The organism is Sphingosinicella sp. SM1-17, from assembly GCF_056821765.1.
Map to the genome: position 1 here is coordinate 2905545 of NZ_JBPDIO010000001.1, position 52513 is coordinate 2958057.

At 64.6% G+C, this 52513-nt stretch carries 58 protein-coding genes, 2 tRNA genes and 2 pseudogenes (1 of these 62 running past the window's edge); 23 read left to right on the top strand and 39 right to left on the bottom strand.

What is annotated here, in order from left to right:
- The 4 genes in view from ACRYLT_RS14525 to ACRYLT_RS14540 are tightly spaced (at most 54 nt apart) and all read right to left on the bottom strand, a layout consistent with a single transcriptional unit that may run on beyond the window.
- Positions 1-351: the 5' portion of a S9 family peptidase gene (locus ACRYLT_RS14525; protein WP_482664799.1), read on the bottom strand. It extends 1728 nt beyond the left edge of the window; 351 of the gene's 2079 nt are visible here — the first part of the coding sequence; its start codon is at positions 349-351; its stop codon lies off the left edge, out of view.
- A 54-nt stretch (positions 352-405) separates the two neighbouring features.
- Complete coding sequence (locus ACRYLT_RS14530) at positions 406-834, bottom strand: DUF2497 domain-containing protein (RefSeq protein ID WP_482664800.1); 429 nt, start codon at positions 832-834, stop codon at positions 406-408.
- A complete protein-coding gene (locus tag ACRYLT_RS14535) occupies positions 831-2336 on the bottom strand; it encodes a TolC family outer membrane protein (RefSeq protein ID WP_482664801.1) in 1506 nt (501 codons plus the stop codon). Before ACRYLT_RS14535 ends, ACRYLT_RS14530 begins: the two co-directional genes overlap by 4 nt.
- Positions 2337-2355: 19 nt before the next feature.
- A complete protein-coding gene (locus ACRYLT_RS14540) occupies positions 2356-3006 on the bottom strand; it encodes a protein-L-isoaspartate O-methyltransferase family protein (RefSeq protein WP_482664802.1) in 651 nt (216 codons plus the stop codon).
- Positions 3007-3244: 238 nt separating this feature from the next.
- On the opposite strand from ACRYLT_RS14540, the gene ACRYLT_RS14545 reads away from it, so the two are divergent.
- On the top strand, positions 3245-4096 hold the full coding sequence (locus ACRYLT_RS14545; protein ID WP_482664803.1) for a methyltransferase domain-containing protein: 852 nt from the start codon (positions 3245-3247) through the stop codon (positions 4094-4096).
- On the opposite strand, the gene ACRYLT_RS14550 is transcribed toward ACRYLT_RS14545, so the two are convergent.
- Positions 4093-4497, bottom strand: coding sequence for a (deoxy)nucleoside triphosphate pyrophosphohydrolase (locus ACRYLT_RS14550; protein ID WP_482665457.1), 405 nt, complete (start codon positions 4495-4497; stop codon positions 4093-4095). The genes ACRYLT_RS14545 and ACRYLT_RS14550 overlap by 4 nt on opposite strands.
- A 103-nt stretch (positions 4498-4600) precedes the next feature.
- Here ACRYLT_RS14550 and ACRYLT_RS14555 point away from each other — a divergent pair, with 103 nt between their 5' ends.
- Positions 4601-4768 (top strand): Flp family type IVb pilin, encoded by a 168-nt coding sequence (locus ACRYLT_RS14555; protein WP_482664804.1) that lies wholly within the window; start codon positions 4601-4603, stop codon positions 4766-4768.
- A 132-nt stretch (positions 4769-4900) separates the two neighbouring features.
- Positions 4901-5062, top strand: a complete 162-nt coding sequence (locus ACRYLT_RS14560; protein ID WP_482664805.1) for a Flp family type IVb pilin — start codon at positions 4901-4903, stop codon at positions 5060-5062.
- A 74-nt stretch (positions 5063-5136) separates the two neighbouring features.
- On the opposite strand, the gene ACRYLT_RS14565 is transcribed toward ACRYLT_RS14560, so the two are convergent.
- The 5 genes from ACRYLT_RS14565 to ACRYLT_RS14585 form a co-directional block, all read right to left on the bottom strand.
- A complete protein-coding gene (locus ACRYLT_RS14565) occupies positions 5137-6603 on the bottom strand; it encodes a M48 family metalloprotease (RefSeq protein WP_482664806.1) in 1467 nt (488 codons plus the stop codon).
- Positions 6604-6671: 68 nt separating this feature from the next.
- Complete coding sequence (locus tag ACRYLT_RS14570; RefSeq protein ID WP_482664807.1) at positions 6672-7613, bottom strand: acetyl-CoA carboxylase carboxyltransferase subunit alpha; 942 nt, start codon at positions 7611-7613, stop codon at positions 6672-6674.
- 12 nt (positions 7614-7625) lie between these two features.
- Positions 7626-8540, bottom strand: a complete 915-nt coding sequence (locus ACRYLT_RS14575; RefSeq protein ID WP_482664808.1) for a tyrosine recombinase — start codon at positions 8538-8540, stop codon at positions 7626-7628.
- The gene (locus tag ACRYLT_RS14580; protein WP_482664809.1) at positions 8537-10333 is read right to left on the bottom strand and encodes a hypothetical protein; all 1797 of its coding nucleotides are present in this window, start codon (positions 10331-10333) and stop codon (positions 8537-8539) included. Before ACRYLT_RS14580 ends, ACRYLT_RS14575 begins: the two co-directional genes overlap by 4 nt.
- On the bottom strand, positions 10314-10493 hold the full coding sequence (locus ACRYLT_RS14585; protein WP_482664810.1) for a hypothetical protein: 180 nt from the start codon (positions 10491-10493) through the stop codon (positions 10314-10316). The genes ACRYLT_RS14580 and ACRYLT_RS14585 overlap by 20 nt, the downstream gene beginning before the upstream one ends.
- A 99-nt stretch (positions 10494-10592) precedes the next feature.
- Between ACRYLT_RS14585 and ACRYLT_RS14590 the strand changes: the two genes are divergently transcribed.
- The gene (locus ACRYLT_RS14590; RefSeq protein ID WP_482665458.1) at positions 10593-11081 is read left to right on the top strand and encodes a shikimate kinase; all 489 of its coding nucleotides are present in this window, start codon (positions 10593-10595) and stop codon (positions 11079-11081) included.
- Between the two features lie 154 nt (positions 11082-11235).
- Here ACRYLT_RS14590 and ACRYLT_RS14595 read toward each other — a convergent pair whose 3' ends face one another.
- From ACRYLT_RS14595 to radA, 5 genes are all read right to left on the bottom strand, one after another.
- Positions 11236-13017 (bottom strand): monovalent cation:proton antiporter-2 (CPA2) family protein, encoded by a 1782-nt coding sequence (locus ACRYLT_RS14595; RefSeq protein ID WP_482664811.1) that lies wholly within the window; start codon positions 13015-13017, stop codon positions 11236-11238.
- On the bottom strand, positions 13017-13475 hold the full coding sequence (locus ACRYLT_RS14600) for an iron-sulfur cluster assembly scaffold protein (RefSeq protein ID WP_482665459.1): 459 nt from the start codon (positions 13473-13475) through the stop codon (positions 13017-13019). Before ACRYLT_RS14600 ends, ACRYLT_RS14595 begins: the two co-directional genes overlap by 1 nt.
- 11 nt (positions 13476-13486) lie before the next feature.
- Positions 13487-14803, bottom strand: coding sequence for a cysteine--tRNA ligase (gene cysS, locus ACRYLT_RS14605; protein ID WP_482664812.1), 1317 nt, complete (start codon positions 14801-14803; stop codon positions 13487-13489).
- Positions 14800-15333 carry a CvpA family protein gene (locus ACRYLT_RS14610; RefSeq protein ID WP_482664813.1) on the bottom strand — a complete coding sequence of 178 codons (534 nt, stop codon included), beginning with the start codon at positions 15331-15333 and terminating at the stop codon, positions 14800-14802. The genes cysS and ACRYLT_RS14610 overlap by 4 nt, the downstream gene beginning before the upstream one ends.
- Before the next feature lie 193 nt (positions 15334-15526).
- The gene (gene radA / locus ACRYLT_RS14615) at positions 15527-16900 is read right to left on the bottom strand and encodes a DNA repair protein RadA (RefSeq protein ID WP_482664814.1); all 1374 of its coding nucleotides are present in this window, start codon (positions 16898-16900) and stop codon (positions 15527-15529) included.
- Here radA and ACRYLT_RS14620 point away from each other — a divergent pair.
- Both ACRYLT_RS14620 and ACRYLT_RS14625 read left to right on the top strand, forming a co-directional pair.
- Positions 16899-17330, top strand: coding sequence for an HPF/RaiA family ribosome-associated protein (locus ACRYLT_RS14620; RefSeq protein ID WP_482664815.1), 432 nt, complete (start codon positions 16899-16901; stop codon positions 17328-17330). The genes radA and ACRYLT_RS14620 overlap by 2 nt on opposite strands.
- Positions 17331-17371: 41 nt before the next feature.
- Positions 17372-18058 (top strand): annotated as a pseudogene (locus ACRYLT_RS14625) (endonuclease/exonuclease/phosphatase family protein); the annotation flags it as partial.
- A 14-nt stretch (positions 18059-18072) separates the two neighbouring features.
- Here the strand turns inward: ACRYLT_RS14625 and ACRYLT_RS14630 are convergent.
- A complete protein-coding gene (locus tag ACRYLT_RS14630; protein WP_482664816.1) occupies positions 18073-19371 on the bottom strand; it encodes a serine hydrolase domain-containing protein in 1299 nt (432 codons plus the stop codon).
- 155 nt (positions 19372-19526) lie between these two features.
- Between ACRYLT_RS14630 and ACRYLT_RS14635 the strand changes: the two genes are divergently transcribed.
- The 5 genes from ACRYLT_RS14635 to ACRYLT_RS14655 all read left to right on the top strand — a co-directional run bounded on the left by ACRYLT_RS14635 (position 19527) and on the right by ACRYLT_RS14655 (position 25220).
- Positions 19527-21812: a patatin-like protein gene (locus ACRYLT_RS14635; RefSeq protein ID WP_482664817.1), complete on the top strand. Its 2286-nt coding sequence runs from the start codon at positions 19527-19529 to the stop codon at positions 21810-21812.
- Positions 21813-21878: 66 nt separating this feature from the next.
- Positions 21879-22199, top strand: coding sequence for a lipopolysaccharide assembly protein LapA domain-containing protein (locus tag ACRYLT_RS14640; protein ID WP_482664818.1), 321 nt, complete (start codon positions 21879-21881; stop codon positions 22197-22199).
- Entirely contained in the window at positions 22196-22870 is a 675-nt protein-coding gene (gene pyrF / locus ACRYLT_RS14645) for an orotidine-5'-phosphate decarboxylase (protein ID WP_482664819.1), read from the top strand. Before ACRYLT_RS14640 ends, pyrF begins: the two co-directional genes overlap by 4 nt.
- Positions 22871-23033: 163 nt before the next feature.
- Positions 23034-23885: an acetyl-CoA carboxylase, carboxyltransferase subunit beta gene (gene accD, locus ACRYLT_RS14650; RefSeq protein ID WP_482664820.1), complete on the top strand. Its 852-nt coding sequence runs from the start codon at positions 23034-23036 to the stop codon at positions 23883-23885.
- A 6-nt stretch (positions 23886-23891) separates the two neighbouring features.
- A complete protein-coding gene (locus ACRYLT_RS14655) occupies positions 23892-25220 on the top strand; it encodes a bifunctional folylpolyglutamate synthase/dihydrofolate synthase (protein ID WP_482664821.1) in 1329 nt (442 codons plus the stop codon).
- Here the strand turns inward: ACRYLT_RS14655 and ACRYLT_RS14660 are convergent.
- Positions 25205-26563: an AmpG family muropeptide MFS transporter gene (locus ACRYLT_RS14660; RefSeq protein ID WP_482664822.1), complete on the bottom strand. Its 1359-nt coding sequence runs from the start codon at positions 26561-26563 to the stop codon at positions 25205-25207. The two genes, ACRYLT_RS14655 and ACRYLT_RS14660, sit on opposite strands and share 16 nt — an antisense overlap.
- 93 nt (positions 26564-26656) lie before the next feature.
- Between ACRYLT_RS14660 and ACRYLT_RS14665 the strand changes: the two genes are divergently transcribed.
- The gene (locus tag ACRYLT_RS14665; protein WP_482664823.1) at positions 26657-27793 is read left to right on the top strand and encodes an aromatic ring-hydroxylating oxygenase subunit alpha; all 1137 of its coding nucleotides are present in this window, start codon (positions 26657-26659) and stop codon (positions 27791-27793) included.
- On the opposite strand, the gene ACRYLT_RS14670 is transcribed toward ACRYLT_RS14665, so the two are convergent.
- Positions 27769-28233: a response regulator gene (locus tag ACRYLT_RS14670; protein WP_482664824.1), complete on the bottom strand. Its 465-nt coding sequence runs from the start codon at positions 28231-28233 to the stop codon at positions 27769-27771. The two genes, ACRYLT_RS14665 and ACRYLT_RS14670, sit on opposite strands and share 25 nt — an antisense overlap.
- 145 nt (positions 28234-28378) lie before the next feature.
- Between ACRYLT_RS14670 and ACRYLT_RS14675 the strand changes: the two are divergent.
- Together ACRYLT_RS14675 and rsmD are read left to right on the top strand one after the other, a co-directional pair.
- A pseudogene (locus ACRYLT_RS14675) lies at positions 28379-29089 on the top strand (pseudouridine synthase); the annotation flags it as partial.
- Between the two features lie 116 nt (positions 29090-29205).
- On the top strand, positions 29206-29751 hold the full coding sequence (rsmD, locus tag ACRYLT_RS14680) for a 16S rRNA (guanine(966)-N(2))-methyltransferase RsmD (RefSeq protein ID WP_482664825.1): 546 nt from the start codon (positions 29206-29208) through the stop codon (positions 29749-29751).
- Positions 29752-29754: 3 nt separating this feature from the next.
- Here the strand turns inward: rsmD and ACRYLT_RS14685 are convergent, their stop codons facing one another.
- Both ACRYLT_RS14685 and trxB read right to left on the bottom strand, forming a co-directional pair.
- Positions 29755-30153 carry a GFA family protein gene (locus tag ACRYLT_RS14685; protein ID WP_482664826.1) on the bottom strand — a complete coding sequence of 133 codons (399 nt, stop codon included), beginning with the start codon at positions 30151-30153 and terminating at the stop codon, positions 29755-29757.
- An 85-nt stretch (positions 30154-30238) separates the two neighbouring features.
- The gene (gene trxB / locus ACRYLT_RS14690; RefSeq protein WP_482664827.1) at positions 30239-31219 is read right to left on the bottom strand and encodes a thioredoxin-disulfide reductase; all 981 of its coding nucleotides are present in this window, start codon (positions 31217-31219) and stop codon (positions 30239-30241) included.
- Between the two features lie 106 nt (positions 31220-31325).
- On the opposite strand from trxB, the gene hppD reads away from it, so the two are divergent.
- The 3 genes from hppD (at position 31326) to ACRYLT_RS14705 (ending at position 34817) form a co-directional block, all read left to right on the top strand.
- Positions 31326-32369 (top strand): 4-hydroxyphenylpyruvate dioxygenase, encoded by a 1044-nt coding sequence (gene hppD / locus ACRYLT_RS14695; RefSeq protein WP_482664828.1) that lies wholly within the window; start codon positions 31326-31328, stop codon positions 32367-32369.
- 12 nt (positions 32370-32381) lie between these two features.
- Complete coding sequence (locus tag ACRYLT_RS14700) at positions 32382-33512, top strand: alanine racemase (RefSeq protein WP_482664829.1); 1131 nt, start codon at positions 32382-32384, stop codon at positions 33510-33512.
- A 66-nt stretch (positions 33513-33578) separates the two neighbouring features.
- Positions 33579-34817: a cupin domain-containing protein gene (locus ACRYLT_RS14705; RefSeq protein ID WP_482664830.1), complete on the top strand. Its 1239-nt coding sequence runs from the start codon at positions 33579-33581 to the stop codon at positions 34815-34817.
- A 62-nt stretch (positions 34818-34879) separates the two neighbouring features.
- Here the strand turns inward: ACRYLT_RS14705 and ACRYLT_RS14710 are convergent, their stop codons facing one another.
- From ACRYLT_RS14710 to ACRYLT_RS14720, 3 genes are all read right to left on the bottom strand, one after another.
- Positions 34880-35233 carry a twin-arginine translocation signal domain-containing protein gene (locus tag ACRYLT_RS14710; RefSeq protein ID WP_482664831.1) on the bottom strand — a complete coding sequence of 118 codons (354 nt, stop codon included), beginning with the start codon at positions 35231-35233 and terminating at the stop codon, positions 34880-34882.
- Positions 35234-35293: 60 nt separating this feature from the next.
- Positions 35294-35644, bottom strand: coding sequence for a hypothetical protein (locus tag ACRYLT_RS14715; RefSeq protein ID WP_482664832.1), 351 nt, complete (start codon positions 35642-35644; stop codon positions 35294-35296).
- 75 nt (positions 35645-35719) lie between these two features.
- A complete protein-coding gene (locus ACRYLT_RS14720) occupies positions 35720-36124 on the bottom strand; it encodes a MerR family transcriptional regulator (protein ID WP_482664833.1) in 405 nt (134 codons plus the stop codon).
- A gap of 47 nt (positions 36125-36171) precedes the next feature.
- Here ACRYLT_RS14720 and ACRYLT_RS14725 point away from each other — a divergent pair, with 47 nt between their 5' ends.
- Positions 36172-36963 (top strand): MauE/DoxX family redox-associated membrane protein, encoded by a 792-nt coding sequence (locus tag ACRYLT_RS14725; protein WP_482664834.1) that lies wholly within the window; start codon positions 36172-36174, stop codon positions 36961-36963.
- A gap of 37 nt (positions 36964-37000) precedes the next feature.
- Here ACRYLT_RS14725 and ACRYLT_RS14730 read toward each other — a convergent pair.
- A tRNA-Met gene (locus tag ACRYLT_RS14730) sits at positions 37001-37077 on the bottom strand.
- A gap of 167 nt (positions 37078-37244) precedes the next feature.
- On the opposite strand from ACRYLT_RS14730, the gene ACRYLT_RS14735 reads away from it, so the two are divergent.
- Positions 37245-37670 carry a DUF3775 domain-containing protein gene (locus tag ACRYLT_RS14735; protein ID WP_482664835.1) on the top strand — a complete coding sequence of 142 codons (426 nt, stop codon included), beginning with the start codon at positions 37245-37247 and terminating at the stop codon, positions 37668-37670.
- Here ACRYLT_RS14735 and ACRYLT_RS14740 read toward each other — a convergent pair.
- Together ACRYLT_RS14740 and ACRYLT_RS14745 are read right to left on the bottom strand one after the other, a co-directional pair.
- Positions 37667-38212: a 2'-5' RNA ligase family protein gene (locus ACRYLT_RS14740; RefSeq protein WP_482664836.1), complete on the bottom strand. Its 546-nt coding sequence runs from the start codon at positions 38210-38212 to the stop codon at positions 37667-37669. The genes ACRYLT_RS14735 and ACRYLT_RS14740 overlap by 4 nt on opposite strands.
- Positions 38213-38219: 7 nt before the next feature.
- Positions 38220-40136, bottom strand: a complete 1917-nt coding sequence (locus ACRYLT_RS14745) for a potassium transporter Kup (RefSeq protein ID WP_482664837.1) — start codon at positions 40134-40136, stop codon at positions 38220-38222.
- A 177-nt stretch (positions 40137-40313) separates the two neighbouring features.
- Here ACRYLT_RS14745 and ald point away from each other — a divergent pair, with 177 nt between their 5' ends.
- A complete protein-coding gene (ald, locus tag ACRYLT_RS14750; protein ID WP_482664838.1) occupies positions 40314-41417 on the top strand; it encodes an alanine dehydrogenase in 1104 nt (367 codons plus the stop codon).
- Between the two features lie 5 nt (positions 41418-41422).
- On the opposite strand, the gene ACRYLT_RS14755 is transcribed toward ald, so the two are convergent.
- Positions 41423-42754: an amidohydrolase family protein gene (locus ACRYLT_RS14755; protein WP_482664839.1), complete on the bottom strand. Its 1332-nt coding sequence runs from the start codon at positions 42752-42754 to the stop codon at positions 41423-41425.
- Positions 42755-42862: 108 nt separating this feature from the next.
- Here ACRYLT_RS14755 and ACRYLT_RS14760 point away from each other — a divergent pair, with 108 nt between their 5' ends.
- A complete protein-coding gene (locus ACRYLT_RS14760) occupies positions 42863-43087 on the top strand; it encodes a DUF3072 domain-containing protein (RefSeq protein ID WP_482664840.1) in 225 nt (74 codons plus the stop codon).
- Here the strand turns inward: ACRYLT_RS14760 and ACRYLT_RS14765 are convergent.
- From ACRYLT_RS14765 to ACRYLT_RS14795, 7 genes are all read right to left on the bottom strand, one after another.
- Positions 43081-43782, bottom strand: coding sequence for a tetratricopeptide repeat protein (locus ACRYLT_RS14765; RefSeq protein WP_482664841.1), 702 nt, complete (start codon positions 43780-43782; stop codon positions 43081-43083). The two genes, ACRYLT_RS14760 and ACRYLT_RS14765, sit on opposite strands and share 7 nt — an antisense overlap.
- Positions 43783-43843: 61 nt before the next feature.
- Positions 43844-44254 (bottom strand): cytochrome c-type biogenesis protein, encoded by a 411-nt coding sequence (locus ACRYLT_RS14770; protein WP_482664842.1) that lies wholly within the window; start codon positions 44252-44254, stop codon positions 43844-43846.
- The gene (locus ACRYLT_RS14775) at positions 44251-44781 is read right to left on the bottom strand and encodes a DsbE family thiol:disulfide interchange protein (RefSeq protein WP_482664843.1); all 531 of its coding nucleotides are present in this window, start codon (positions 44779-44781) and stop codon (positions 44251-44253) included. Before ACRYLT_RS14775 ends, ACRYLT_RS14770 begins: the two co-directional genes overlap by 4 nt.
- On the bottom strand, positions 44778-46748 hold the full coding sequence (locus ACRYLT_RS14780) for a heme lyase CcmF/NrfE family subunit (RefSeq protein WP_482664844.1): 1971 nt from the start codon (positions 46746-46748) through the stop codon (positions 44778-44780). Before ACRYLT_RS14780 ends, ACRYLT_RS14775 begins: the two co-directional genes overlap by 4 nt.
- A complete protein-coding gene (gene ccmE / locus ACRYLT_RS14785; RefSeq protein ID WP_482664845.1) occupies positions 46745-47182 on the bottom strand; it encodes a cytochrome c maturation protein CcmE in 438 nt (145 codons plus the stop codon). The genes ACRYLT_RS14780 and ccmE overlap by 4 nt, the downstream gene beginning before the upstream one ends.
- The gene (locus tag ACRYLT_RS14790) at positions 47172-47309 is read right to left on the bottom strand and encodes a heme exporter protein CcmD (protein ID WP_482664846.1); all 138 of its coding nucleotides are present in this window, start codon (positions 47307-47309) and stop codon (positions 47172-47174) included. The genes ccmE and ACRYLT_RS14790 overlap by 11 nt, the downstream gene beginning before the upstream one ends.
- Positions 47306-48097 carry a heme ABC transporter permease gene (locus ACRYLT_RS14795; protein ID WP_482665460.1) on the bottom strand — a complete coding sequence of 264 codons (792 nt, stop codon included), beginning with the start codon at positions 48095-48097 and terminating at the stop codon, positions 47306-47308. Before ACRYLT_RS14795 ends, ACRYLT_RS14790 begins: the two co-directional genes overlap by 4 nt.
- A 61-nt stretch (positions 48098-48158) precedes the next feature.
- Here ACRYLT_RS14795 and ACRYLT_RS14800 point away from each other — a divergent pair, with 61 nt between their 5' ends.
- On the top strand, positions 48159-49073 hold the full coding sequence (locus tag ACRYLT_RS14800; protein WP_482664847.1) for a DMT family transporter: 915 nt from the start codon (positions 48159-48161) through the stop codon (positions 49071-49073).
- Positions 49074-49134: 61 nt separating this feature from the next.
- On the opposite strand, the gene ACRYLT_RS14805 is transcribed toward ACRYLT_RS14800, so the two are convergent.
- Both ACRYLT_RS14805 and ACRYLT_RS14810 read right to left on the bottom strand, forming a co-directional pair.
- A complete protein-coding gene (locus tag ACRYLT_RS14805) occupies positions 49135-50184 on the bottom strand; it encodes a Glu/Leu/Phe/Val family dehydrogenase (protein ID WP_482664848.1) in 1050 nt (349 codons plus the stop codon).
- Positions 50185-50211: 27 nt separating this feature from the next.
- Positions 50212-50288 (bottom strand) — tRNA-His (locus ACRYLT_RS14810).
- A 119-nt stretch (positions 50289-50407) separates the two neighbouring features.
- On the opposite strand from ACRYLT_RS14810, the gene ACRYLT_RS14815 reads away from it, so the two are divergent.
- Entirely contained in the window at positions 50408-50602 is a 195-nt protein-coding gene (locus ACRYLT_RS14815; RefSeq protein WP_482664849.1) for a hypothetical protein, read from the top strand.
- On the opposite strand, the gene ACRYLT_RS14820 is transcribed toward ACRYLT_RS14815, so the two are convergent.
- The 3 genes from ACRYLT_RS14820 to ACRYLT_RS14830 form a co-directional block, all read right to left on the bottom strand.
- Positions 50599-51180: a L,D-transpeptidase family protein gene (locus ACRYLT_RS14820; RefSeq protein WP_482664850.1), complete on the bottom strand. Its 582-nt coding sequence runs from the start codon at positions 51178-51180 to the stop codon at positions 50599-50601. The two genes, ACRYLT_RS14815 and ACRYLT_RS14820, sit on opposite strands and share 4 nt — an antisense overlap.
- A gap of 145 nt (positions 51181-51325) precedes the next feature.
- Entirely contained in the window at positions 51326-51883 is a 558-nt protein-coding gene (locus ACRYLT_RS14825) for a hypothetical protein (protein ID WP_482664851.1), read from the bottom strand.
- Positions 51884-51936: 53 nt separating this feature from the next.
- Entirely contained in the window at positions 51937-52227 is a 291-nt protein-coding gene (locus ACRYLT_RS14830; protein WP_482664852.1) for a hypothetical protein, read from the bottom strand.
- Between the last annotated feature and the right edge of the window lie 286 nt (positions 52228-52513).

Consider the following 52513-nt stretch of genomic DNA (forward strand, 5'->3'; position numbering starts at 1 on the left):
CGCAACCCGCCACAATTGCTCGGACCCTGAAGCGCCGCTCAGATAGTAGAGGTATCGCCCGTCCGCGGAGAAGCGAGGATCATGCTCGTTATGCTCAGGCGACGAGCCGATCCGAACCGGTTGCGCATTGCGGCCGCCGAGATCGAGCAGCCAGAGATCGGTTCGACGGCGATTCGCGTCGAGATCGGTTTCGCTGAGCTGATAAACGGCCCAGCGCCCGTCAGGAGAGACGGTTGGCGACCCCAGCCTGCGCATGGAAGCGACGTCGGCGGCCGTGATCGGGCGAGCAATCGCGGCGGAAGCCGAAGCGAGAGCGAGCGCAGCAAGGCTCGCGGCGAACAGCATCTTCATGACTCTGGTGACTAGCAGGCGAGCCCTGAAAGGAAAACCGGAGCCGTTCCGATTTCATAGATTGCGGCCTGTGATCCGCGCAATCTCTCGAGTCACGAGCTGTTCGACGATTTCCGGGAGATGCTCGTCGAGCCACTGCTTCAGCATCGGCCGCAGCATATCGCGAACGACCGCCTCCAGAGCGCCACCGCTCTCCGAAGTCGTTTCCGCCCGCTGCCGAAGCGCCGAGAGAGCTGCGAGCCTTTCGCGACTCGCGGCCGCCGCATCGGTGGACAGCAAACCGTCCTCCGATACGGGATCGTCCAGTTCGAGCACGTCCTCCTCCTTTGGAGGAGTCGCCTCGAAGGGGACGCTGCGACGGGAGCGAGCGCCGGTTTGGCCGGAACGGCCGTCTTCGGCGATGACTCGCTTGATGGACGCGAGTATCTCCTCCATCGACGGATCCTGCTGAATGTCGCCCATATTGAGGGCCTTATCGCTCATTGATCGGGCTGTGTCACCGGTTGATTTGACGGCGCCAGGATGCCGCCGTCGCTGCGGCTTCCCGGCCGAACCTGATCCACTGGGCTGGACAGGGCAGGATCAGCGGTTCGGGTCGAATTCGGCTGTGCGGCGGGACCGTCATTCCAGTCGGACCAGCTGTTCGAATAGCGGTTGTGATATTCGGCAGGATCGTGGAGCGGGCCATTTTCGAGATTGAGATCTTCGGCCTCGGCATAGCCCATGACGTTGAGCAGCTGGAATCCCGCGACATAGGCGTCGCGTCGAGCCGTCACGAGCGCCACCTGGCTGTTCAGCAGCTCCTGCTCGGCATTGAGGACATCAAGGACATTGCGGGTCCCCACCGTCTGCTCGGCACGGGTGCCTTCCAGCGCGAGCTCGTTGGCAGCGACGGCGATCGTGTTGGATTCGATCGCCTCCTGTGCCGCCTGATAGTTGGCGTAGGCGGAACGGGCATTGGCCACCACCAGCCGTTCGACTCCAATGGCCTGTTCGAGCAAGCGGGTTCGAACCGCCTGCGATTGACGCACCCGGGCACTGGCGAGTCCCCCTTGGTAGAGCGGGATCCGTGCGGAGAGACCGATTCCGACGCTTGTCGTCGAATTGGGGGAGACCCCGACCGGCTGATCGTTCGATCCCAGCGCATTGGTGTAGCGAGAGGTGCTGACTCCGGAAATGGTGGGCAGCCGCTCCGATCGCGCCGCAGCGACATCGAAACCCGCGGCTCGGGCCTGGGCCGCGATCGACTGCAGATCGGCATTGTTGGCAAGCGCGATCTCGACGGCCTCAGCGGCCGTTGCGGGGAGGCGCGGCAATGGCGGCGGCGGCTGCAGGTCTGGAGACGGCACGTCGCCGATGATCCTCAGGAAATTCTCTTCGCTGGTCTCCAGCCGGCCCTCGGCAATGGCAAGATTGCTCCGTGCCAGCGCAAGTCGGGCTTCGGACTGAGCCACGTCGGTCCGGGTCAGGTCGCCGACCTCGAACCGATCGCGCGTCGCCTGCAGGTTGGTTTCCAGCACGCGAACCTGATTTTCGTTCAGTGCAACGATGGAGCGATCGCGAATGACATCCATGTAGGCGGACACCGCCTCGGTGAAGATGTCACCTTCGGTCGCGCGAAGATCGGCCCGGCCGGCCTCCACTCTCGTATTTGCTGCCCTGACGGCGTTCCGCACCCGACCGCCCTGCCATATGGGAACGCCAATTTCTCCCGACAAAATCACCCCTCGGCCATTGTCCCCGAGATTCGTGGTGACGACGTCCTGCTCGAATCCGGTCGTTCCCGAGACACTCGGTCGGCCCTGGGATCGGGCGATCGCCACATTCTCGTCAGTGGCTCGAAGATTCGCCCGCTGCGCCATGATGGTGGGATTGGTTTCGTAGGTCTTGGCCAAGGCCTCGCCCAGCGTGTCCGTCTGGGCAGCGGCCGTCCCCGCCACCGCCAAGGCGGCCATCCCGACCGCCGCCAGCAACCCTCCCCGCATCACGCTCTCACTCCGTTCGTCAGAAACTGAAGGTCCGCGGCTTCTCGAAGCCGGGAATCACCGCCGCCGCCGAATCCGCGAAGGCGGTCGTACCGAATGCACCGGACACCACCCTACCGACGCAGAGTCGGGATACACCGTCCTCGAGCAACGCCAGGGCGAACTCGCCGCCGTCGGCGATCTGGTCAACGATCGCCTGCGGCACATATTCCACGGCTCCGTCGATCAGGATGAAGTCGTAAGGCGCTCCAGGCTTGTGGCCCTGGACGAGAGGCCCGGTCACCAGTTCGACTCCGGTTCCCGCGAGAGCGATGCGTGCGAAATCCGCAAGCTCCCCAACTTCCTCGACTGCGACCACCGATTCGACGAGGCGCGCGAGGACGGCTGCCGCATAGCCGGTGGCGGCGCCGATCACGAGCGCCCGCTCAGGACCGCGAAGATGCGCTTCGGTCAGCATCCGGCCAAGGGCCATGGGAGAGTTGAGCTGTCGTCCATGGCCGATCGGGACCAGAGCATCGGCATAGGCCAAAGCGATCTTGTCGCGCGGAACAAAGCGCTCGCGCGGGACCTCACGCATTGCGGCCACGACCCGGGGATCGTTGACCCCGGTGGTTCGCAACTGGCTGGCCACCATCGCGTGGCGCATATGTTCGAAATTATGTTCCGTCATCGCTCTTCGTACTCGCACAGCTGTCTTACTTACGCAATACACTAATTGGTTTCAGCTTGTATCGAGAAGCGTTCATCGAGCCAAGCGTGGAGTAAGTCGGCATTCACGAACGGCAGCAAGAGCCGTGCCAGCACTTGCCACAGGGATGCTGGCCGAAGAGGCGTCCGAAATCGGACAATCCTGTCCGTCTTCGGACAGAAGCTTGGCGCAGCACCCGACTTTGCGGTAGCGCCGCGAAATGGAGGATCGTCCTTTCGATCGACAACTTCGCCGCGCCCGCCGCGACCGCGCGGCAGCGGCCGGATCAACCGCGGACTATCTCCATCGCAGGGTTGCAGACGAGCTGCTCGAGCGGCTCGACATCGTGTCTCGCGAGTTCCGGCTGGCACTCGATCTCGGATGCGCTTGGGGTCATCTGACGGAGCGACTGATCGAGCGAGGTCTGGAGGTCGTTTCCGTCGACAGCGGCCGCGACTTCGCACGACTCGGCGTCCAGTGCGACGAGGATCGACTGCCGATTGCCGATGCATCCTTCGACCTCGTGGTGTCCGTGGGCGTCCTGGACACGGTGAACGACCTCCCCGGCGCCCTTGCGCTGGCGCGAAGGGTGCTAAAGCCGGACGGGCTCTTTCTGGGAGCCTTTGCCGGCGCCGGGAGTCTCCCGCGACTGCGGAGCGCGATCCGCGCCGCCGAGGAGGCCGAAGGCTCCCCAGCCTCCCCGCGAATTCATCCGCAGATCGACGTCAGGGCCGCCGGTGACTTGCTGACCCGTGCCGGCTTCGCCCTGCCGGTCGTCGATTGCGAGACCATCGCCGTGCGCTTTTCGTCGCTGCCAAGCCTGGTTTCGGACCTGCGAGCGATGGGCGCCACCAACATGCTCGTCGAGCGATCGAAACGGCCCTTCGGTCGCCTGGGTCTTGCGGCAGCCATGGCGGACTTCGCCGATCGAGCGGATGCGGACGGAAAAACGGCCGAACGGTTCGAAATCATTCATGTAAGCGGATGGGCGCCCTCACCCGATCAACCGAAACCCGCTCGGCGTGGCAGCGCGACGGCTTCGCTGGCCGACGCGCTTGGGCGAAAAGGCTAGCCGGCGCTACCCACCGTCAGCCTTTCAAGCAATCTGATCAATGGTCGGTCTGCCGGTGGCATCGCCAGGTCGCGCATGCGCTCCAATGTCACCCATTGCAGGTCGCTGGCGTCGAGCGGTCGCGGCTCGCCCCGCCAGTCGCGACAGATATACAAGAGCAAGGTCATATGAGTGTCGCCCACGAAGGCGCTGGCGAAGCAGGTCGCCTCGAGACTCTCGGCTCGAACTTCGATCCCCAATTCTTCCCCCAGTTCGCGGACCAGCGCCGCTTCGGGCGTTTCGCCTTCCTCCACCTTTCCGCCCGGAAATTCCCACATCCCCGCCATGGCTCGGCCGGGTGCCCGTTGCTGAACCAGGATCCTGCCACGGGCATCCATGAGAGCGGCCGCCACCACGGTCATTGTCGGATTTTTTTTCAACTCGGGCTCCTCCGGTAGGAATCCGTTAAGGACCTCAGCCTATTTCCCGTGGAGATCGGCAGTGATGCCAGATCGGGGACGGGCGATGCGGCGTTTCTTCGAATTATTCAAGGATCAGCGCGGCGCGACCGCAGTGGAATACGGCCTGATCCTGGCGATGATCTTCCTCGCCATGGTAGCTGGCGTCAGTCGTTTCGCCGGCGCCACCATCGATATGTGGAACCACGTGTCGAACGAGGTTCGTAGCAATTGACCGGAATTAAATGTTTGGAAACCTCCGCCTCTTAGAAGCGCAAGCTAGCTGACCCCGATCGATCGACAGGGCGGCAAGGAAGTGTGGGCTTCCGAAACGTGGGAAGTGGAACTGGATACAAGGAGACCGGGAATGTTCATTCGCAAGATTTTCAAGGACAAGAAGGGCGCCACCGCCATCGAGTACGGCCTGATCGCCGCCCTCATCGCCGTCGCCGCCATCACTGCCATGCAGGGTCTTGGTACCCAGCTCAGCAATACCTTCAACACCGTTTCGACGAAGATGAAGAGCTAATTCAAGAAGAGCTCGGCTAGAAGACGGGCGGCGGAACGTGAGTTCCGCCGCCCTTTTCTTTTGCCTCCCGATCTTCAGCGACGCTGGCCCCAGACCACAAGCTTGACCCGTTGTCCGGGCTGCAGCGTGTCTCCGGCCGCCAGACCGTTCAGGATTCGGAACCGCTCCACCTGATAGTTGGAATAGGCCATACGCTGAGCCAAGCCTTGCACCGTATCGCCGCGCCCGACCGTGACCACGTCGATCACTCGCGGACGGATCGCCGCCGCTTCCTGAGCGGACAGTCGCCGCACCGACTGGATCATCGCGCCGAAGGGACCCACACCGCTGCCGCCGGGAGCTACCGTGAGGAAGTAGAAGGCCTGGCTGGGCGAGAATTCGTAGGCGACGACACTCACGTCCGCGACCGAGTTCTGACTTTGGACTCGGGCCGTCGAGATGGCGGCCGGAATTCCGTTGATGGTGGTGCGCTGCGGCCGCGAATAGGGTATCTGCGTCTGACCGCCGACGGCCCGGAACACCTGTCCGATGAAGGCGTCGAGGTCACCGGAATATTGCGCGGTCGAGAATTGCGCTTGTCCCCCCTGCCCTAGGATGGCGACGGCACGGGTGCCGTTCTGGATCCCGTAACCCTGGGGCGCCGTGAAGGCGAAGCGGAGGTCGGGGTGCCGGAAATCGTTGCCGTCAACGACGCCTTGCGCCGGATCGTCGTCGAAGATCATGCCGTCAATCAGCGACAGGAACCGGTCACGATTGACGGCGCCCTGCCCCGCCCTTCCGGTCGCCTGCGCCTGCTGCTGCGCCCGCCTCACGCGATCGATGCTCGTGGGGTGAGTTCGAGCCCAGCTCGGCACGGCGCGCTGATCTTCCTGCTGGCCGGAAAAGCGCGCCTGCATGTCGCCATAGGCGCCCAGCGTCGCGAGAATGCCCGTAGAGGCGAGCGGATCGAAACCCGCCCCGGCCATGTAGCGAATGCCGAGATCGTCAGCCTCGAATTCCTGGCTCCGCGAATAGGAAAGGACGAATTGCTGCGCGATCCCGCCGACGGCCTGTGCGATCTGCCCCGATCCGGTGACGACGCCCACCAGCAGCGCTCCGAGCTGCGAGAAGAGGCTTCGGTTCTGGCGCTCCGCCGAATGATCGGCTGCGATATGTCCCGCTTCGTGTCCGAGCACGAAGGCGAGCTCTTCCTCGCTGTTCATGAGCGCGAGCAACTGGCGCGTGATATAGATTCGGCCGCCAGGAACGGCGAAAGCGTTGGCGACCGGCGAGTTGAGCGTGGTGAAGGTGTAGATGCCCGTGCCCGCCCCCTGCAGTCGAGACTGAGCGGCAACCCGTCGACCGAGATCATTGACATAGGCACTGATGGATCCCCCCATTTCGCCGCCGAATTCCTGGAGGATCTGCGGATGCTGCTGTGCCGCCTGCTGCGCGGACTGCTGGGAGATGGTGCGCTGCTCACCGCTCCCGGAAAGGCCTGAAGTTGCGCACCCCGCCGTCGCAAGCGAAGCGGCGAGCGCGATAAGCAGTTTCGATTTCATGGGCTGGCTACTCCTCACACGGGCGAAACGACGCCGCGTGAGTGAACACCGTTACGGGGGCGAGGTTCCTAACCTATCGTCAGGTACTTCTGGCGACGCTGGGAACGAAGCTCGGCCGGAGAGAGAGCGGAAAGGGAGTCGATCTCCTCGGCGATTGCGGTTCCAAGCGTCTCGATCGCGGCGGTTCGGTCGCGATGAGCGCCGCCCACCGGCTCCGGCACGACGCGCTCGATGATCCCCAGCTGCTGAAGATCGGCGGCGGTGATCCGCATGGCCTCGGCCGCATCCGCAGCCTTTTCCGCCGTTCGCCAGAGGATGGAGGCGCAGCCCTCCGGCGATATGACCGAATAAACGCTATGTTCCAGCATCAGGACGCGATTGGCCGCAGCAATGGCGATCGCGCCGCCGGATCCTCCCTCGCCGACAATGGCCGCCACCAAGGGCACGCCCAGTGACAGGCACTGTTCGGTCGACCGGGCAATCGCCTCCGCCTGACCGCGCTCCTCGGCCTGAACGCCCGGGAACGCACCCGCTGTATCGACCAGCGTGACCACGGGAAGTCCGAAGCGGTCGGCGAGCTCCATCAATCGGATCGCCTTGCGATACCCTTCCGGCCTGGCCATTCCGAAATTGTGCTTCAGCCGGCTCGCCGTGTCGTCGCCCTTCTCGTGGCCGATGAGGACGACCTTCCGTCCCCGCAGCTTGCCAAGACCACCGACAATCGCCTGGTCTTCGCCGAAATTCCGATCGCCGGCCAAAGGCACGAAATCCTCGACCAGCGCTGCGACATAGTCCTTGAAATGAGGGCGCTCCGGATGACGTGCCACCTGCGCCTTCTGCCAGGGCGTCAACCGGGCGTAGGTTTCCCGAAGCAGACGCTCCGAACGTTCTTCGAGCCGCCTGACCTCGGCCTCGATATTGAGCTCGCCAGCCGACGCCGTTTCGCGAAGCTCGGCGATCTTCGCCTCAAGTTCGGCGATCGGTTTTTCGAAATCGAGAAAAGTGGGCATCGGCGCGGCGGGTTAGGCTGGCTTCCGCCGCGCGTCAACGCGGCCGCGTTCGGCAAGCGGGTGTCGGCTGTTGACGAGCTCGATCAAGCGACGCGAATCGACGTGGGTGTAGATCTGCGTCGTGGCGATATCGGCATGACCCAACAGCATCTGAACGGCCCTGAGATCCGCACCGCCCTCAAGGAGGTGGGTGGCGAAAGCATGGCGAAGGACATGCGGGCTGATCCGGTCCGGCGGTATTCCGGCATCCGCTGCAAGCTCCTTGATGAGCTGATATAGTCGGACCCGGCTGAGGTGCTTCTTACCGGACGGGAAAAGCCAAGCGGAGTCGAGCGGCACCTGCTTCAGATATTCGGCCACCGCGCCGCGCGCGCGGTCCGAAAGCGGGACCAATCGGTCGCGGCCGCCTTTGCCCTTCAGGATCAGAAAGGGTTTATCGGGAGAGATGGCGTTGCGCGGGAGGGAAACCAGCTCGCTCGCTCGAAGTCCCGAGCCGTAGAGCAGTTCGACCAGAGCCGCGAGACGCAGTGGAGCCGTTCCGCCCCCCGCCTTGCGGCGGTCGATCTCTCGGAACAGCGCATCGAGCGCCGAATGGTCCAGAACCTTTGGCAGCGATCGCTCGGAACCCGGCCGCGGAAGCGCACCCGTAGGATCGTCGTCCCGGATCCCCTCGTCGCGAAGAAAGCCGAAGAAGCGGCGAAGCGCCGCGGCTTTTCGAGCCAAGGTAGCGCGCTTCAACGGCAGCCAATGCTCCGACAGCCGATGAAGCTCATCGACCTTCGCTTGAGCCAGACGGCCGTCCAACAGCTCGGACGCGCCGGAAAGATCCCGGCTATAGGCCAGCAGGGTGTTGCGTGCCGCTCCGGCTTCGGCCGCCATCATCTCGAGGAAGGCCGCGATGAGCCGCCGGTCCTCAGCTGGGGTCACAGCCGAGTCAGCGCCTCGGCCGCGATCATCCGGGCCTCATATTCGAGGCCTACCGCTCGCAGGGCTCGGATGATCCTGAACAGATAGGCCGGCGGAACCCCCCGCCAATCGGAGGTCTGCATCCCGATCGCAGCGAGAAGCGCCACCGTTCCCGGCTGCCTCGCCTGCGCCGCCCGGTCGATCGCCATGGTCCAGCCATCGCTTCTGCCAAGATCGACCCCGGCTCGAGAAGCCAGCCGTGATGCGTCTTCCGGGGACAGTCGTCCCAGTCCGGCGAGCGCAGCGATCAGGAACTGTGCCCTTCGACCATCGCTGCTGCCGTCCTCGCCGACAAAATCTTCGACTCGGCTCGCGGCGACATCGATTTCCCCTTGGGGCGACGACACGGCCAGCAGCGCCCATGACCATTGGTCGCCGCTTCCCTCCACGACAGGCGCCCAGCGAAGAGCCTGCCGGTCATATCCCGCGGCAAGCATGGAGGCAATCAGACTGCCGATGTTGCCGGAATGATCTTCGGAAGGCGGGATCCGTGCCGCTGCTCCAGCGGTGAGGATCAGGCGAGCATAACGATCGCCTTCCGCCTCGTCCCATAAGGTTCGCATCGTCTCGACGCGCTCGGAGGGGTCGCGGTGCACCCAGGCCGTGCGGAGCCGGGCACCGACCGTGCCGCTCGCTTCGGACGGATCCGTCTGATCCAGCATCAAGCTGTAGATCTCGACCAAAGCGTTCGAGGAGAATACCCCAAGTCGAGCGGCGACGGCTGCCGCGGCAAGGCGCTGCTCCAGCGGCAGCATCGGCGCCCGGGCCTGCCAGGCCTGCAGTCGAGGCCCCGCTCGGACCATCAAAGGTGCAGGGATTTCGACTCCCGTGGCACTGGCGAGGCCGAACCGCCAAGGATTGATCTCGGTGACGTTTTCCCAGTCGATCTGAGCGGCTCGGCGAGTCTCGGCGGCAGCTCCGATCACCTTCTCCGCGAGAAGCACGTCGATCGGCGTTCCTGCCTGACGTCGCGCCTCATCGGCCAGCGCCGAGGCTCGGGCGGGTTCGCCCTCGAGTGCAGCGCACATGGCTTCGGCCAGCGCCCATACTGGTTCGTCGGATCGCTCGCGTGCCGGGCCGACGATCGGGCAGAGCGCCGCCGGGTCAGCGGTCGCCAGCGCCGTCTGAGCCGCGACCTCGATCATCCTCGGCGTGTAGAACTCCCGGTCTACCGACTGGACAAGAATTCGCGCCGCATCCGCTTCGCCCATTTTCAGGAGCAGGTCGGCGCGTTCGGCGACCCAATCGACCGGATGCAGGCCGGCAGGCGCCTGGACCCGCGAAAGCAAAGCGCGGCGCAGGAGAATGGAAGTCCAGCGCGACGGCAGCGGCGCGTCCAGGCGCCGCATCAGCGAAGCCAGCAACACTCCATTGGAATTGCCGAAGGCGTTGACGGGCAGGCCGAAATTGCCAGGCTGCAGTGGTCCGATGACATCGAAGGGGCGTGCCGCTCCCTCCGGGATTGAGAAATAGTTGGTTGGACGCGGCGGCTCCAGCGCCTCGAGGTCTTCGCTCGCGGCATCGTCGACGGCAGTCGCAGCGGGTCCAGCGGGCGGCGCCGGTGGTGGAGCCGGCGCCGGAGCGGCTGGCGGCTGATCCGGCGGCGGTTCCGCCGGCGGTAGAGACTGAGGATCGCCGAAGCCCGGCGGCAGCAGCGATTCGGGCGACTCCCTCTCCTGGCTGGAAGCCGGGATCGCGACGAGCAGGGCCGCGACCCCGGCCAGGAGCAGGGCCTTACTGGGCCAGGACTTCATTCGTGACGTCCTGCTCGATCCTCGTCGTCGGGACTTCGGTGTCGACCGTCGAAAGATAGATCAGAAAACCGATCAAAAGCACGACCAGCGCAATCAGGATGATCGGCAGTGGGGATCGGCGACGGCGCTGGGGACCGAAATCATATCTGGGCCTGGGCATGACGGGCCTTTTGCCCCAGCGAAGCTCAGGATGTATAGCCCCCGCTTCATGGCAGTGAGGGGATTTCGGGTCGGCCGACCAATTGCGCTCGTCGGCATGATGGGCGCTGGCAAGTCGACCGTCGGCCGCCGTCTGGCCGAGCGCCTCCAGCTGCCGTTTGCCGACAGCGACGAAGAAATCGTGCGGAGTTCGGGTCTGAGCGTTGCCGAGATCTTCGAAGTGGATGGCGAGAGCCGCTTCCGGGAATTGGAGCGGCAAGCGATCGAACGTCTGACCAGCGCTCAGGCCGTGATCGCCACAGGAGGCGGTGCCCTGATCGATAAGGTAAGCCGCAGGCTGATCCTCGAGCGCTGTCTCGCCGTCTGGATTCGAGCCGAGATCGAAACCCTGGCCCAGCGAGTCTGCGAGGGCGATCAACGCCCGCTACTGAAGACCGGCAACGGCAGAATGGAGCTCTCGCGAATCGCTGATCAGCGATTGCCGCTTTATCGCCAAGCGCACTTCAGCGTTCGAAGCGACTCGGCAACACCGGATCAGGTCGTGGATCAAATCATAGCTCTTCTGGAGCGGCAGCGAGTTCAGGAGTGAAGCGGATTCGAGCGGGCTGGGCAGACATCCTCCGCGCTGAGTGCCAAGTTGCTTGCCAAGCAGCGGGAACACTATGATTTCAAGCCCTTCGGTGTCGTGCACTTTCTTATCAAAGATCGAATCGCGCCCGAACAGCCGGCTTCTCCAGCGTCAGTCAGCCGGGCTCTCGATCGGCTAACCGATTCTCCGGCGTGAACATGCGGTCCTTGAGTGCATGCAGGTCGCCGGAGCTTGCCTGAATATCAAGCCGCTCCTGATCGCGGCGCCGGTACTCCTGTTCGACCCGATCGACTTCCTGCTGGTCGAAGCAAAAGAGCGCCAGGGCTTCACGCCCCATCGTCACCGCCGACTCGAAGACCTCCCGGACCACGCACTTGAGATCGAGCGAGCGCAGGTCGAGCCAATGGCGACGATCGAAGGCGCGAACGAAAACAGCCGCTTGTGGAAAGGTTTCGAGAATCGGTTCGAGCCTGCGCGCAGGCACCTGTCCATCCAGGCAGAACAGGATCGCCTTGGCTTCCGCCGCGCCGGCGAGACGAAGAAGATCGATCCGGGTGCCGTCGCCATAATAGACCTTCATCCCGAAGCTGCCGGAGAGTTCGATCTGGCTCGGCTTCGAATCGATCAGCGTTACCGGTACGCCCTTGGCCATCAACATCTGCGCGACCGTCTGGCCGAAGCGACCATAGCCCACGACGATCGCCGCCGACGGCCCCGATTTTTCCGGTCCGTCCAGGCCAGCCCCGCCGCCACGGGTCGATCGGCGATCGAGCCAGTCGTTGAACATCATCAGAAACGGCGTTGAAGCCATGGAAATCGTCACGATCGCACTGAACAGGCTCGCTGCCTCCGGCTCGATCAGGACAGCCTGCTGCGCGGCGGCAAAGAGGACGAAGCCGAACTCTCCTCCCTGGCTAAGAAGAAGGCCCAATTTCAACGCAGGGCGGGTTTCCATGCCGAACGCACGAGCGATCCCGAACAGCACGGCCGCCTTCAGAGCGATGAGGCCGATCGCCATACCGATCACGAACATCGGCCGCTCCGCAATGGCGCCAAGATCGAGCATCATCCCGACCGCGACGAAGAACAGTCCCAGGAGGATCGACCGAAAGGGGTCGATGTCGGCTTCGAGTTCGTGCCGATAGGGCGAATCGGCCAGCATCACACCAGCGACAAAGGCGCCAAGCGCTGTCGACAGGTGGAGAGTTTCCATCACTGCTGCGCTGGCGAGAACGATGAACAGTCCAGCGACCACGAACAATTCGCGCTCGCTGATCCGCCCAACCAGCCGAAACAGCGGATTGATCAGAAAACGTCCGGCGAGAACAAGCCCGGCGATCGCCGCGACGGTATAGAGCCCCAACTGCCAACCGGGTGGAGCGAGCGGATCGGCGGGAGCTCGTGACAGCGCTGCGGTAATGGTGAGGAGCGGAACGATCGAAAGATCCTGAAAAAGGAGGATCGAAAAGGCGCGCTCCCCCGGGCGAGTGTTGATCGAACCATCGGCGCGCAGGCTTGGAAGCACCTGCGCTGTCGAAGACAAAGCGAGAGGGAGGCCGATCGCGAGTGCGGCCGCGAAACTGAAGCCGGTTGCCGCATAGACGAGACCGGTGATCGCCATCCCGCTCAGCGCGACCTGAAGGAAGCCGAGCCCGAAAATGTCGTGCTTAAGTCGCCAGAGCCGCTTGGGATTGAGCTCGAGCCCCACCAGGAAAAGCAGAAGCACGATCCCGAGATCGGCGATGTGCAACATGCTCTCCGCAGCCTGAATCAGCCCAAGCCCGCTGGGGCCGATCAGCGCACCCGCCACCAGGTAGCCCAGCACCGCGCCGAGGCCGAAGCGGCGGAAGAGCATCACGAACAGCATGGCCGCGCCGAGCATGATGACGCCGTCGCGAAGGACTAGGGCGGTCGTCGCGGCGGCTTCCTGTTCCATCAGGGCGCCTTTGGCCGGGAGGCCGTGACGCTCGCCCTCGCGGCCGCTTCGGCCGCGGCCTCGAAGGCCAGCAGAATCGATGCGTGCCGGGCGGCATATCGGCGCGCTTCGCCGAACAAGGCGAGCCCCGGCCAGGTGCCGGGGTCATTCCGTCTTCCAGCGAGGAAATCCGCAAGACGATCTCGCGCCTCGCTCAGCTCAGCCGGAGTGCGCCCGATCGCCGTCGCTCCCAGCAAGGATGCGGACGCCTGCCCAAGAGCGCAGGCCCGCACCTCCTGTCCGATCGCGACGACCCGCCCTTGCTGGTCCAGATTGACGTCGACGATCACCCGGCTGCCGCACACGGGCGACGTCTTCTCAACACTCGCCTGCGGACTCTCGAGCCGCCGCTGGTGCGGTATCGAGGCGGCAAGCCTGAGGATGTCGCGATTGTAGAGAATGGTCGCCACGGCGGGCATATAGGTCCGGCTCAGGCTCTGCGCCACGTCGTCCCTTGCGGACCATCTTCAAGGACGATCCCCTCCGCCGCGAGCTCCGCCCGGATCCGGTCCGCTTCCGCGAAATCGCGCCGCTTCTTCGCCTCGGTTCGGGCAAGAACCAGACCGTCGATTCGTTGGTCGCCGCCGCCCTGGAACCACTCGCTCCCGTCGGTGCCGAGCAGCCCGAGCAAGCGCGCGCTGGCGCGAAGTGTGGCGGGATCCTCGATCCGCGACAGGCGCGACAGTGCGAGCGGCGTGTTGAGATCGTCGGCGAGCGCCTGCAGGACTTCGGGATCGCATTCGCCGGGCTCTGATTCGCCCGCCTGTCTATAGAGACGGTCGAGAGTCGCCTTGCTCTGGGCGACAAGCTGCGGCGACCATTCAAGCGGCTGGCGATAATGGGCGGACAGCAGCGCGAGGCGAAGCACCTCGCCCTTGTGTCCCTGTTCGAGCAACTCGGCGACCGTCACGACATTGCCGAGGCTCTTCGACATCTTCTCGCCGCCCGCCATGGAGAGAAACCCGTTATGCATCCAGTAGCGGGCGAGCGGAGCGCCATCATGGGCGCAGCGGCTCTGGGCGATCTCGTTCTCATGATGCGGGAAGATGAGGTCCAGTCCACCCCCATGGATATCGATGGTCCGTCCGAGATGCTTTTCGATCATCGCCGAGCATTCGATATGCCAACCTGGACGGCCCCGGCCCCAGGGCGAGTTCCACCCGATCACCTGATCCGGCGAAGGCTTCCAGAGCACGAAGTCGGCCGGATCCTTCTTGTAGGATGCGACATCGACCCGGGCTCCCGCGATCATCGCCTCGCGGTCGCGACGGCCGAGAGCGCCATAATTGGGGTCGCTGGGTACATGGAACAGGACGTGACCGTCCGCCTCGTAAGCATGGCCGGTCTCGATGAGGCGACCGATCATCGCAATCATCTCGGCGATATGATGCGTGGCATGGGGAGCCACATTCGGTGGCTGGACGCCAAGGGCGCCCATGTCCTCAAGGTAGAAATTCTCGTACCGACGGGTGATCAGTTCCGGATCGACCCCTTCGCTCCTGGCAGCATCGATGATTTTGTCGTCCACGTCCGTGACGTTGCGGGCATAGACGACGCGATCTTCGCCATAGACGCGGCGGAGCAGCCGGGCGAGGACGTCGAACACCACCGCCGGACGTGCATTGCCGATATGGGCGCGATTGTAGACGGTGGGACCGCAGACGTAGATGGTGACCCGCTGGGGATCGGCGGGCTCGAAGACTCGCTTCTCCCGCGCCATCGTGTCGTAAAGGCGGATCTGGGTCATGGCTCGTCGGCTCGAGTCCGATCGCCGGGATTCGAGCTGCTTCGCCGGGACTCGACGAGGTCGGCGATCGCCTCCCCACTGGCATGGAGCAACGGATACGTCCGCGCCTCAGCCATCCAGTCGGGTCGAGCCACGGCTCGCCCCCACAGCATGTCGTAGACGAAGTTGATCGCCAGATAGAGCAGCGTCGCTCCGATCAGGCCCTTCAACGCTCCGAAACCGGCGCCGAGCAGCCGGTCGATCGGCCCGACGACGGACTTGCGAACCCTGCCCCCGAGACGATGCGAAGCGAGCTTGCCCACCAGGAACACCGAGCCGAAGACCAGCACGAAGGCCGCAAGCCAGGCACCGCTGCCGACCGGCCCGCGGAGCATCTCAACAACCGGCGCGTGAAACCAGCTCAACGCGACGATCCCGAGGATCCAGGCGAAAAGCGAGAGGATCTCAGCGACGAAGCCGCGCAGCAATCCGAAGACGAGGCCCGCCCCGACGAGAACGACGACGACGATATCGAGAGCGGTGAGGTCCATGGCGCCGGTGAGTAGTGCGAGAGCGCTTCGCTTGGAAAGTCCTTTCCGTTGTCCGGCCTCAAGCCGAACCCGAACGGGAGCATCCGCTCAGCCTGTCGGACGCCGCTGGCGGCGCCTGCAATTGCAGCGGCCCAATCGTGAAGGTCGGCCGAGCGAGCTCACGAAGCATTGGGAAGTTTCGACGCTGGGACTCTCAGGCCCGGCCCAGGAGATGGTCGACGAGCTGCGCCAGCGTCGGGAATCCCGACGAGGCCAGCACAGCCTTGTCGTCAGCGAGCGCGGCAGGAACGAGCGCGCGCTCGAAGCCGAGTTTCGCCGCCTCCTTGAGTCGAAGGGCGGCATGGGCCACGGGCCGAAGCTCACCGGACAGCGCAACCTCGCCAAAGGCGATGGTCTCGGCCGGAACCGGCCGTTCGGCCAACGCCGAAACCAGGGCCGCCGCCACTGCCATGTCTGCGGCAGGGTCGGTCACCCGATAGCCTCCGGCGACGTTGAGATAGACCTCGGCGGTCGAGAAGCTGAGACCGCATCGCGCTTCGAGCACGGCGAGAATCATCGCCAACCGCCCTGAATCCCAACCCACGGCGGCCCGGCGAGGGGTCGCGCCGCTCGCGAGTCGAACGGTGAGCGCCTGAATCTCCACCAGGACCGGCCGGGTGCCCTCAAGCGCGGGAAATACTACTGCCCCCGGCACAGCCTCCCCCCGGTGGGTGAGGAAGAGGGCCGACGGATTGGAGACTTCGGCCAGGCCACCCTCGGCCATGGCGAAGACTCCGATCTCGTCGGTACCGCCGAACCGGTTCTTGACGGCTCGGAGAATCCGGTACTGATGGCTTCGTTCGCCTTCGAAACTCAGTACCGTGTCGACCATGTGCTCCAGCACCCTTGGGCCGGCAATGGCTCCGTCCTTGGTGACATGGCCGACGAGGACGAGAGCCGCCCCACTCTCCTTTGCGAAGCGGATCAGCTCATGGGCGGAGGCCCGAACCTGGCTGACCGTTCCCGGCGCTCCTTCGATCAGGTCGGAATACATGGTCTGGATCGAGTCGATGACGATCAGCGCCGGCGGCGCCGAATCGGCCAGAGTCGTGAGGATGTCACGGACGGAGGTAGCGGCGGCCAGGCGGAGCGGAGCGGCAGCGAGGCCCAGACGGCGCGCCCGCAACCTGACCTGGTCCGCCGCCTCCTCTCCGGAAATGTAGGCGACGCCGAGGCCCTTCGCGGCAACCCTTGCCGCAGCCTGCAGCAGGAGCGTCGATTTACCGATGCCGGGATCGCCGCCGATCAGGGTCGCCGATCCGGCAACGAGGCCGCCCCCGAGCGCTCGGTCGAATTCGGCAATTCCGGTTCCGATCCGATCCGGCAGCGCGACCGCGCTGTCGAGAGCAACGAGTTCGATCCGCCGACCACCCCCGCGAAGATCGTGCTTTGCCGAGAAGGGCGTGACGACTCCAGCCTGATCCTCGACCAGACTGTTCCATTCGCCGCAGTCTGGGCACTGTCCCACCCAGCGATTGCTGACAGAGCCGCAGAGCTGGCACGTGTAGCGTTTCTTCGGCTTTGCCATGTTCGGGAGGCTAGCGGAACGCAGGGTGAACATCCAGATCAAATCCGGATCATGGAACGTCGCAGCCGTGCGCCGCATTATCACCGGCACAGACAGCGTGGAGGTTCCCTTGTTCGTCCAGATCAACACCGACAATCAGATCAAGTCCGACGCCGAAGCGAATGAGCGGCTGGAGCAGCGAATCCGGCAGAAGCTGCGGCGCTTCGAGCGGCGGCTGACTCATGTCGAGCTTCATGTATCCGATACGAATGGCAGCAAGGGTGGGACAGACAAACGTGTGAGCCTCGAGGTCCGACCGAGCGGACACGATCCGCTCGCCGTGCATGCCGACGCGCAGCGGGTCGAGGATGCGGTCGGTGCGGCCGCCGACAAAGCCGCAAAGGCGCTCGATCATTTGCTTGGAAAGCTGAACGACGCCCGCCCACATTGAATATTGCGCACGATCGGGCGGATGGCCACAGCAGGGCGAACATGATCCGCGTGGCCAGTTACAACATGCGCAAGGCGATCGGCACCGATCGCCGGCGGCGGCCGGAGCGCACGATCGAAGTCCTCAACGAGCTCGACGCCGATGTCGTCGCGCTTCAGGAGGCCGACCGTCGCTTCGGCGCTCGGATCAGTGCCCTTCCGCTCGATCTCATCGAAAGGCACAGCGACTACAAGCCGGTCGATTTCGACGTCCGAGTGGAAAGCATCGGCTTCCATGGCAATGCCATGCTGGTTCGAAAGAATGTCGAGATCCTTGGCCAGGCTGTGCTTCAGCTTCCCTCGCTCGAGCCTCGAGGGGCCGTCCTGGCAGAATTGCAGGTAGGCGACACCCGTTTGCGAGTGGTCGGGATGCATCTCGACCTTTCGGGACTGTGGCGACGCCGACAGGCCCTTGCCATCCTGACCCATCTCCAGGAGCGGACCGGAGGATTCTCGACGGTGCTGATGGGCGATCTGAACGAGTGGAGTACTCAGGGCGGCTGTCTACGCGACTTCGCCGCCCAACATCTCTTCGCTCCCTGCGGGCGGAGCTTCCATGCCCGTCGGCCGATCGCTCAACTCGACCGGATCATGGTCAGTCCGGACCTCGAAATCCTCGCCTCCGGTGCGCATGACAGCGCCACCGCGCGACGCGCCTCCGATCACCTCCCCGTCTGGGCCCGGATTCGGCCGGCCGAAACGATTCAGTCGTTGCCATCCCCCTCATTGTCCGGCCGCGCCGGCTCCGGCTGGGCGGCCCGGCTGCGCTCGTCGATTGCGAGCCAGTCGCGGAAGGGCAGACCGTAAAGCATGTCCATGACTTCATATTCGATGCCGTTGGGCCGGCCGCTCGAACTGTTCCACAGCGCCACGACGCCCGAACGCCGAGCGGGGTCGAACAGGATCAGCGAACGATAGCCCCGAACTCCACCGTGATGGCCTACCACCTTGTGGCCGGCATAGTCGAAAATCCGCCAGCCGAGTCCGTAGCTGGAACTCGCGGTCCGCTCCCTGAACTTGCGCCGCCGAGCCGTTTCGCCCGGAGTGTGGGCACGGGGTGTCTGGACCTCCCGCAGAACTTCGGCCGGGAGAACATCCGAAGCGGCGCCGGTCTGCGCCAGCATCCAGATCGCCAGGTCCTCGATGGTGCCGTTGACTCCGCCCGCCGCTGGGACCCGGTAATAAGGTTCAGTGACCTCGACCGGGCGAGAGTTGCGGCCACCGGCGTGCGGCCGCGCCCAGCTTCGAGCGTTCACCAGCGCGTCCCGGCTGAAGCTCGTGCCGTTCATACCCAATGGTCTGAACAGCTGCTCCTGCACCGCCTGGGCATACGGTTTTCCAGTCACCCTTTCGACGATCTCCGAAGCGGCATCAAAGGCCACGTTCTGATAAGCGTGGCACTGACCGGGCGGACAGATGCTGTTGAGGCCCGCAAGGCTGGACCTCAGAAACCTCGGGTCCATGCCGTCCTCGAGCTTGCTGTCCTGAGCGTGCGAGAACAGACCGAGCCGATGAGTCAGAAGGTCTGAAACCGTTGCGATCGACTCCGCCCCGCCGGGCAGTCGAAGCGACGGCGCATAGCGACTGACGGGGTCGTAGAGCGAAAGGCGATTCTGGGCTGCAAGCAAGGCGATCATGTCTCCGGCGACGCCCTTTGAAAGCGAAGCCCAGCGGAAAACCGTTCCGGTGGTCACCGAATCGCCGCTCCCGGCAACGGTTTCGCCATAGCCCTTGGCAAAGCGGATCTGACCGTCCTCCACGACCGCGACGGCAAGGCCCACCATTCCAGGATCCTGCATCAACTGCTGCAGCCGCTGATCCAGACGCGAATAGTCGATCAGGCTCGGTTGGCTCGACTCCGCTTCACCGACAGGAAGGACGAAGCGGGCGCCGCCTTCTTCCTTCGCAGAGCTTTGCGCAGGATTGGTGAACTGAATGCTGGCGGCCCAGGCCAGACCCAAGAGCGAGAGGCCGATGATGAGGAACGTGACGAGGCGCTTCAAAGCAACGAATCCGGCAAAAACCCAGTGAACGCCGGTTCTTCCCGCATCTGTCCGGCAGCGGGAGCCTTATCGCGACGACCAGCCGAAAGATAGCGGCCATCCACGGCCGTCGCTCTCGCTCGACAGCGTTGCGGCTTCCTGCCACCTTCGCACCGATGCGGGAAAAAGAGCTTCGGATCGCCCTCGTCTGCTACGGCGGCATCAGCCTAGCCGTCTACATGCACGGGATTACCAAGGAAATCTGGCGTCTTGCTCGAGCGAGCCGTGCCTTCCACGCGGGCGAGTCGCCCGGCGGCGGCAGTGAGGAGGTGTATCACAATCTGCTGACCCGCATTCGCGACACTGGCGATCTCAGCCTGCGAGTCATCGTCGACATTCTTGCGGGTGCGAGTGCCGGGGGAATCAACGCCATTTTCCTGTCCCACGCCATAGCCAGCGGCCGTTCGCTCGACCCGCTGACCGATCTGTGGCTCGAAGCGGCCGACGTCGATCGGCTGCTTGATCCGGAGGTCGGCCGAGTCTCGCGCTTCGCCAAATCAGCCGCCGTCCCGCTCGCCTGGGCGCTCTCCTCGCGCTCCGGCACGGTCGACCAGACGGTGGAGCCGGCCCACCGAGCGGAAGTTCGCGCAAAGCTTGCCAATTTCGTTCGAGCCAAGTGGTTCACGCCACCATTTGGCGGCCCCGGCTTCACCCATCTGCTTCTCGACGCCTTCGACGCCATGGACGGTCAGCCCTGCGGAGCGCCGCTTCTGCCGGGATATCAACCGCTGGATCTGTTCGTCACGGTCACCGATTTTCGCGGCTACCCACAGGAGCTCGAGCTCAATTCGCCCCCTGAGGTGATCGAGCGCGAACACCGGCTCACCCTCGCCTTTCAGGATCCGGGTGGATCGAACCGTCGCTTTGCCGATCCGGTCGGGCTGACCTTCGCCGCCCGAGCAACGGCCAGCTTCCCCGGAGCCTTCCCACCGTTCATGGTCAGAGAGCTCGATCAGGTGCTCGATCAGCGGGGGCGAAGCTGGCCCGAGCGTGATTCCTTCCTCGCCTCGGCCCTGCCCCGCCATTCAGCCGCCGGGGAAATCGACAATGCCGTACTGATCGACGGTTCGGTTCTCGCCAACGCCCCGTTCCGGCCATGTATCGCGGCGCTCGAGAAGCGGCCAGCGCGGCGCGAAGTCGACCGCCGATTCGTCTACATCGATCCCAAACCGGGAATCAAAAGCATCGGCCTGACTGGCGACAACGAAACCGAGACACCGGGATTCTTCGCCACGATTCTCGGGGCACTCTCGGACATTCCTCGCGAGCAACCCATTCGCGACAATCTCGAGCGGATTGAACGGCTGTCCGGCCGGATCCGTCGGCTGCGCCGGATCGTCGCGGCGATGCAGCCGGAAGTGGAGGCGGAGATCGAACGCGCGGTCGGTGCCAGCTTCTTCCTGACCAGTCCGACGCCAAGGCGATTGGCCGGATGGAGAAGCCGAGCGCACGAATTGGCCGCTCGAAGCGCCGGCTATGCTTACGCCGCTTACGCTCATCTGAAGATCGCCGCAGTCGTCGAGGATGCCGTCGAGGCCATATTCCGGCTCGGCAACGGCCAAGGCGACAAACAGGAAATGAGGCGAGCCATCTGGGATCATGTTCGAAGCCTCGGGCTGGTCAGTCCGGAGGCGGTCAGTGCTCGCGGGACGATGCCGGAAGTCATCACCTTTCTGCGCGACTTCGACGTCGGCTTCCGCACCCGCCGGCTCCGTTTCGTCGCCCGCCGGGCCTCGCAGCTGCTCGAATCGCGCGCGGATATCGAGGCCGTTCGGCGACTCCTGAACGACCTGCTTTCCCGCTACCAGAACCGAAAGGCGGAGCAGATCGACGAGAATTGCGGCCAGGCCTGTCGGGAGGCGGCGAGCAACCCTGCCGCGGCCATGGATGCACTGGCACGAGTTCTCAACTTGCGACCGCTCGACGAGGAAACCGATCTCCGACTGACCGAGACCCTCTCCGCCTTGCCCAAGCCGGACCGTCGCAAGCTGATCCTCATCTATCTGGGCTATCCCTTCTACGACGTCGCAACCCTGCCGCTCCTCCAGGGTGACGGACTCGACGAATTCGACCCGATCAAGGTGGACCGGATCTCGCCCGACGACGCGGTCGCGATTCGCAAGGGCGGAACCGCGGCCACCCTGAAGGGCATTCAGTTCAACAGCTTCGGGGCCTTTTTCAGCCGAGCCTATCGTGAGAACGATTATCTCTGGGGGCGGCTTCACGGAGCCGACCGCCTGATCGACATAACTCTCTCGACGCTAAGCGAGGAACAGCGCCTGCCCGATACGGAGATTGCCTCTTTGAAACGCGCAATCTTTCGAGCGATCCTGGCCGAGGAGAAGGATCGGCTCATCGCGATCCCCAATCTGTTCCACGAACTGGAGCAGGAAGTGGGGTGAGCAGGCGCCGGCACTGGACGGCGCGCCCGTTTTGCGAGAGGAGACGAGTCAAGGAAGGGCGGTGAGATGCAGTTTTTGAAGACCCTGTTCTGGGTGATGGTTGCTGTGGTGCTGGTGCTGTTCGCCCGCGCAAACTGGGACACCGTCACGATCGATCTGTGGAGCGGTCTGCAGGCCGACGTTAAGCTGCCCGTGCTGCTGCTCGCCGCCTTTCTGATCGGGTTCCTCCCCACCTTCATCATCTATCGTGCGCGGATCTGGACTCTTCGGCGCCGACTGGAACCGCAAGGACCGGTGCATGTCGCCAATGCGCCGGGCACGGGGTCGCGGAACGTTCCGGAAGGAGAAAGGCTGGCAACGGACAGCAAGGTCTGGCCGAACGCATGAAGAGTTCGATCTTCGTCGCTCTAGACACGCCCGTTCTGGCCCGGGCCCGATCGCTTGCGGAAAGGGTTCGAAATCATGTCGGGGGTCTGAAGCTGGGGCTGGAATTCTACTGCGCCAACGGCCCGGAGGGCGTTCAGGCCATGGCGGATCTCGGCCTGCCTATTTTCCTGGACCTCAAGCTTCACGACATCCCCAACACGGTCGCCAAGGCCGTCCAGGCGCTCCGGCCGCTCGAACCTGCCATCCTGACGGTCCATGCTGGCGGAGGGAGAGCCATGATGGAGGAAGCCAAGGCGGCTGCACCGGCAGGAACCAGAGTCGTCGGAGTCACCGTACTCACCAGCCTCGATGACACGGACCTCGCTTCCGTCGGCGTCGCCGACGACAGCCGTTCCCAGGTCGAGCGGCTGACGGCCCTCGCGCGTGAAGCGGGACTCGACGGCGTCGTCTGCTCCGGTCGCGAGGCAGCAACGGCCAAGAAGCTGTGGCCGGACGGCTTCTTCGTGGTGCCGGGTATCCGCCCGGCGGATGCCGATGTGGGCGACCAGAAGCGGGTGATGACCCCACGCGAAGCGCTCGACAGCGGCGCTTCCATACTGGTCATCGGCCGCCCGATTACCCAGGCCGCCGACCCGGATCAGGCCGCGCGGGCGATCGAAGCGACGTTGTAGACTTGCCTGACGCCGCAGCTTATCGGCGGCATCGAACCATGATCCTTGAAGCTCCGAGCGGACTCAACGGCCATCATGTTATCATTTGTCTTGTCGCCCGATGCACCCTTACCGTCGAACCGCAAGGGCGCTTGGCCGGGACACGAGTCCCTAGGAGAGAAGGATGAGCTGGCTCAACCGCGTTCGCAACAAGATCCCGTTTCTGCCCAAGCGCGAAACGCCGGACAATCTGTGGCACAAATGCCCCGAATGCGACGCCATGGTGTTCACGAAGGAGTATGAGGAGAATCTCTTCGTCTGCCCGCGCTGCGAACATCATGGGCGCATCGGGCCGAGGTGGCGGTTCGAGATGCTGCTCGATCCCGGCTATACTGTCCTGCCGCCGCCTCAGGTTCGCGAAGATCCGCTGAAGTTCCGCGACTCAAAGCGCTACACCGATCGCATCAAGGCTGCCCGCCAGCAGACCGGCGAGCCCGACGCCCTCCTGAATGCCCGTGGCACCGTCGACGGACATGCTGCGGTGGTCGGCGTTCAGGACTTCGCCTTCATGGGCGGCTCGATGGGGCTGGCAGTCGGCGCCGCATTCGTTTCCGGAGTGCGAGCCGCGATCGAGGACCGATCACCCTATGTCATCGTCACCGCCGCCGGCGGAGCAAGAATGCAGGAAGGCATTCTCTCGCTGATGCAGATGCCGAAGACGACCGTAGCCATCGCGGAACTGAAGGAAGCGGGACTTCCCTATATCGTCGTCCTGACGGATCCCACGACGGGCGGAGTCACCGCATCCTACGCCATGCTCGGCGATGTCCAGATCGCCGAACCGGGCGCTCTGATCGGGTTCGCCGGCCAGAGAGTGATCGAATCGACCATCCGCGAAAAGCTACCCCAGGGCTTCCAGCGCGCCGAATATCTGCTTGAACACGGAATGGTCGACATGGTCGTGCACCGCCGCGACCTGAAGAAGCAGCTCGCGCTTCTGCTCGACTATCTCGCACCCCAGCGCGAGGCGGCCTAGACCCAGGTGGCCGACCGCGCGGTTTCGGATCATCCGGGCGTTCAGGCACAGCTCGAACGGCTGGCCAGGCTCTCACCCGGCCGGGACATTCTCGGGCTGGAGCGGATTTCCAGGCTACTTGGTCGTCTCGGCAATCCGGAAGCGGCGCTGCCGCCGGTTCTCCACGTCGCAGGCACCAACGGCAAAGGCTCGACCTGCGCCCATCTTCGGGCGGCGATCGAGGCTGCCGGCCTCACCGCCCACGTCTATACCAGTCCGCATCTGGTCCGGTTCAACGAGCGTATCCGACTCGGCGGCCGACTTATCGACGACGCTTCGCTCGCCGAATTGCTCGCCGAAACGCTCGATGCCGCACAAGGCATGGAGATCAGCTTCTTCGAAGCGACGACCGCAGCCGCTTTCCTGGCCTTTGCCCGGAACCCGGCCGACGCCTGCATCGTGGAGGTCGGCCTCGGCGGCCGCCTCGACGCGACCAACGTGATCGAGTCTCCGCTCGTCTGCGGGATTGCTCAGCTCGCGCTCGATCACGCCGCTTTTCTGGGGGATCGGCTGGAACAGGTGGCCGGGGAGAAAGCCGGAATTGCGAAACAGGGGGTGCCGCTGGTCACGCAGCGTTATTCGCAGCGGCCGGCCGACCGGGTCGCGCAGGCAGCGGCGAGTGCAGGCGCGGACTGGATTCCGCGCGGCGGCAGGTGGGACGCGTGGATCCAGGGCGAGAAACTGATCTATCAGGACGCGTCAGGGACCCTCGCACTGCCGCTGCCAAGATTGCCGGGCAGTCACCAGGCGATGAATGCAGCGCTTGCCGTCGCCATGCTTCGCCACCAGTCCCGTCTCTCCGTCCCCGAATCGGCCTTCCGAGCGGCGATGGGTTGGGCCGAGTGGCCGGCGAGGCTTCAGCGGCTTGCTCCCGGGCCGCTCCTCAATCGACTCCCGACCGCAGCGGAGCTCTGGCTCGACGGTGCTCACAATCCGGCAGCCGCACGAGCCGTGGCCGACTTTTTCCGGGCCTACGTCCCGCCTGAAAGACCGTTTCACCTCGTCATTGGCCTTCTCGCCAACAAGGACGCCCCGGGGGCGCTCCGGCCGTTCCGCGGCCGGTCGATCACTCTTCACACGGTGCCCGTGCCGGGCCACGAACATCATTCACCCGAGGCGCTCGCGCGGGTGGCGGAAGAGAATGGCATCAGCGCCATTGCCGCGACCGACGTCGAGGATGCACTGGGCTGGATCGCGCGGCATGCGGACCGGGCAAAGCCGCCCGTCGTGCTGATCCTCGGCTCCCTTTATCTCGCCGGCGAGGTGCTCAAGGCAAACGCTCAGCCGCCGGGTTGAGACTGGGCGCGAACGTCGCCCTCGCCTTCCCTGCCCGCCGTTCCCACCGAGGCATCGATCAGCCCGCGGTGCATCATCCACCAGAAAAGAAGGATTCCGGGCAAGGCGGCCGCCGTCGTGAACCAGTAGAAGTTCACGAACCCGAAGCTTTCGACCATCGCCCCTGCGGTGGTGCCGGTGAGAACGCGCCCGACAATGCTCGCCGCGGCCGAGATGAGCGCATATTGCGAGGCGGTGAACCGCAAGTCGGTGAGCGCCGAGAAATAAGCGATCACGACGACGCCGCCGATCCCGCTCGCCACATTCTCGAAGATCATGCAGGCCGCCAGTCCGATGTTGGTATGGCCAGCCATGGCGAGAAGAGCAAAGCTCGCATTCGACACGCCCATCAGGATCAGGCTGAGCAGCACCGAGCGCTTCATGCCGATCTGCGCGTAGAGCCAGCCACCGATGAAAATACCGATCAGATAGGCCCAGAAGCCGACGCCGACGTCATAGATTGCAATCTCGTCATTCGAATAGCCCATGTCGTCCAGGAGCAGCCTCAGCACGAGCTGTCCGAGCGTGTCCCCAATCTTGTGAAGAAGGACGAACAGGAGCACCAGGATGGCACCGTTGCGCCGGAAAAATTCGAGGAACGGGCCGACGATGGCCGTCAGGGTCCGTCGCAGGCCCTTGCGCTCTGCCGGCTCTCTATGTCTCGCCGGTTCGCCGACGATCAGCCCTGTCAGCATCGCCGGCAGAGCAAAGGCGGCGCAGGCGATATAGGCCAGTTCCCATCCGACACGGGCAGCGAGAACCAGTGCCAGCGCACCAGCGCCTACCGAGCCGATCCGCCACCCATATTGCGACATGCCGGACCCGACCCCAAGCTGACGAGGCTGAAGGAGTTCAATTCGATAAGCATCGATGACAATATCGAACGTCGCGCCGGCGAAACCGACCAGGATCGCCGCGACCGCCGTCTGGAAGATGTTGGCGGATGGATCCTGCAGCGCGAGATTGGTCACCGCTGCGATGACCAGCGCCCCGGCGAAGATCAGCCAGGACACTCGCTGACCGAGGCGGTGCAGGACCGGAAGGCGAACGCCGTCGACGACCCAGGACCAGAGGAACTTGAAGTTGTAGACGAGAAAGGCGAGCGCAAAGGTCGTCACCGTCGATTTGGTGATTCCGTCCTGTGCCAGTCGGGTAGTGAGCGTCGCCCCGATCATCGCGAAGGGGAAGCCCGACGAAACGCCGACGAAGAAGGCGGCAAGCGGCTCCTTCTCGGTGTAGGGTCGCACTCCCACGGGCAGGCGGTCGCGCCAGCTGGACAGAGCGGCGGTGCTGGAATCGTTCATGGCGTCTTTGTAACGAGTGCGCGTTGTGCGGGAAGTCACTTTGCGAGCGGCTCGGCGCTTGCGTTGCTCGCATCAAAGCCGCACCATGCCGCCATGGACATGCCAACGCGGCAACGCCCGACCGAAGGGCAGCTCAACCTGGCGCGCCTGCTGGCCGGTGGCGAGGCGACGGAGGGGGCCGGACTCGCGACGATACCCGCATCCGTCTACACCGATCCCGCCCGTTTCGCTGCGGAACAAGCCGGTTTGTTCGACCGGCTGCCAATCGTCGTCGCACCGTCCGCTTTGCTGCCGGAGCCGAACATGGCGGTGGCTCATGACGGCTTCGGGATTCCGCTGCTCCTGACCCGTGACAAGAATGGCGAGGCTCATGTCTTCTGGAACGTGTGCCGCCACCGCGGCACGAGGCTGGTAGAGGCCGAAGGCGTCCACAAGGCGCCGCGGATTGTCTGCCCCTATCATGCCTGGACCTATCTGGCGGACGGCGCTCTCGCGGGACTGCCTCGCCCCGATACCTTTCCGGGTCTCGACAAGACCAAGCACCATCTCCGGGCACTTCCCTCAATGGAGTCGGGCGGACTGATCTGGTTCGCCCGCCAGGAACAGGACTTCAGCGATGCCCAGGCGCTTGCGCCGGAGTTCGACGCCTTCGGCCTGGCCGGACATCATCTGTACCGCCGGCGAGTCCACGACGTTCGGGCGAACTGGAAACTGATCATGGACGCCTTTCTGGAAGGCTATCACGTCCAGCGGCTGCATGCGCAGACGATCGCCCGATTCTTCACCGACGGGATCAGCGTCGCGGACACGATCGGACGGCACCAGCGATCCGCCGTCGGACGCACGGAATATCTGTCGCAGATCGACCCGACCGACTGGGCGGCGCTGAGAGGGGCGATCACCTTCGCCTATCAGCTGTTTCCGGCGACGATCCTGATCATGAGCCCGGATTACGTGAACCTGATGGTCCTGATGCCGCAGGCGGTGGATCGCACTCTCGTCGAGGACTTCATGCTGATTCCCGAGCCGCCGCGAACGCCCGAAGAGGAGGATCATTGGGATCGAAGCTGGTCCCTGCTCGACGAGGGCGTGTTCGGTGCAGAGGATTATCGCGCTGCCGCTTTGGGCCAATGCGGCCTCGCCTCGGGTTCGATCGAAGAGATCACCCTCGGCACGCTCGAAAGCGGAATCCGCCATTTCCACGATCAGGTGGAAATTTCGCTCGCCTGACCGCCATCACCGCCGACCTGTTCGTAGAGCGTCAGCTGTGGCGGAAGCTTCTTCAGATGCTTGCCCTGCAAGTGCCGATCGAGCGCGTCGAGCGCACCCTTCAGCACCTTTTCGGAATAAGGCTTGGCGAGACAGCCGAGGCCCAGGCCCTTTCCGCCATCGGCCGGATGAGCGGTGACGAAAAGCACGGGAACGCCCTTCTGGCGGGCAATCCGCGCCACTCCGGTGCCGTCGCCATCGCCGGCAAGCCTGATGTCGGTAAGTACGAGGTCCAGAGGCTCGGACTCGATCACCGATCGAGCGGCGTCGAGCGTATCGACCGTCGCCACGACCTCGTAGCCGGCGTCCTTGAGGAGATACTCATTGTCGAACGCGACGAGCGGCTCGTCCTCGACGACGAGGATCCGGCGGATCAACCTTTCCCGCTTGCCAAAGAGCATGTTAGTGGCCGTCTCCCGCGTTCGGTCTGAAACCGTAACGAAGAATGCGGGTGCTGGTGCCCAGCGCTGAATCGTCCGGACGCGAATTCGTGTCGGGCCGTCCAGCCGGCTGACATGACGGAGACGAAAACTGCCTTCTGCTCGCGAACCTCAGCGGATTGCCAAGCTGCTCGCCCGTGCCGGGATTGCGTCACGACGCGAGGTTGAACGGATGATCGCCGAAGGGAGAATCGCGATCGAAGGCAAGCCTGTCGAGACTCCGGCAACCCTGCTCAACTCGCTCCACGGAGTCACGGTCGACGGCAAGCCGGTCAAGCCGCCCGCGCCGACGAGGCTGTTCCGGTTCCACAAGCCTTCGGGATTGCTCACCACCGAACGCGACCCGAAGGGGCGCCCGACCATCTACGACCGGCTGCCGAGCGGTTTGCCGCGATTGATGCCGGTGGGTCGGCTCGACATGAACACCGAAGGGCTGCTCCTGCTCACCACCGACGGGGAACTGAAGCGCCAACTCGAACTTCCCGCAACCGGAGTCGAGCGCACCTATCGCGCCCGCGCCTTCGGCGAGATCAGCCAGGAACGACTCGAGACTCTGATCGAAGGTGTCGAAATCGACGGTATTCGCTACGGCCCGATCGACGCCAATCTCGAACGCCGAACCGGGCGCAACCAATGGATCGAAATGCGGCTGAGGGAGGGCAAGAACCGAGAAGTCCGGCGCGTGCTCGAGCATCTCGGCCTCAAGGTGTCCCGCCTGATCCGGACCGCCTACGGTCCCTTCGAACTCGCCGACCTGCCCACGGGAGCGATCGAGGAAGTGCGCCAGCACGATCTGGTGGCGTTCAGGAAAACCCTTCACTCGCCCGCACCCCGCCGAGCCCCGGTCGAAGGACGTCCCGCGCCTCGCGAGGGTCTGGATCGGAAGGGAGGCGCGCCAAGAGGCGCGGCTTCCCAAACGGGGAGAAGGCGCCGGTGAGAATCATCGCCGGGGATTGGCGAGGAAGGGCAATCGAAGCGCCCGAAGGCAGGGACACTCGACCGACCAGTGACCGGGCGAGAGAGGGCCTGTTCTCGATGCTCGCCAGTCGCCTCGGAAGCTTCGAAGGGCTTCAGGTCGCCGATCTGTTCGCCGGCACTGGCGCGCTCGGGCTGGAGGCGCTGTCCCGCGGCGCTGCCCGATGCCTGTTCGTTGAGAAGGACTCAGCGGCGCTGAAGGCACTTCGTCGCAACATCGACAAGCTTGGCGCCGAGCATCGCTCGGAGGTCGTCGCCCAAAGCGTCGAGCATGCTGCGCCGCCCCCTGCCGCCTGCGACCTCGTCCTGATGGACCCGCCCTATCGCGCCGGCCTCGCCCAGGCGGCCCTCGACCGGATTTCGGTGAAAGGCTGGCTCGCCCCCGGCGCCTGGCTGAGCGTCGAGGTCAGCGGGGAGGAGATCGCCCCTCCGCGGGGGCTTGCCCTCGAAGCGGAACGCCGCTTCGGCAAGGCGACGATTCTCCTGCTTCGCGCCGCCGCCTGATAGTCACGCCTGTTCGGGGTAACGCGCAAATCGCGGCAGCCCGTCCATTTCGTCCATCCAGCCGATCCGCTCCGCGACCTGGACGTGGAGTTGCGGCGGCAGCGCTTCCGGATCGTCGAGAGTGGCGATCTGGACGTCGATCAAGCCCGGCAGAACCTCTTCGTTGACGTAGAAGAGCCCGGAACCGCACTTGGCACAAAAGGAGCGGGTCGCGTTCGGCGAGGATTGGTATGTCTGCGGCTCGCCCTCGACTTCGAGCTGGCCGCTCTTCACCCCCGCCCAGGCGACGACGGGGGCACCGGCACAGCGGCGACAGTCGCCGCAGTGACAAAGGCTCGAATGGACCACCTCTTCGGGCATCCGGTAACGGACCGCCCCGCAATGACAACCTCCGGTCAGCATCGGTTCCTCCTTCGCAACAAGCAACCAGCCGCTCGATGATTCCGCGGGCGCCTCCCCGTGTCGTTCGTCAGGCAGGAGCCGAGACTCAGGCCTCCAGGAGGCTCCGGACCGGCTTTGCCTCGAAATCCGCCTCGGCAAGAAACTTCTCGGCGTCCAGGGCGGCCATGCAGCCGGTCCCGGCGGCAGTCACCGCCTGCCGGTACACCTTGTCCATGACGTCGCCGCAGGCGAAGACGCCCGGAATGCTGGTTCGGCTGGTACCCTTTTCCACCGGGATGTAGCCGTCCTCGTCCAGTTCCAGCTGGCCGCGGAACAGTTCGGTCGCCGGCGAATGGCCGATGGCGATGAACGCGCCTTCGGTGTCGAGCCGCTCGACCGCTCCACTAAGAGTATCGCGAAGCTCCACCGCAACCAGTCCTTCCGGATCGCCGCCACCGATGAACTGCGCCACCTCGCGGTTCCACATGACCTTGATGTTGGGATGGGCGAACAGCCGCTCCTGCAGGATCTTTTCGGCCCGAAGCGAGTCCCGGCGGTGGATCAAAGTGACGTCATGGCTGTGGTTGGTCATGTACAGCGCTTCCTCGACGGCGGTGTTTCCGCCGCCGATCACGATCACCTTCTTGCCGCGATAGAAGAAGCCGTCGCAGGTCGCGCAGGCGGAGACTCCCTTGCCTTTCAGCCGTTCCTCGGTCGGCAGGTTGAGCCATTTCGCCTGAGCTCCCGTCGCGATGACGAGGGTGTCGCCGAGATAGACGGTGCCGCTGTCGCCCAGCATCCGGAAGGGGCGCTTGGAGAGATCGACCTCGACGATATGGTCCCACTCCATTCGGGCCCCGACATGCTCGGCCTGCTTCTGCATCTGCTCCATCAGCCACGGGCCCTGGATGACATCGGCAAAGCCCGGATAGTTTTCGACGTCCGTGGTGATGGTCAGCTGGCCGCCCGGCTGGATGCCTTGAACCACGATCGGGGCGAGCCCCGCTCGAGCGGCATAGATGGCGGCGGTGAGTCCGGCGGGGCCGGAGCCCAGAATCAGCATTCTGGAAGAATGGGTAGCGGTCATCGGAGCGAGTTAGGGAGCCCGCCGACGCGGCGCAATGGCCGATTTGCGGCGTCTCCCGGCCGCTGGTAGAAGCCGCGCCAACACCCGTTTCGAGAGAGGATCAGCAATGCCCCATGAAAACCCCCTCGGCCTCGACGGCTTCGAATTCGTCGAATTCACCAGCCCCGATCCGGAGGCCATGGGCGATCTCTTCACCAAGCTCGGATTCACCCATGTCGGCAACCACAAGAGCAAGGCAATCCGCCATTATTGCCAAGGTGACATCAACTTCCTCCTCAACATGGAGCCGAGCGGCCATGCGGACGAGTTCCGCAAGGCGCATGGCCCATCGGCAAGCGCCATGGCCTTCCGGGTCAGGGACGCCCAGCAGGCCTTCGCGATGGCGGTCGAACGCGGCGCCACGCCGGTCGAGGGCGAGCTCGATCTGCCGGCGATCGAAGGCATCGGCGGATCCTATCTTTACCTCGTCGATCTCTACGGCGACCGAACGATCTACGACCGCGCCTTCGTTCGGATCGCAGAAGCGGGGGCCGGCGGCGGGCTTCACACGCTCGACCATCTCACCCACAACGTGAATCGCGGCCGGATGGACCATTGGGCGCAATTCTACGAGCGCATCTTCAATTTCCGCCAGATCCGCTACTTCGACATCGAAGGGCAGCAGACCGCCCTTCTCTCGCGAGCCATGACTGCGCCCGACGACAAGATCCGGATCCCGCTCAACGAAAGCCAGGACGAATTCAGCCAGATCGAGGAATTCCTCCGCGAGTATAAGGGCGAGGGAATCCAGCACCTGGCGCTTGCGACGGACGACATCTTCGCGACCGTCGACACGCTCCGGGCGAATGGAGTCAAGTTTCAGGACAGCCCGGAAACCTATTACGACATGATCGACCAGCGCCTTCCCGGCCATGGCCATGACGTGGAGGAAATGCGCAAGCGCCGGATCCTGATCGACGGCTCGCCCGAGACCGGCGAGGGCCTGCTCCTCCAGATCTTCACCGAGAACATGATCGGGCCGATCTTCTTCGAGATCATCCAGCGCAAGGGCAATGAAGGCTTCGGCGAAGGCAATTTCAAGGCATTGTTCGAATCGATTGAACTCGACCAGATCCGGCGGGGTGTTCTCCCGGCAAAAGCCGACGCCTGAACGCCGCCGACAGTGAAGCTCCAGGACGCGCCGACCCCGGCCCTCATTCTCGATCGGGCGAAGCTTGCGCGCAACTGCGCCCGGATGATCCAGCGCTGCCGAGCGTTGGGAACGCGCCTGCGGCCGCACATGAAGACACTGAAGTCGATCGAGGCGGCACGCCTCGCGATCGATCCGGAGCATGGCGGCATCGCCGTTTCCACTTTGCGCGAGGCCGAATATTTCGCCGGCCAGGGTATCGGCGACATTCAATATGCGGTTTGCATCACCCCGGACAAACTGCCGCGGGCGGCCGCTGTCGCGCGTTCAATCCCCCGTTTCAGCTTCTTTCTCGACAGCGTGGAGACCGCACGGGCCGTGGCGGAATTCGCCGCCGCCGAGGACCAGCCGCTGCGCGCCTGGATCGAGATCGACAGCGGTGAACACCGCACGGGTCTGGAACCTCATGATGATCGGCTGATCGAGATTGCCCGGATCCTCACGGCTTCGCCGGCAATACTCGATGGCGTCGCCACCCATGGTGGCCATTCCTACCTCGCTCGAAGTTCCGAGGCGATTGCCGAAGTCGCCGATCAGGAGCGACAGGCCGTCACCGACGCGGCGGAGCGACTGCGTTCGGCCAGCTTCGAGGTAGCCGGAGTGAGCGCCGGATCGACTCCGACCGCATCGCATGCTCGCTCTGGTCTCGGCCTAACGGAGATCCGGGCCGGCGTCTACATGGCTGGAGACCTGTTCCAGGCCGCCATCGGTTCGCACGGCGAGTCCGACATGGCGGTTTCCGTCCTGGCTTCGGTGATCAGCCACAAGCCCGAGCGCCGGCAGATCGTCGTCGACGCCGGCGGCCTCGCCCTTTCCAAGGACCGTTCCACCGGCGCCCTGGCGAACGGCGACATGGGCTATGGTCTCGTCACCGACCTGACGGGCGAACCTACGTTCGGACGGCTGGTCGTCAGCGGCGTCCATCAGGAACATGGCGAAATCGGAGGCGCTGAGCCATCAACGTTCGAGCGCCTCCCGATCGGATCCAGGGTTCGGATCCTGCCCAATCATGTCTGCATGACGGCCGGCGCCTATGACCGCTTCCTGGTCGTCGAGAAGGGAGACGAGATCGTCGGCGAATGGAACAAGATCACCGGCTGGTGACCCTCATTTAGCGGCTTCCGGAAGGGTTGCACCGCCGATAATGTGGCGGAAATTGAAGGGGGTGGCATGAGCCGTTCAGCATTGGGCACGAAACCCGACAAGATTGGCGGCGCGCCCTCGCCGCGCTGGGAAGAGGATCCGCTCGGATTCCTGATCGCTCCGGTGACCGGCGAGCAGTTTCTGGAGCGCTTTTACGAACGCGAGGCGCTGATCAACATCCGCAACGAACCGGACCGTTATGCCGACCTGCTGACGCTTGAGTCGCTCGATCATTTCATTGCCAGCGCCGACCTTCACGATGGAATGGTCGACCTGACCAGTCAGAAGCACCAGATCGCACGCGACTCCTATGTCGGTCAGGACGGGCGGATCAGCCGGGTGGCGGTAGTCGAGGAATATCTTCGCGGAGCGACGATCATCCTTCCCCACCTTCACGAATCCCTGTTCAACCTCGGCGAGTTCTGCCGCTCGCTGGAGGAAGTCTTTACCTGTCATGTCCAGACCAACATCTATCTCACGCCCCAGGTCGGCTCCGACGGCACCAGCAACCAAGGCTTTCCGCCCCATTACGACAATCACGACGTCTTCGTGATGCAGGTTTCCGGGGCCAAGGCTTGGCGATTCTACGGAGCGCCCGTGACCACGCCCTATCGGGGCGAACGGTTCGAGTTCGGCCGTCACGAGGCCGGGGAGGTCACGCAGGAATTCACGCTGCGAGCCGGCGACTGCGTCTATATCCCGCGTGGATTGATGCACGATGCCGAAAATTCCGGCGACGAGCCCTCGCTCCACATCACCGTCGGACTGATCACCAAGACCTGGGCCGATCTCATGCTGGAAGCCGTCTCGGAACTGGCGCTCACCGAGGCGGCTTTCCGCCGCTCCCTTCCGCCCGGATTTGCCGGCCGCGAGTTCGATCGGGAGTCGGCGAGAGAGCATTTCGCCGGGCTCACCCGACTGATCGCCGACAATGCCAGCATGGACTCGGCCTTCGATCTGCTAGCCGACAATTTCGTTCGTGCCCGGCGACCGAACGTATCCGGCGTGATCGCCAGCGCCCCCGCGCCGAAGGCCGACGACCGGTTCCGCCGGCGCCGCTTCGTTCCTTGGAACGTGGCCGATGACGAAGGAAGGCTCGTGCTTATCGGCCCCGGCGGCGATCTCGATTTCGACGCGGAGGATGGCGACGCGCTCGATATCGCGCTGTCGGGTACGCCCTTCGCTGCCGCTGACCTCAAGTGCGACAAACCCGAAGAGCTGGTGCGCACATTGTGGGCAGCGGGCTATCTCGAGCGGATCGACTGACACAGAAGAAAGGGGGACGGAACCTCGGTTCCGCCCCCCCTGAAATCTCCGAAACCGGGAGCTTAGCGGCGGCCGCAGCCCGGCCGGTCCGAATTGGCGCCGGAATCGCTGTCGGTCCGTCCGGTGCCACGGCCCTGCCCGGCGCGATCGGAATTGGGCCCGCTGTCGCTATCGGTGCAGGCCCGACGCCGAGTGCCCCGGCCACGACCGGCCGGATCGGAATTGGGTCCGCTGTCGCTGTCGGTTATGCCATTGCCGCGGCCGCGACCGGCGGGATCCGAATTGGGTCCGCTGTCGCTGTCGGTGACTTGCGCCTGAGCCTCGCCGCCAAGGACGATCAGCGCGCCGCCGGCGGCAGCCCCACCCATCACCCGGCCGAGGAACGATCGGCGGCTTAACTTACGAGTCGGCTTCATAAAAATCCCCTGTTGACCAGAACGGGAACGTAACTGAGGCCGAAGTCGCTTACAATCCGTTTAATCAGCAGGAACGGCGAACGAGCAATGTTCGCGAACCGCCGCCACGAGCGCGAAATCGCCGGCCTCGCGAGCGATCCGCTCCCCTTCCGCACAGTCGCCGAGCCTGACCACTTCGCCCACCCGCGCGCCAAGCTCCCGGCCATCGGTCATGAGCTGCCTGCGCCGCTCCGGATCCGCCGCCGCCACGTCCTGGCGGAGACGCTCCAGCGCCGTCTTTTCCGCGCGAGCCGATTCCCCGCTGGTCGAGCTCCACCCGGTCCAGAGCTGCCGAAAGTCCTCCCCAGCAACCTCAGGCGCCGCCGCCGGAGCCAGCGCGACGGCGAGGAGCAAGGAAAGGAAAGCAGACATCGACCGTCGATATAGTGCGCAATTCTGAACCTGGAAGGTACAGGTGGGCAGCTCGCGGCCGGGCGCCGTGTAGCTTCAGACGCCGAACGATTCGAGAATCGGACAAGGACCTTTGATCCCGCTTCCGCAAGCGGTGGCGAGTCGCCGAAGCGAATCGCGGGCGCGGATGAGTTCGGCAATTTGCGAGTCGAGCGCTTCGATCCGACTCTTTGCAAGCTCGCGGGCACGATCCCGATCTTCGCCGGCGTCCAGTTCCAGAAGTTCCCTGATCTCTGCCAGGGTGAATCCGGCAGACTGCGCCTGGCGGATGAAATGCAGCCGGCGCAGATCCTCGGAACCATAGCGCCTGATGCCGCCGTCGCGCGTTGGAGTCTCGATCAGCCCCTTGCGCTGATAGAAGCGGATCGTTTCAACGCCGACGCCGCCTTTGGCGGCAAGCTGGCCGATGGTGAGCGAATGAACCGCTTGACTCCGTACCATGGTACGGAACCTATATGGCTTCCGACGAAGTCACAAGGAGTCGTGAGATGTCGGACATGAGCAACCACCCGGCCCCGTCGAAGCGGGCTGTCGTCCACCGGATGGTGATGCCTTCGCACACCTGTCCTTACGGGCTGAAAGCCGTCGATCTCCTCAGGCGCTCGGGCTACGAAGTCGACGACCATCACCTCACCACGCGCGAGGAGACGGACGCATTCAAGGCTCAGCACGGCGTCGCCACCACTCCGCAAGTCTTCATAGGCGGCGAGCGGATCGGCGGCTATGACGATCTTCGGCGCTTCCTCGGCAAGCGGGTCGCCGACCCGAAAGCGACCAGCTACCGACCGGTCATTGCCCTCTTCACGATGACCCTGCTGACGGCTCTGGCCGCAAGCCATGCCGTGACCGGAAGCCTGTTCACTCTGCTGGCGGCCGAATGGTTTATCGCTTTCTCGATGGTCGTCCTGGCGCTGTTGAAATTGCAGAATGTCGAAACCTTCGCGACCATGTTCCTCAATTACGACCTGCTCGCGAAGCGGTGGGTGCCGTACAGCTATATCTATCCGTTCGCCGAAGGCGTGGCCGGCGTGCTTATGGTGGCCGGCGCACTGATCTGGCTGTCGGTGCCGATTGCGCTGTTCATCGGGACGGTCGGTGCAGCGTCGGTCTTCAAGGCCGTCTATATCGACAAGCGCGACCTGAAATGCGCCTGCGTCGGCGGCTCAAGCAACGTTCCGCTGGGTTTCATCTCGCTAACCGAGAATCTGATGATGATCGCCATGGCGCTGTGGATGACCCTGTCCGCCCTTGGCCTGGCGCCGGGAGGCGTTCACGCCTGAGCGCCTAGCCGGGATCGCGTTGCAGCGATGACAAAGGTGGTAGCGGAGGAGGGACTTGAACCCCCGACACGCGGATTATGATTCCGCTGCTCTAACCAGCTGAGCTACTCCGCCCCATCGGGCCGGCGCCATTCTACGGCGGCGCGCCGCGGCGCTATAAGAAGCGTCGCCCGGGCGGTCAACTGGAGTGCGCTCGACCGGAATTCAAGGTCCGAGGGTGATCGAGAAGCATCCGGAACCGGCTGCCTTGGCCCTCGTTTCGCCGACAAGGAGAGTGAGGTATGGAACTGCTGACCCCACTGGAGACCCTCTGCCGGCTGATCCTGCGCGCGCGCGAACTGGAAGCCCAGGTACCGGCCCAGGACCCGGACGAGGATCCGGACAATGTGGACGATCTCGACGACGAGGGCGAGGACCAGGCCCTGTCCGTTCTTCAGGACGAGCTCAACAGCGGCGTCGAAGAGGAAGTCCAGGCACTGCTCGACGACTTTGCCGACGATCAGCTCGCCGAAGCGCTGGCGCTCGCCTGGGTTGGCCGCGGCACCTATGATTCCAGCGAATGGGAAGACGCCTTCGCCGAAGCGAGCGACATGGACCCAGACGATCGGGTCGACGAGCTACTCGACATGCCGCTGCTCGCGGCGCATCTCGAAGCAGGGCTTGCCGCCTTCGATTTTAGCTGCGACGGCATCGGCCAGGTAGACTAGCGGCGGAAGGGGTGCGTCTTCAGCGGTTCCCAGGGGCCGCCGAGATAGCGCCAGGAAGCCAGTGCCCGGATCGCCAGCGGCCTCGGCTCGAAACTGGCTCGAAGCTGCTGCTGTAGGCTCCGGGCCTCTCTGGGCTCAACCTTGTTCTGGATCGTGATGTGGGGTCGCCAGACCTGTTGGTCCTGCGGCGTCAACAGGCCGTGAAAGGCTTCGGCAATTTCCCCGCGGATCGACTCAAGTTCCGGGCTTTCGACCCGAAACGCCGTCCCTCTTCCCAGGTCCATGATTCCGACGATGAATGCAGCGGGCGGCGCTGCGGCCGTTGCCGAGGAGAGGCGCCGCCCGAATTCGGCCTCGAGACTCGGCGGCAGATGGTGAAAGAGCGTAAGATGGGCCGGAACCCGGTTGAGCTCGGGCGGGTAGTGCACGCGCCTGAGCTGCTGGAGCCAGCCATCGTCGCCGGGAGCGAAGGTGGCGGTGACGATGAGAGGCGCCGCACTCATCGGCAAGAGCGGCCCGGTGCCGCCGGACCGATCGGCCAATCCCGGTTCAGATTTCCACCTGCGAGCCGAGCTCGACCACCCGGTTGGGCGGAAGCTTGAAGAATTCCATCGCGCTTTCCGCGTTTCGGAGCATCCAGGCGAACAACTTCTCCCGCCAGACGGCCATTCCCGGCGTTGCCGAAGTGATCAAGGTCTGCCGGGCAAGGAAGAAGCTGGTTTCCATCATCTTGAACTGCGGCCCGCAATTCTCGACCCGCGTCAGGGCCGCGGGAATGTCCAGTTCCTCCATGAAACCATAGTGGACGATCAGGCGGTAGAAGCCTCGGCCGAGATCCTTGAGTTCGAACCGTTTCTTCTCAGGCACGTAAGGTACGTCCTCGATCCGCACCGTGAGCAGGATCACGCGCTCGTGAAGGACCTTGTTGTGCTTGAGATTGTGGAGCAGCGAGTGGGGCACGCCCTCTGCGGAAGTCGTGAGAAACACCGCCGTTCCAGCCACCCGAGTAGCGCTGTTCGCCGCGGACTTGATGAAGACTGGCATCGGAATGGCCGCCTCGTCCAGCCGGCGAAGCATCAGCTTTCGGCCCCTTGCCCAGGTCGTGAGCAGAGTGAAGATGACGAAGCCGATCAGAAGTGGGAACCAGCCCCCGTCAGGCACCTTCATCAGATTGGCCGAGAAATAGGCGATGTCGACGATGAAGAAGATGGCGAGCAGCGGGATCGAGAACCAGGGCTTCCACTTCCAGAGCGAGAAAACCAGCACCGAAAGCAGACAGGTGTCGATCAGCATCGCCCCGGTCACGGCAACGCCGTAGGCGGCCGCAAGATTGCTGGAGGTCTGGAAGAAGAGGACGAGCAGGATCACCATCGTCATCAGGGCCCAGTTGACGATTGGGATGTAGATCTGGCCGTGCGCTGCGGCACTGGTGTGCTGGATCGACAGACGCGGAATGAAGCCGAGTTGCATCGCCTGTTGGGTGACCGAGAAGGCGCCGGAGATCACCGCCTGGCTGGCGATGATCGTCGCCAGGGTAGCGATGAACACGAGCGGCAACCGGAACCATTCCGGAGCGAGCAGGTAGAAGGGGCTTTCGATCGCGGCCGGGTTTGAGATCAGAAGCGCCCCCTGCCCCATATAGTTGATCATCAGCGCCGGAAGGACGAACACCAGCCAGCCGTTGCGGATCGGCCGGCGACCGAAATGCCCCATGTCCGCATAAAGCGCCTCGGAGCCGGTCACCGCGAGCACCACCGAGCCCAGAGCGAGAAAGCCGAGCCAGGGATCGATCACGAAGAAGTTGAGGGCGTACCAGGGGTTGAGCGCCAGAAGCACGCTCGGATCGCGAGCCATCGAGATCGCACCAAGAACCGCCAGGGTCAGGAAGTAGATGGTGACGATCGGCCCGAAAAGGGCACCCACACGAGCGGTTCCAGTGCGCTGGATCGTGAACAGCGCAACCAGAATCCCGATGGCGATCGGAACGACGAGCGGCTGGAGGTTGCTTTCGACGACCGTCAATCCTTCCACCGCGGAAAGGACCGAGATGGCCGGGGTGATCATGGAGTCGCCGTAGAACAGAGCGCAGGCAAAGACCCCGAGAAGGACGATCCCGCTCGACCACCGAAACTTCGCCTCGCGCGAAATCAGCGCAAGCAAGGCGAGACTGCCGCCCTCGCCCTTATTGTCCGCGCGCGTGAGAATGGTGACATATTTGAGAGTCACCACGAGCATCATCGACCAGAATATCAGCGAGATGACGCCGAAGACGTGGAGCCGGTCCACCGGCAGCGGATGGTGTTCCGACGCGAACGTCTCGCGCAGAGCATAAAGCGGGCTGGTGCCGATGTCGCCGAAGACCACGCCGATCGCCAGCAGAGTCAGCTTGGCGAGGCTCGCCTGCGGCGGCTCGTGTCCTGCGGGACGATCCGCAGGCTGCTCTGGGGCTACGACGCTATCGCTCATCGGTCAGGATCGGAGAAGACGTCCGATATTCCCTTTCTCACGCCCTGACGAGGCTGTGCACCGACTGCAAGGCGGCGCGCCGATAGCACCCTGCCGGACGCTTCGCAACGGCGACAAAGCGAATCGGTGCCGCTATAGACCGCGCGCTTTTTTGCTCAGATATACTAGGAGAGACTGATGCGCGTCGGCGTGCCCAAGGAAATCAAGGTCCATGAGTATCGCGTCGGCCTGACCCCCGCTTCCGTCGCCGAACTCACGGCTGCCGGCCATGAAGTCGTCGTCGAAACCAATGCCGGCGTCGGAATCGATTTCAGCGATCAGGACTATGTCGACGTCGGCGCGCGCATCGTTGGCACCGCCGCCGAAGTCTTCGCCCAGTCCGACATGATCGTGAAGGTGAAGGAGCCGCAGGCGAAGGAAATTGCGCTGCTCGAGCCGCGCCACCTCCTCTTCACCTATCTTCATCTCGCTCCGGATCCCGATCAGGCCAGGGGGCTGATCGACTCCGGCGCTACCTGCATCGCCTATGAAACCGTCACCGCCCGCGACGGATCGCTGCCGCTGCTCAAGCCGATGAGCGAAGTGGCGGGACGAATGTCGATCCAGGTCGGCGCCCATTATCTCGAAAAGGAGCAAGGCGGCCGCGGTGTTCTCCTGGGCGGCGTTCCCGGAGTCGCGCCCGCGCGGGTCACCATCCTCGGCGGCGGAATTGCCGGCGTGAATGCCGCGCAGATGGCGGTCGGGATGCGGGCCGACGTCACCATCTACGACATCAACAATTCGCGCCTGGCCGAGCTGGACATGTTCTTTTCGAGCCAGATCAAGACCGCTTATGCTTCGCGCGCGACGATCGCCCATGCGGTGGCGCGATCGGAACTGGTGATCGGCGCGGTTCTGATCCCCGGCGCTGCCGCGCCCAAGCTCGTTACCCGCGACATGCTCAAGACGATGAAGCGCGGATCGGTGCTGGTCGACATCTCGATCGACCAGGGCGGCTGCTTCGAAACTTCGCGGCCGACCACTCACAGCGATCCGGTCTACGAGATCGACGGTGTGATCCATTACTGCGTCGCCAACATGCCGGGCGCGGTCGCCCGGACGTCGGCCTTCGCGCTCAACAACGCGACTCTGCCCTTCGTCCTGAAGCTTGCCAACCACGGCGCCGAAGCGGCAATGAAGGCCGATCCCCACCTCGCCAATGGTCTCAACGTGTCCGCCGGAAAGATCCGCCACCGTGCCGTGGCCGACGCCCTCGGCCTGCCGTACGAGCCTTTCGCCTGACGCGCTCAGTCGGGGCGAACGACGACTCGCCCCGACTGAATGACCATTCGAACATCGTTGAGCGCACCGATATCGCTCGACGGATCGCCGGCAACGAGGATCAGGTCCGCGGCCTTTCCGACCCGGATGCTTCCGTGCGTTTCCTCGATCCCGAGGCTTCGGGCGTTGATTGACGTCGCTGCTCGAATGGCGTCGAGCGGCGTCAGACCGCATTCGACCAACCGCGCCAGTTCACGTTGGAGAATGCCCGGCTGCCACCGGACGCTGTCGGTACCGGCGGAAATCGGAACTCCGGCGCGGTAGGCTGCACCAGTGGCTCGGCAGGCCCAGTCGCGCATTGCCGCTCGCTGGGGTGGGAGCGGCTGCGGCGCCAGATCGCCGTCGGCCATCAGCGCCGGCTCCAGGATCGTTCCGCGCCGCACCATCTCGGCATAAGCGGCCTGGAACGCCGGTCCCGCCGGATCGATCTCTCCGAATGGGCGCGAGGCCATCCATTGCGCCGTACCCGTCCCGAAATCGTCCGGGATCCCGTCCAGTCCCGCAACCGTCACCATGCCCTTGGCATGGACCAGCGTGTCCGCTCCGGCGGCAACGGCTTCCAAGGTCCCAGCGGGAAAAACGACGCTGTGAGTCCAGACGAGAAGGCCCTGCCGGCGAGCCTCGGCGCTCAGCGCGGCGAGCTGCTCGGCGTTCAACGAGGCGTAAAGCTTGACGCCGTGGGCACCGGCGGCGCGCGCTTCGGCCATGGCTTGACGCAGGTCGAGAGCCGGCGTGACGAGCCGCGACCAGGCGGCGCTTCCCGGCTGGAGCCCCACGGCCGAACCTTGCGCCCTGGGATCCTCCAGAAAGCGCGCCCCGAAGAAGACGGCAGCAAAGCGGATCGCCGGCCCTTCCAGATCCCCGCTAGCCTGCCGCCGCTGGAGCTCGGACGTGATCCGGGCATCTCCCGCCATCTCACGGATGGTCGTGACTCCGCTTCGAAGCAGCGCAGCCATTTCCCGCTCGCGCATTCCGATCAGCTCAGTTCGACTTCGTGGAGCCTCCGAGCCGCGGGAAGGTGGAAGATTGACATGGACATGACCGTCAATGAGGCCGGGAAGCAGCGCCTGGCCGGAAGCCTCGATCACCTCCACATCCGAAGGAAGGGGGCGGCTGCCGGTTGGAAAAATGGCAGCGATCCGCCCGTCGCGAACGACGATTGTGCGCCTCGGTTGGGGCGGCGCGCCAGTGCCGTCGATCAGATGAGCATTGGTGATCGCGATCGGCCGCGGCTGGGCTGAGGCGCCCTGGGTCGCAAGCAGCAGCAACGCGCCGGCGGCAAGTCGAAGCAGGAGCATCGGTGCCTCCATGACTGGCCGGACCAGCATAGTCCCGATCGCAATCGCGTTCCAGAGCATGGGGAACAATCAGGGAACATACCGGTTCTTGCCGCCAAGGAGTTCAAGATGAACGAAGATCACGGTCCCAAGGCCGAACCCGTCGGAAACGCCGCGAAGGATCCCGACGACTGGGTTACCGGCGACGAGCGGATGACCGGAGCCCAGGCGTCCTATCTGAAGACTCTCAGCGAGGAAGCCGGCGAGGCGTTCGACTCGAATCTGAGCAAGGCCGAAGCTTCAAAGAAGATCGACGCGCTCCAGGACAAGACCGGTCGCGGCGTGGATCACTGAGCGCCTGCGGGAGCAGCAGGTGGAGTCGGCTCGGGCGCGCCCGGCGCCTGGGGCGGCGGAGTCCCGGGTATCTGTCCAAGCGCCCTCGCCTGCTCCAGTGCCTGCAAACGTTCCTCGATGGTCCGTCGATACTCGGCTTCCTGTGGAGCCTCGGCAAGAAGCTGACGCCAGAGACGCTCGGCCTCGTCGTAATTCCCGCCCTGAGCCAGAGCGAGACCGTAGAAGAACCGGGGACCCGGATGCTCCGGCGCGATCCTTGAAGCACGCTGAAAAGCGAGCTGGGCGGCCGGGCTCATCATTCCGTCCGCATGGACCACGAGAGCGTTGCCGAGACCGACCCAGAGGTCGGCGTCGCGCGGATTCTGGCGGAGGGCGCTCTGAAGGATTTCAGCGCCGCTTTGAGTATCGCCGCGGCGCTGATAGCTTTCCGCCATCGTCAGCCAGGCCGCCGCCCGGTCGAACCGGCCCAGCATGTCCTCCCGCATCGACGCGAATTGGCTCTCTTCCACCCGCTCGCGTGCCGGCGGCGGCTTGGGCTTTCCCTCGAGCTGCGGACGTCCCTGCCAGGCATAACCCGCGAGAGCGAGCAGGAGCGCGGCCGCAAGGAATTGGAGCGCGGCCTGGTCCTTCCGGACGAAACGCCACAGGGCGGCAGCAGTGAGGAGCGCGAGCCCCAGCATGACGACCCAGCCCATGATCAGGCGACTCCTTGGCGACCAAGGGCGGTCGCGGCTCGATTGCGGAACAGGCTGATCATCATTTCCTCTGGCGGCGGCGGAATCGGTTGCGAGCCAGGAAAAGGCCGGCGAGAACGAGCAGCATCGGCGCCGCCCAGAGCGGCCAGGTCACCGGCTCGAGCGGCGGATCATAGGTTACCCAGTTGCCGTAGCGAGACACCAGCCAGGAACGGATCTGCTCAGGCGTTTCGCCTGCAAGGATCCGTTCGCGGATCAGCGAGCGCATGTCGCCGGCCATTTCCGCATCGCTGTCCGAAATCGCCTGGCCTTGGCACACGAGGCAGCGGATCGTTTCCATCAGCGCCTTCGCCTGCGCCTCCTGGCGCGGGTCCGGAAGCTGCTTGTTGGCATATTCTGCCGCGGGCATCAGCGAATCCGCAAAAGCCGGAGCGGCAAAGAGCAGAGCGGCAGTGAGGAAGATCGCCCTCATCGTGCCGCCTCGTAGGCTGCGATGATGGCGGGAATGTCGGCGGGCATGATGGCGCCGATATGCTGGTGACGGATGATCCCGCGCCCATCCACGACGAAGGTTTCAGGCACTCCGGCCGAACCGAGTGCGAGCTGTACTCTCCGGTCGTTGTCGGCGCCGATGCTCTGGAACGGATCGCCATAGGATCTGAGAAAGGCCTGAAGGTCCTGGGGCCGGTCGCGAACGGCGATGCCGTCGATCGGTACGCCGCGGCGGGCGAGTTCGTCGAGCTGCGCAGCCTCGGCCCGACAGGGAATGCACCAGCTGGCGAAGATGTTGACCACCCGCGGCTCCCCCTGGCGAAGAGAAGCGCTCGATACTCCAGGGCGCCCGGGAAGCGACGGCGGAAGATCGAAGTCCGGAACGGGCTGGCCGACAAGCTGCGATTTGATCGTACGCTCCGATGGCGCGTAGAGACCGACCGCCACGACGGCCACGAAAATGGCAAAGACGATCAGCGGCACCCAAAGGATCAGCCTGCGCTTCATGCCAGCTGCTCCCTCGCTCCTGCCGGCACCAGCGGCTCGTCGGCGCTGCTTGAGGATTTTGCAACCGACTTGCGCTCACGCCGGAGACGGCCGATCAGCGAGAGCAGCCCGCCAAGGGCGACAAGGCCGCCGCCCAGCCAGATCAGAGTCACGGCCGGCTTCCACCACAAGCGCAGTTGCCAGCGGCCCTGCTCATCCTCCTCGCCAATCGCGACATAAAGCTGCCCGTCAAGCACGGTGCCGATGGCCGCCTCGCTCGTCGGCGTTGGCGGCGAGCTGAACATGCGCGCCTGCGGCCGAAGCTCGAAGGGGCGTCCGTCGCCACGTCGAGCGGTGAGACGCGCTTCGATCGCCGTCCAGTTGGGGCCGGCGACCGGTTCCACGCCCTCGAAGCGGATGCTGTAGGGCCCTACGCTCATATCCTGCCCCGGCCTGGCCGCGACCAGGGTCTCCTTGGTGAAGGCGCTTTCGGAAGCCATTCCCGCCAGGGCTACGGCAATGCCGAGATGGGAAATCACCATTCCCCAGATGAAGAAGGGCGTACGTTTGAGATTGCGCTTCCAGAGCGGCGCAACGCTGGCCGCGGCGACGCCGATGGCGAGCATCAACCCTAGAAGCGGAAGGATTCCGATTCCCGGGAACAGCAGGATCAGGAGCAGCAATGCGCCGGCGCTTAGCAGGATCGGGACCGCGACCCGCTTCAGCAGCTCGCGCCAATCGTCGCGGCGCCAGCGAAGCAGCGCGCCCGCTCCCATCAACGTGACCAGAATGAGTGCGATCGGCCCCGCGGCCGCATTGAAATAAGGCGGGCCGACCGAAAGTTTCTCGCCGGTCACGGCCTCGACCCCGAGCGGATAGAGTGTGCCGACGAAAACGATGCCGAGGATCGCCGACAGCAAGAGGTTGTTGGCGACGAGTGCTCCTTCGCGGCTGACCATGTCGAAGCGCGAGCCTTCCTTCACCGTTCCGACGCGAAGCCCGAACAGGGCCAGCGCTCCGCCGATATAGAGAAACAGCAGCACGAGAATGAAGGCGCCGCGTTCCGGATCGACGGCGAAGGCATGAACCGAAGTCAGGATCCCCGATCGAACCAGGAAGGTCCCGATCATCGACATGGAAAAGGCGACGACGGCCAGCATGATGGTCCAGGCGCGCAGCCCGTCGCGAGTCGCCAGGACGGTGACGCTGTGGAGCAGCGCCGTCGCGGCGAGCCAGGGCATCAGCGACGCATTCTCGACCGGGTCCCAGAACCACCAGCCGCCCCAGCCCAGCTCGTAATAGGCCCAGTAGGACCCCGCCGTGATCCCGAGGGTGAGGAAGATCCAGGCGCCCAAAATCCAGGGCCTCATCGCCCGGGCGAAGGCTGGCCCGACATCGCGCGTGATCAGGGCCCCGACCGCGAAGGAAAAGGCGATCGAGATCCCGACATAGCCGAAATAGAGGGTCGGCGGATGGAAGGCGAGACCCGGATCCTGGAGCAAAGGGTTGAGCCCATTGCCTTCCACCGGGGCCGGGCTGAGCCGGGTGAACGGATTCGAAGCGAAGAGCAGGAAGGCGTAGAAGCCGATCCCGATTGCCGCCTGGGCCGCGAGAGTCGCGATCAGCGTATCCTGCCTCAGCCGCCGTTCGAGCATCGCCACGGCCGCTCCGGCAACGGCAAGGACCGTGACCCAAAGCAGCATGGAACCTTCGTGATTGCCCCAGGCTCCGGCGAACTTGTAGAGCCAAGGCTTGGCCGAATGGCTGTTGGAGGCGACGAGCTGCACCGAAAGGTCGGTCCGAAGAAAGAGCCAGATCAGCGCCAGGAAGGCCAATCCCGCGAGCACGCCCTGGGCCACGGCAATCGGCCGGACGACCTTGAGCAGCTGCTCTCCGCCGGGGCGAAGCGCCGCCGCCCCAAGAAACAGCTGGAGCAGCGACAATGCCGCCGCCAGCCACAAAGCTGCAAGCCCCCCCTCAGCGATCATTCCAGTGTTTCCGTCTTGTGCTTGCCCTGCGGCCCCAGCTGGGGCGGCATATAATTCTCATCATGCTTGGCGAGGATTTCGGTCGCGATGAAGCGGCCGTCGGGTTCGAAGCGGCCTTCGGCTACGACCCCACTATTCTCGCGGAAAAGATCCGGCGTGATTCCCGTGAAGCGGACCGGTATCGTGTGCGGCGTGTCGTCGCCGACGACGAACTCGATCGTCACGCCGTCGGGTTGGTGGCGGATGGATCCATCCTTGACCATTCCGCCGATCCTCACCGCCCGATCCAGCGGAATGCCGCGCGCCGCAACATCGCCTGGAGCATAGAAGAAGGCGGCCTGGCTGCGCAGCGCCGACATCGCCAGCACCACCGCGCCGAGCACCGCCACCAGCGCAAGAACGAGCAGAAAGAGGCGCTGATTCTTAGGCTTCACGACCCCGCCTCAGCTTCTCGGCCTCGCCCTCGGCGCGACGCATGGCCATCCAGCTCCACAAGGTCAGTCCTCCGGTTCCCATCAAAGTGAGCGCATAAGCGGCGATAATGAAAGGCCAATGATTCACAATGCGCTCCCCGGCCCGGTCGAGGCCGATCGTTCGATCCGGCGCGAGTCAATCTGGGAATCCGGCGAAGCGGACGCCATCCGCTTCATCCGCGCTTCGATCTTGTTGAGGGCGAGTTCGGTTCGCATCCGCATCAGGACGATCGCTCCGAACAACAGCGAGAAGCCGAGTGCGGACAGGAGCAGCGGCCAGAGCATCGACGGGTCGATCGTCGAACTGCCGCGAATGAAGCTGATGCTTTCGCCTTGGTGAAGGGTGTTCCACCAGACGACCGAGAATCGGATGATGGGAATGTTGACGGCCCCGACGAGGCCGAAGATGGCGGTCAGTCTACCCTCCCCGCCTTTCTCCTTCTCCGCCCCGGCCAAGGCGATGAAACCGAGATAAAGGAAGAAGAGGACGAGCATGGAAGTCATCCGGCCGTCCCATTCCCAATAGGTCCCCCAGGTCGGTCTGCCCCAGAGCGAGCCGGTGGCAAGACACAGAAAGGTGAACACCGCGCCCGGAACCGCGATCGCCCGAGCGGCAACGGCGGCCAGCGGGTGCCGCCAGACGAGCTGGGCGAGGCTCGCGACGGCGATTCCCGTCCATCCCCCCATCGCCAGCCAGGCGGCAGGAACATGGACGTAAAGGATCCGGACGCTCTCACCCTGGAGATAGTCGCTCGGAGTCGCGAACAGGCCGAGGGCGAGCGCAAGCGCGATCAGCGCGCCCCCGCCCCAGCCCAGCCAGGCTGTCAGCGGTCGCGCGATTTTCAGGAAGCGAGCCGGATTCGCGTAGACGTGCATTTCTGGACCGACTGTGTAGCGAAGGCTTCGCGGACGGGGAAGCTTGTGCTTAGGCGAATTCATGATCCCGCCTGCTCCTCCGGTACAGCACCGGCTTCTCGGAATCGGCCTTCGGGTCGGTGCAACGATCAGCTTCGGCCTGATGGCGGCGATGATCAAGCTCGGCCACGAAGCTGGGATCGCCCTGGTCGAGCTGGCCTTCTACCGCTTTGCCTTCGGGCTTCCGCCACTGCTCGCCTGGATCGCCATCACACGCAATTTCGGCGCCTGGCGAACGAAGCGGCCGGGCGCCCATGTCGCGCGCGGAATGCTCGGCTTCGCCTCGATGACTCTCGCCTTCGGGGCGTTGGCCTATCTTCCGCTCGCCGAAGCGAGCACGATCGGATTCGTCGCCCCCCTTTTCTCGGTGCTTCTGTCGGCACTGCTGCTCCGCGAAGCCGTCGGCTTCTACCGCTGGACCGCCGTCGCCCTGGGATTTGCCGGCGTCCTCATCGTCATGCAGCCGAGCGGGAGCGAGCTGCCGCCGCTTGGTCTTGGCATGGCCTTGTTGTCCGCCTTGGGGGTCGCCGCGGTTACGATCACGATCCGCCAGATGTCGAAGACGGAGAGCACGCCCACGATCGTCCTCTGGTTCACCGGCTTTTCGATGTTCGCCTCCGGACTTTTGATGCCCTTCTTCGCGACGAGTCATGATGCCGGCGAATGGCTGATCCTCGCCGCCATCGGCCTCAGCGGCGGAGTCGGCCAGCTCTTCCTCACCTCGTCGCTCCGCTTCGCCCCCGTCTCCGTCGTGGTGCCGTTCGACTATACGCAATTGATCTGGGCGGTGCTGCTCGGCTGGGTGATATGGAACACGCACCCGCCGACAAGCACCTGGGCGGGCGCGGCCATCATCATCGGCAGCGGCCTGTTCACCGTCTATCGCGAGCACAGGCTCGGACGCGACAAGCCGCACCGGCCGCCGCTCCAGCCCTAGGCCCACCCTCGGAGGTTAGGTGACCGAAGCTCCGGGATCAGACCCGGGGCTTGAAGCGAAGTCAGGCTCGGCCGATCAGCCGATTGGCCATGCCATCGGCAACCGCGGCAGCGTTGCGGCCCGTGGCGACGCTCTCGTCCCAGATCTGCTCGAGCCGCTCGGGGATGCGTTCGATCCGGCGGCGGACGGTCGCCTGATCGCCATCCTTCAGATATTCGGTTGAAACGTTGATGATCCCGCCGGCATTGATCACATAATCGGGCGCATAGAGAATCCCGCGCTGGTGGATCCGGTCGCCGTCCGCCGGAGTGGCAAGCTGATTGTTGGCGCCGCCGGCCACGACGGGGACGCGCAGCGCCGCGATCGATTGCTCGGTCAGGATGGCGCCGAGCGCGTTCGGGCTGAAGATGTCGGCTTCCAGCGTCATGATCTCGTCGGGACGAACGACGGCTCCGCCGACCTCGTCCGCGACTCGCCGGGCCCGTTCTTCGTCGATATCGGCAATGCTGATTCGAGCGCCGTCCTGCGCGGCAAGTCGGGCCAGGCCGCTGGCGACGCTTCCAGCGCCCTGGACGGCGATATGGAGGCCGGCGAGGCTGCCCTTGCCGAGTGCCCGGCGGGCCGCGGCCCGAACACCGAGGAAGACGCCGTAGCTGGTGTGCGGCCCGGGATCGCCGCCGACGCTGCCCTCCGCTACCGGAAGACCGGCCACGAAGCGGGTCTGCTTCGAGATGGCGACCATGTCGGCGACCGACATTCCGACATCCTCGGCCGTCACATAGCGCCCCCCGAGCCCATCGACGGCTCGCCCGAAAGCGGCCAGCATTTCCGGAGTCTTGGCCCCGTCCTCTTCGGCGAGGATCACGGCCTTGCCACCACCAAGCGGCAATCCGGCCATGGCGTTCTTGTAGCTCATTCCCCGCGACAGCCGCAGCACGTCCGCGATCGCGTCGCCGGATCTCGCATAATGCCAAAGGCGGGTACCGCCGGCTCCGGGGCCGAGATGCGTCGAATGGACCGCGATCACTGCCCTCAACCCGCTTCCCCGGTCGGTGACGAAATGCACGAGCTCATGCTCGTCGAAATCGGGGAAGTCCCAGAGCGAGTTCATCGATCGATCCTGTCGGCTTTGAAAAAATGGGGCGATCGACGGGACTTGAACCCGCGACCCTCGGTACCACAAACCGATGCTCTAACCAGCTGAGCTACGATCGCCGCGCGTGATGAGGCTGCGCACATAGGAGCCGCGCCACCCCAGCGTCAAGGATGCTTGGACCGGCGCAGGAGGCGGAACTTCCGTTCGGGCCGCTCCTTCTGACGCTCAGGAGGATGACATGGCCGAAGACCGATTCAAGATTTCCACCGGGCCGAACGAACGGCCGCCGAATGAGCCGATTGCCGAAACCGCTCCCGGCATTCCCGACCATGCCCGAGGTCCCGGCGAAGGGGTTCCGGAAGCGCCGAGCGACGAAGACGTCGAACGCACGGCAGAGGCGCTCGGCGCTCCTGAGCCTCGTCCGAATTCCTAGGAAGCGGAGGCGAGCGCCAAAGCCTGCTCGGGAAGGGACGGCGCCACGTCCGTCACGACAACCGGAGTGCCGAGCTCGGTCAGCGAATAGAGCCGACGGGCAAAGGCTGGCGGAAGCCGGATGCAGCCGTGGGACGCGGGCTCGCCGGGTATCTCGCCGGCGTGGAGCGCGATTCCGTCCCAGGTCAGCCTCTGCATGTGAGGCATTGGCGCGTTGTCGTAGAGATTGGAACGGTGGTCGACCCGCTTCTGGAGGATCTCGAAGGTTCCGGTCGGAGTGTCGTGTCCGGGCCGACCGCTCGATATGGTGGACACGCCGATCAGACTGTCGCCGCTGAAGACATAGGCCCGCTGCATCGGCAGGCTGACAACGATGCTGATCTGTCCGTCGCTCTGGCTGGTGTCGGCAAGCCAGCGATATTGGCCGGGCCGCAGATCGTCGACCTGCGGGAGAGACAAGGCGGCGTCGGCGGTTGCGGTCGACTGGGCAGCTGCGGCGGGATTCAGGCTGAGTGGGGCGGCTAGCGCGACGAGGCCGAAGCCAAGGGCTCGCCGCAGCCCGGGGGCTAGGCGGTACATACGCATACTCCATTCTGCTTTTGCGCGGCGCCCCGCCAAGGGGTCAGACAGGGCGCCACGCGTCTACAGAAGGAAACGCGCCTGAGCCGTTTTGGTGCCCTTCCGGATGCACGGCCGGCAGGACCGCAGTCGACCCGGCCGTTGATCAGGAAGCGGCTTCGTTCTGCCTTTCCGCAGTCTCGCCGCCGGCGGCGCGAAGCACCGCGCGAACCGCATTATAGTCGCGCTCCGAGCCGCGTGTGTCCACGGTGACGAGCGCCGCACCTTCGCGAACGCGCCGTTCGAAATGTTCCGCTTCCTCGCGGCTGATGCCATAGTCGACCAGTGCACCAGTGAGGCCGCCCGCGGTGGCCCCGACGGCGGCGCTCACTGCTACCGCCGAGCCGGTCGCTCCCAGCGCCTCGGCGATCGCTCCGGCAGCAATGAACGGGCCAAGCCCTGGAATGGCGAGCGCCGCAAGGCCGGCAAACGCGCCCACTGCCCCCCCTGCAGCAAGCCCCTTCATCACGCCTGTAGACTTGCTGTCGTGATGTTCGTGGGTCGGGTTCCCCTCTGAATCCTGGACCTCCAGCCGACCCTCGCGGTCGCTGAGCGCAACCATCGAGATCGCCTGGTCGGCGACACCTGCAGAGCGAAGTTCGTGGATGGCCCGCTCGGCGCGTTCGGGCGTGTCAAAAATTGCTGCAATTATGGATTCCTGCATCTTCATTCTCCTGTTGCGGTGGCATGATCGAAGGGGATGGCGAGCTGACGGCCTTAGCCGAGGTCGACGGTAAGCGTGGTGGCACGTGGATTGACCGGACGTACGATCACTTCGTCGGCGGCCTCGGGTGCGGGATGGAGCTCGGCAAGCTGGATCGCCATCAGCTGCTCGTCTCCGGACGGCGCCTCGACGGCATCAAAGACGTAGACTCCGCCAGGATCCACATAGAAGGTCTGATCGCCCATGACCCGTTTGAGGCCGGTCTGTTCAGCGGCCTCGTCCGGTAGTGGCTGATACCCGGTCTGCTGGCGAACAGCGTTGATCTGGCTGCGGTTGAGTTTCATGGCTGGCTCCTGACTGTTTCGGGGTGGAGCGAAGGGCCCGACTGACGCGGGCGATACGGGTCAAGGCCGCAGCCGACTGCCGGGATGGGCGAATGGCGCCGGCGCAGGCCCTGCCCTCGTCGAACCAACAACGAGACAGCGGGATCGTTCCGAAAAGATCAGGGAAATGCTAGGGAACGGGGCAGTTCGTGCAGCGTGGCGAGGATCCAACCTCAGCATCGGTCCGTGCGCCTCCAGCGGCGCGAATCAGAGGCCCCGGCACGAGTCTCTCCGAACATCTCTCCTT

Coding starts and splice junctions, on each gene's coding strand:
- ACRYLT_RS14590 (WP_482665458.1), top strand. CDS start 10,593: ATGGGCGCTGGCAAGTCGACCGTCGGCCGCCGTCTGGCCGAGCGCCTC.
- ACRYLT_RS14720 (WP_482664833.1), bottom strand. CDS start 36,124: ATGGTACGGAGTCAAGCGGTTCATTCGCTCACCATCGGCCAGCTTGCC.
- ACRYLT_RS14550 (WP_482665457.1), bottom strand. CDS start 4,497: ATGACCGTGGTGGCGGCCGCTCTCATGGATGCCCGTGGCAGGATCCTG.
- ACRYLT_RS14635 (WP_482664817.1), top strand. CDS start 19,527: ATGCGGGAAAAAGAGCTTCGGATCGCCCTCGTCTGCTACGGCGGCATC.
- accD (WP_482664820.1), top strand. CDS start 23,034: ATGAGCTGGCTCAACCGCGTTCGCAACAAGATCCCGTTTCTGCCCAAG.
- ACRYLT_RS14670 (WP_482664824.1), bottom strand. CDS start 28,233: ATGCTCTTTGGCAAGCGGGAAAGGTTGATCCGCCGGATCCTCGTCGTC.
- ACRYLT_RS14715 (WP_482664832.1), bottom strand. CDS start 35,644: ATGTCTGCTTTCCTTTCCTTGCTCCTCGCCGTCGCGCTGGCTCCGGCG.
- ACRYLT_RS14805 (WP_482664848.1), bottom strand. CDS start 50,184: ATGAACTCGCTCTGGGACTTCCCCGATTTCGACGAGCATGAGCTCGTG.
- ACRYLT_RS14685 (WP_482664826.1), bottom strand. CDS start 30,153: ATGCTGACCGGAGGTTGTCATTGCGGGGCGGTCCGTTACCGGATGCCC.
- ACRYLT_RS14760 (WP_482664840.1), top strand. CDS start 42,863: ATGAACGAAGATCACGGTCCCAAGGCCGAACCCGTCGGAAACGCCGCG.
- ACRYLT_RS14825 (WP_482664851.1), bottom strand. CDS start 51,883: ATGCAGGAATCCATAATTGCAGCAATTTTTGACACGCCCGAACGCGCC.
- hppD (WP_482664828.1), top strand. CDS start 31,326: ATGCCCCATGAAAACCCCCTCGGCCTCGACGGCTTCGAATTCGTCGAA.
- ACRYLT_RS14540 (WP_482664802.1), bottom strand. CDS start 3,006: ATGACGGAACATAATTTCGAACATATGCGCCACGCGATGGTGGCCAGC.
- ACRYLT_RS14710 (WP_482664831.1), bottom strand. CDS start 35,233: ATGAAGCCGACTCGTAAGTTAAGCCGCCGATCGTTCCTCGGCCGGGTG.
- ald (WP_482664838.1), top strand. CDS start 40,314: ATGCGCGTCGGCGTGCCCAAGGAAATCAAGGTCCATGAGTATCGCGTC.
- ACRYLT_RS14560 (WP_482664805.1), top strand. CDS start 4,901: ATGTTCATTCGCAAGATTTTCAAGGACAAGAAGGGCGCCACCGCCATC.
- ACRYLT_RS14820 (WP_482664850.1), bottom strand. CDS start 51,180: ATGTACCGCCTAGCCCCCGGGCTGCGGCGAGCCCTTGGCTTCGGCCTC.
- ACRYLT_RS14585 (WP_482664810.1), bottom strand. CDS start 10,493: ATGCCCAGGCCCAGATATGATTTCGGTCCCCAGCGCCGTCGCCGATCC.
- trxB (WP_482664827.1), bottom strand. CDS start 31,219: ATGACCGCTACCCATTCTTCCAGAATGCTGATTCTGGGCTCCGGCCCC.
- ACRYLT_RS14600 (WP_482665459.1), bottom strand. CDS start 13,475: ATGCCCGCCGTGGCGACCATTCTCTACAATCGCGACATCCTCAGGCTT.
- ACRYLT_RS14610 (WP_482664813.1), bottom strand. CDS start 15,333: ATGGACCTCACCGCTCTCGATATCGTCGTCGTCGTTCTCGTCGGGGCG.
- ACRYLT_RS14830 (WP_482664852.1), bottom strand. CDS start 52,227: ATGAAACTCAACCGCAGCCAGATCAACGCTGTTCGCCAGCAGACCGGG.
- ACRYLT_RS14755 (WP_482664839.1), bottom strand. CDS start 42,754: ATGCTCCTGCTTCGACTTGCCGCCGGCGCGTTGCTGCTGCTTGCGACC.
- ACRYLT_RS14640 (WP_482664818.1), top strand. CDS start 21,879: ATGCAGTTTTTGAAGACCCTGTTCTGGGTGATGGTTGCTGTGGTGCTG.
- ACRYLT_RS14580 (WP_482664809.1), bottom strand. CDS start 10,333: ATGAAGTCCTGGCCCAGTAAGGCCCTGCTCCTGGCCGGGGTCGCGGCC.
- ACRYLT_RS14765 (WP_482664841.1), bottom strand. CDS start 43,782: ATGGGCTGGGTCGTCATGCTGGGGCTCGCGCTCCTCACTGCTGCCGCC.
- pyrF (WP_482664819.1), top strand. CDS start 22,196: ATGAAGAGTTCGATCTTCGTCGCTCTAGACACGCCCGTTCTGGCCCGG.
- ACRYLT_RS14660 (WP_482664822.1), bottom strand. CDS start 26,563: ATGAACGATTCCAGCACCGCCGCTCTGTCCAGCTGGCGCGACCGCCTG.
- ACRYLT_RS14545 (WP_482664803.1), top strand. CDS start 3,245: ATGGAGGATCGTCCTTTCGATCGACAACTTCGCCGCGCCCGCCGCGAC.
- ACRYLT_RS14535 (WP_482664801.1), bottom strand. CDS start 2,336: ATGCGGGGAGGGTTGCTGGCGGCGGTCGGGATGGCCGCCTTGGCGGTG.
- ACRYLT_RS14595 (WP_482664811.1), bottom strand. CDS start 13,017: ATGGAACAGGAAGCCGCCGCGACGACCGCCCTAGTCCTTCGCGACGGC.
- ACRYLT_RS14665 (WP_482664823.1), top strand. CDS start 26,657: ATGGACATGCCAACGCGGCAACGCCCGACCGAAGGGCAGCTCAACCTG.
- ACRYLT_RS14775 (WP_482664843.1), bottom strand. CDS start 44,781: ATGAAGCGCAGGCTGATCCTTTGGGTGCCGCTGATCGTCTTTGCCATT.
- ACRYLT_RS14770 (WP_482664842.1), bottom strand. CDS start 44,254: ATGAGGGCGATCTTCCTCACTGCCGCTCTGCTCTTTGCCGCTCCGGCT.
- ACRYLT_RS14745 (WP_482664837.1), bottom strand. CDS start 40,136: ATGAGCGATAGCGTCGTAGCCCCAGAGCAGCCTGCGGATCGTCCCGCA.
- ACRYLT_RS14705 (WP_482664830.1), top strand. CDS start 33,579: ATGAGCCGTTCAGCATTGGGCACGAAACCCGACAAGATTGGCGGCGCG.
- cysS (WP_482664812.1), bottom strand. CDS start 14,803: ATGACCCAGATCCGCCTTTACGACACGATGGCGCGGGAGAAGCGAGTC.
- ACRYLT_RS14530 (WP_482664800.1), bottom strand. CDS start 834: ATGAGCGATAAGGCCCTCAATATGGGCGACATTCAGCAGGATCCGTCG.
- ACRYLT_RS14735 (WP_482664835.1), top strand. CDS start 37,245: ATGGAACTGCTGACCCCACTGGAGACCCTCTGCCGGCTGATCCTGCGC.
- ACRYLT_RS14570 (WP_482664807.1), bottom strand. CDS start 7,613: ATGCCCACTTTTCTCGATTTCGAAAAACCGATCGCCGAACTTGAGGCG.
- ACRYLT_RS14555 (WP_482664804.1), top strand. CDS start 4,601: ATGCGGCGTTTCTTCGAATTATTCAAGGATCAGCGCGGCGCGACCGCA.
- ACRYLT_RS14780 (WP_482664844.1), bottom strand. CDS start 46,748: ATGATCGCTGAGGGGGGGCTTGCAGCTTTGTGGCTGGCGGCGGCATTG.
- ACRYLT_RS14795 (WP_482665460.1), bottom strand. CDS start 48,097: ATGCACGTCTACGCGAATCCGGCTCGCTTCCTGAAAATCGCGCGACCG.
- ACRYLT_RS14565 (WP_482664806.1), bottom strand. CDS start 6,603: ATGAAATCGAAACTGCTTATCGCGCTCGCCGCTTCGCTTGCGACGGCG.
- ACRYLT_RS14815 (WP_482664849.1), top strand. CDS start 50,408: ATGGCCGAAGACCGATTCAAGATTTCCACCGGGCCGAACGAACGGCCG.
- ACRYLT_RS14800 (WP_482664847.1), top strand. CDS start 48,159: ATGATCCCGCCTGCTCCTCCGGTACAGCACCGGCTTCTCGGAATCGGC.
- radA (WP_482664814.1), bottom strand. CDS start 16,900: ATGGCAAAGCCGAAGAAACGCTACACGTGCCAGCTCTGCGGCTCTGTC.
- ACRYLT_RS14620 (WP_482664815.1), top strand. CDS start 16,899: ATGTTCGGGAGGCTAGCGGAACGCAGGGTGAACATCCAGATCAAATCC.
- ACRYLT_RS14725 (WP_482664834.1), top strand. CDS start 36,172: ATGTCGGACATGAGCAACCACCCGGCCCCGTCGAAGCGGGCTGTCGTC.